This is a genomic window from Pseudonocardia bannensis (genome assembly GCF_012911875.1).
GTDB lineage: Bacteria > Actinomycetota > Actinomycetes > Mycobacteriales > Pseudonocardiaceae > Pseudonocardia > Pseudonocardia bannensis.
Map to the genome: position 1 here is coordinate 1 of NZ_JAAXKZ010000015.1, position 55,494 is coordinate 55,494.

The 55,494-nt window shown below is 72.2% G+C and carries 58 protein-coding genes, 1 pseudogene and 1 riboswitch (1 of these 60 only partly in view); of the genes and pseudogenes, 27 read left to right on the forward strand and 32 right to left on the reverse strand.

The genetic code is table 11. The annotated features are described in order from the left end of the window. Positions 1-2: 2 nt before the first annotated feature. From HF519_RS06485 to HF519_RS06500, 4 genes are all read right to left on the reverse strand, one after another. Entirely contained in the window at positions 3-1,946 is a 1,944-nt protein-coding gene (locus HF519_RS06485; protein ID WP_169411105.1) for an FAD/NAD(P)-binding protein, read from the reverse strand. Between the two features lie 514 nt (positions 1,947-2,460). Then, positions 2,461-3,333, reverse strand: coding sequence for an LLM class F420-dependent oxidoreductase (locus HF519_RS06490; RefSeq protein ID WP_169411107.1), 873 nt, complete (start codon positions 3,331-3,333; stop codon positions 2,461-2,463). Between the two features lie 148 nt (positions 3,334-3,481). After that, entirely contained in the window at positions 3,482-3,748 is a 267-nt protein-coding gene (locus HF519_RS06495; protein ID WP_169411109.1) for a hypothetical protein, read from the reverse strand. 116 nt (positions 3,749-3,864) lie between these two features. Then, entirely contained in the window at positions 3,865-4,266 is a 402-nt protein-coding gene (locus HF519_RS06500) for a PaaI family thioesterase (RefSeq protein WP_438826381.1), read from the reverse strand. Between the two features lie 88 nt (positions 4,267-4,354). On the opposite strand from HF519_RS06500, the gene HF519_RS06505 reads away from it, so the two are divergent. From HF519_RS06505 to HF519_RS06520, 4 genes are all read left to right on the forward strand, one after another. Further along, positions 4,355-5,161, forward strand: coding sequence for a helix-turn-helix transcriptional regulator (locus HF519_RS06505; protein ID WP_169411112.1), 807 nt, complete (start codon positions 4,355-4,357; stop codon positions 5,159-5,161). Positions 5,162-5,233: 72 nt separating this feature from the next. Then, entirely contained in the window at positions 5,234-6,025 is a 792-nt protein-coding gene (locus tag HF519_RS06510; RefSeq protein WP_169411114.1) for an enoyl-CoA hydratase-related protein, read from the forward strand. Positions 6,026-6,232: 207 nt separating this feature from the next. Then, positions 6,233-6,484, forward strand: a complete 252-nt coding sequence (locus tag HF519_RS06515) for a hypothetical protein (protein ID WP_169411117.1) — start codon at positions 6,233-6,235, stop codon at positions 6,482-6,484. A gap of 176 nt (positions 6,485-6,660) precedes the next feature. Beyond that, entirely contained in the window at positions 6,661-7,530 is an 870-nt protein-coding gene (locus HF519_RS06520; protein WP_169411119.1) for an NAD-dependent protein deacetylase, read from the forward strand. 289 nt (positions 7,531-7,819) lie between these two features. Here HF519_RS06520 and HF519_RS06525 read toward each other — a convergent pair whose 3' ends face one another. Both HF519_RS06525 and HF519_RS06530 read right to left on the reverse strand, forming a co-directional pair. Beyond that, positions 7,820-8,191, reverse strand: coding sequence for a barstar family protein (locus HF519_RS06525; RefSeq protein WP_246242692.1), 372 nt, complete (start codon positions 8,189-8,191; stop codon positions 7,820-7,822). Between the two features lie 56 nt (positions 8,192-8,247). After that, the gene (locus tag HF519_RS06530; protein ID WP_169411122.1) at positions 8,248-8,448 is read right to left on the reverse strand and encodes a hypothetical protein; all 201 of its coding nucleotides are present in this window, start codon (positions 8,446-8,448) and stop codon (positions 8,248-8,250) included. Between the two features lie 44 nt (positions 8,449-8,492). Between HF519_RS06530 and HF519_RS06535 the strand changes: the two genes are divergently transcribed. Next, positions 8,493-9,458, forward strand: a complete 966-nt coding sequence (locus HF519_RS06535; RefSeq protein ID WP_169411124.1) for a zinc-binding dehydrogenase — start codon at positions 8,493-8,495, stop codon at positions 9,456-9,458. A 77-nt stretch (positions 9,459-9,535) separates the two neighbouring features. Then, positions 9,536-10,015 carry a MarR family winged helix-turn-helix transcriptional regulator gene (locus tag HF519_RS31000; protein ID WP_169411126.1) on the forward strand — a complete coding sequence of 160 codons (480 nt, stop codon included), beginning with the start codon at positions 9,536-9,538 and terminating at the stop codon, positions 10,013-10,015. A 64-nt stretch (positions 10,016-10,079) separates the two neighbouring features. Here the strand turns inward: HF519_RS31000 and HF519_RS06545 are convergent, their stop codons facing one another. The 3 genes from HF519_RS06545 to lepA form a co-directional block, all read right to left on the reverse strand. Beyond that, positions 10,080-10,730, reverse strand: a complete 651-nt coding sequence (locus HF519_RS06545; protein ID WP_169411128.1) for an MOSC domain-containing protein — start codon at positions 10,728-10,730, stop codon at positions 10,080-10,082. A gap of 2 nt (positions 10,731-10,732) precedes the next feature. Further along, complete coding sequence (locus tag HF519_RS06550) at positions 10,733-11,773, reverse strand: nitronate monooxygenase (protein WP_169411233.1); 1,041 nt, start codon at positions 11,771-11,773, stop codon at positions 10,733-10,735. Positions 11,774-11,834: 61 nt separating this feature from the next. Beyond that, positions 11,835-13,676, reverse strand: coding sequence for a translation elongation factor 4 (lepA, locus tag HF519_RS06555; RefSeq protein WP_169411131.1), 1,842 nt, complete (start codon positions 13,674-13,676; stop codon positions 11,835-11,837). A 192-nt stretch (positions 13,677-13,868) separates the two neighbouring features. Here lepA and HF519_RS06560 point away from each other — a divergent pair, with 192 nt between their 5' ends. Beyond that, positions 13,869-14,738, forward strand: a complete 870-nt coding sequence (locus HF519_RS06560; protein WP_169411134.1) for a hypothetical protein — start codon at positions 13,869-13,871, stop codon at positions 14,736-14,738. Positions 14,739-14,745: 7 nt separating this feature from the next. Here the strand turns inward: HF519_RS06560 and HF519_RS06565 are convergent, their stop codons facing one another. From HF519_RS06565 to HF519_RS06575, 3 genes are all read right to left on the reverse strand, one after another. After that, positions 14,746-15,354 carry a maleylpyruvate isomerase N-terminal domain-containing protein gene (locus HF519_RS06565; protein WP_169411136.1) on the reverse strand — a complete coding sequence of 203 codons (609 nt, stop codon included), beginning with the start codon at positions 15,352-15,354 and terminating at the stop codon, positions 14,746-14,748. Positions 15,355-15,424: 70 nt separating this feature from the next. After that, complete coding sequence (locus tag HF519_RS06570) at positions 15,425-16,240, reverse strand: TSUP family transporter (protein ID WP_312859939.1); 816 nt, start codon at positions 16,238-16,240, stop codon at positions 15,425-15,427. Positions 16,241-16,265: 25 nt separating this feature from the next. Continuing rightward, positions 16,266-16,793 (reverse strand): MscL family protein, encoded by a 528-nt coding sequence (locus tag HF519_RS06575; RefSeq protein WP_246242694.1) that lies wholly within the window; start codon positions 16,791-16,793, stop codon positions 16,266-16,268. Positions 16,794-16,917: 124 nt separating this feature from the next. Here HF519_RS06575 and cynS point away from each other — a divergent pair, with 124 nt between their 5' ends. Then, entirely contained in the window at positions 16,918-17,382 is a 465-nt protein-coding gene (cynS, locus tag HF519_RS06580; protein ID WP_169411140.1) for a cyanase, read from the forward strand. Between the two features lie 50 nt (positions 17,383-17,432). On the opposite strand, the gene HF519_RS06585 is transcribed toward cynS, so the two are convergent. From HF519_RS06585 to HF519_RS06595, 3 genes are read right to left on the reverse strand one after another with little or no spacing between them, the layout of a single operon-like run. Continuing rightward, positions 17,433-18,275 (reverse strand): transglutaminase family protein, encoded by an 843-nt coding sequence (locus tag HF519_RS06585; RefSeq protein WP_169411142.1) that lies wholly within the window; start codon positions 18,273-18,275, stop codon positions 17,433-17,435. A 2-nt stretch (positions 18,276-18,277) separates the two neighbouring features. Next, the gene (locus HF519_RS06590; protein ID WP_169411145.1) at positions 18,278-19,222 is read right to left on the reverse strand and encodes an alpha-E domain-containing protein; all 945 of its coding nucleotides are present in this window, start codon (positions 19,220-19,222) and stop codon (positions 18,278-18,280) included. Further along, positions 19,223-20,875 (reverse strand): circularly permuted type 2 ATP-grasp protein, encoded by a 1,653-nt coding sequence (locus HF519_RS06595; protein ID WP_169411147.1) that lies wholly within the window; start codon positions 20,873-20,875, stop codon positions 19,223-19,225. A gap of 141 nt (positions 20,876-21,016) precedes the next feature. On the opposite strand from HF519_RS06595, the gene HF519_RS06600 reads away from it, so the two are divergent. Then, positions 21,017-22,246, forward strand: coding sequence for an MFS transporter (locus tag HF519_RS06600; protein ID WP_169411150.1), 1,230 nt, complete (start codon positions 21,017-21,019; stop codon positions 22,244-22,246). 119 nt (positions 22,247-22,365) lie between these two features. Further along, the gene (rpsT, locus tag HF519_RS06605; RefSeq protein WP_169411151.1) at positions 22,366-22,626 is read left to right on the forward strand and encodes a 30S ribosomal protein S20; all 261 of its coding nucleotides are present in this window, start codon (positions 22,366-22,368) and stop codon (positions 22,624-22,626) included. Between the two features lie 298 nt (positions 22,627-22,924). Here the strand turns inward: rpsT and holA are convergent, their stop codons facing one another. Continuing rightward, entirely contained in the window at positions 22,925-23,899 is a 975-nt protein-coding gene (gene holA, locus HF519_RS06610; protein ID WP_169411237.1) for a DNA polymerase III subunit delta, read from the reverse strand. A gap of 127 nt (positions 23,900-24,026) precedes the next feature. Next, positions 24,027-24,165: riboswitch (SAM riboswitch) on the forward strand. A 9-nt stretch (positions 24,166-24,174) separates the two neighbouring features. On the opposite strand from holA, the gene thrC reads away from it, so the two are divergent. After that, positions 24,175-25,443 carry a threonine synthase gene (thrC, locus tag HF519_RS06615; RefSeq protein ID WP_169411153.1) on the forward strand — a complete coding sequence of 423 codons (1,269 nt, stop codon included), beginning with the start codon at positions 24,175-24,177 and terminating at the stop codon, positions 25,441-25,443. A gap of 267 nt (positions 25,444-25,710) precedes the next feature. Here thrC and HF519_RS06620 read toward each other — a convergent pair. The 6 genes and pseudogenes from HF519_RS06620 to rsfS all read right to left on the reverse strand — a co-directional run. Then, positions 25,711-27,903, reverse strand: a pseudogene (locus HF519_RS06620) (ComEC/Rec2 family competence protein); the annotation flags it as partial. Then, positions 27,903-28,880, reverse strand: coding sequence for a ComEA family DNA-binding protein (locus HF519_RS06625; protein ID WP_312859940.1), 978 nt, complete (start codon positions 28,878-28,880; stop codon positions 27,903-27,905). The pseudogene HF519_RS06620 and the gene HF519_RS06625, both read right to left, overlap by 1 nt. Positions 28,881-29,111: 231 nt before the next feature. Next, positions 29,112-29,960, reverse strand: coding sequence for a DegV family protein (locus tag HF519_RS06630; RefSeq protein WP_169411155.1), 849 nt, complete (start codon positions 29,958-29,960; stop codon positions 29,112-29,114). A gap of 87 nt (positions 29,961-30,047) precedes the next feature. Beyond that, positions 30,048-30,785: a diglucosylglycerate octanoyltransferase gene (octT, locus tag HF519_RS06635; protein ID WP_169411157.1), complete on the reverse strand. Its 738-nt coding sequence runs from the start codon at positions 30,783-30,785 to the stop codon at positions 30,048-30,050. Next, positions 30,782-31,432, reverse strand: a complete 651-nt coding sequence (locus HF519_RS06640; protein WP_169411159.1) for a histidine phosphatase family protein — start codon at positions 31,430-31,432, stop codon at positions 30,782-30,784. Before HF519_RS06640 ends, octT begins: the two co-directional genes overlap by 4 nt. Further along, a complete protein-coding gene (gene rsfS / locus HF519_RS06645) occupies positions 31,429-31,854 on the reverse strand; it encodes a ribosome silencing factor (RefSeq protein WP_169411161.1) in 426 nt (141 codons plus the stop codon). The genes HF519_RS06640 and rsfS overlap by 4 nt, the downstream gene beginning before the upstream one ends. Positions 31,855-32,989: 1,135 nt before the next feature. Here rsfS and HF519_RS06650 point away from each other — a divergent pair. From HF519_RS06650 to HF519_RS06660, 3 genes are all read left to right on the forward strand, one after another. Continuing rightward, positions 32,990-33,496, forward strand: coding sequence for a hypothetical protein (locus tag HF519_RS06650; protein ID WP_169411163.1), 507 nt, complete (start codon positions 32,990-32,992; stop codon positions 33,494-33,496). 84 nt (positions 33,497-33,580) lie between these two features. Further along, positions 33,581-34,507 (forward strand): S-4TM family putative pore-forming effector, encoded by a 927-nt coding sequence (locus HF519_RS06655; RefSeq protein WP_169411165.1) that lies wholly within the window; start codon positions 33,581-33,583, stop codon positions 34,505-34,507. Positions 34,508-34,620: 113 nt separating this feature from the next. Continuing rightward, positions 34,621-35,448: an SMODS domain-containing nucleotidyltransferase gene (locus HF519_RS06660; protein ID WP_169411167.1), complete on the forward strand. Its 828-nt coding sequence runs from the start codon at positions 34,621-34,623 to the stop codon at positions 35,446-35,448. 662 nt (positions 35,449-36,110) lie between these two features. Here the strand turns inward: HF519_RS06660 and HF519_RS06665 are convergent. The 3 genes from HF519_RS06665 to HF519_RS31005 form a co-directional block, all read right to left on the reverse strand. Next, complete coding sequence (locus HF519_RS06665) at positions 36,111-36,806, reverse strand: hypothetical protein (protein WP_169411168.1); 696 nt, start codon at positions 36,804-36,806, stop codon at positions 36,111-36,113. A 138-nt stretch (positions 36,807-36,944) separates the two neighbouring features. Continuing rightward, positions 36,945-37,649 (reverse strand): HAD family hydrolase, encoded by a 705-nt coding sequence (locus tag HF519_RS06670; protein WP_246242696.1) that lies wholly within the window; start codon positions 37,647-37,649, stop codon positions 36,945-36,947. Then, positions 37,646-38,491: a winged helix-turn-helix domain-containing protein gene (locus HF519_RS31005; protein ID WP_169411173.1), complete on the reverse strand. Its 846-nt coding sequence runs from the start codon at positions 38,489-38,491 to the stop codon at positions 37,646-37,648. The genes HF519_RS06670 and HF519_RS31005 overlap by 4 nt, the downstream gene beginning before the upstream one ends. A gap of 135 nt (positions 38,492-38,626) precedes the next feature. On the opposite strand from HF519_RS31005, the gene HF519_RS06680 reads away from it, so the two are divergent. From HF519_RS06680 to HF519_RS06725, 10 genes are all read left to right on the forward strand, one after another. Beyond that, positions 38,627-38,989: a hypothetical protein gene (locus tag HF519_RS06680; protein ID WP_169411175.1), complete on the forward strand. Its 363-nt coding sequence runs from the start codon at positions 38,627-38,629 to the stop codon at positions 38,987-38,989. 305 nt (positions 38,990-39,294) lie between these two features. Beyond that, positions 39,295-39,483 carry a hypothetical protein gene (locus HF519_RS06685; protein WP_169411102.1) on the forward strand — a complete coding sequence of 63 codons (189 nt, stop codon included), beginning with the start codon at positions 39,295-39,297 and terminating at the stop codon, positions 39,481-39,483. Between the two features lie 13 nt (positions 39,484-39,496). Continuing rightward, positions 39,497-39,781 (forward strand): hypothetical protein, encoded by a 285-nt coding sequence (locus HF519_RS06690; RefSeq protein WP_312859941.1) that lies wholly within the window; start codon positions 39,497-39,499, stop codon positions 39,779-39,781. A 7-nt stretch (positions 39,782-39,788) separates the two neighbouring features. Continuing rightward, on the forward strand, positions 39,789-39,971 hold the full coding sequence (locus HF519_RS06695; RefSeq protein WP_169384319.1) for a hypothetical protein: 183 nt from the start codon (positions 39,789-39,791) through the stop codon (positions 39,969-39,971). Positions 39,972-40,113: 142 nt separating this feature from the next. Then, on the forward strand, positions 40,114-41,517 hold the full coding sequence (locus HF519_RS06700; RefSeq protein ID WP_169411179.1) for an FtsK/SpoIIIE domain-containing protein: 1,404 nt from the start codon (positions 40,114-40,116) through the stop codon (positions 41,515-41,517). Further along, on the forward strand, positions 41,514-41,732 hold the full coding sequence (locus HF519_RS06705) for a hypothetical protein (protein WP_169411181.1): 219 nt from the start codon (positions 41,514-41,516) through the stop codon (positions 41,730-41,732). The genes HF519_RS06700 and HF519_RS06705 overlap by 4 nt, the downstream gene beginning before the upstream one ends. Next, complete coding sequence (locus HF519_RS06710) at positions 41,729-42,304, forward strand: hypothetical protein (RefSeq protein ID WP_169411183.1); 576 nt, start codon at positions 41,729-41,731, stop codon at positions 42,302-42,304. Before HF519_RS06705 ends, HF519_RS06710 begins: the two co-directional genes overlap by 4 nt. 41 nt (positions 42,305-42,345) lie before the next feature. Then, positions 42,346-43,698, forward strand: a complete 1,353-nt coding sequence (locus HF519_RS06715; RefSeq protein WP_169411241.1) for a replication initiator — start codon at positions 42,346-42,348, stop codon at positions 43,696-43,698. After that, positions 43,695-43,880 (forward strand): helix-turn-helix transcriptional regulator, encoded by a 186-nt coding sequence (locus HF519_RS06720; RefSeq protein WP_169411185.1) that lies wholly within the window; start codon positions 43,695-43,697, stop codon positions 43,878-43,880. The genes HF519_RS06715 and HF519_RS06720 overlap by 4 nt, the downstream gene beginning before the upstream one ends. Positions 43,881-44,017: 137 nt before the next feature. After that, positions 44,018-45,088 (forward strand): tyrosine-type recombinase/integrase, encoded by a 1,071-nt coding sequence (locus HF519_RS06725; protein WP_246242698.1) that lies wholly within the window; start codon positions 44,018-44,020, stop codon positions 45,086-45,088. 53 nt (positions 45,089-45,141) lie between these two features. On the opposite strand, the gene nadD is transcribed toward HF519_RS06725, so the two are convergent. The 3 genes from nadD to HF519_RS06740 form a co-directional block, all read right to left on the reverse strand. Then, entirely contained in the window at positions 45,142-45,735 is a 594-nt protein-coding gene (nadD, locus tag HF519_RS06730; protein WP_169411188.1) for a nicotinate-nucleotide adenylyltransferase, read from the reverse strand. A 60-nt stretch (positions 45,736-45,795) separates the two neighbouring features. Further along, entirely contained in the window at positions 45,796-47,214 is a 1,419-nt protein-coding gene (locus HF519_RS06735) for a dihydrolipoyl dehydrogenase family protein (RefSeq protein ID WP_169411190.1), read from the reverse strand. Between the two features lie 126 nt (positions 47,215-47,340). Then, positions 47,341-47,994, reverse strand: a complete 654-nt coding sequence (locus HF519_RS06740; protein ID WP_312859942.1) for an alpha-ketoglutarate-dependent dioxygenase AlkB — start codon at positions 47,992-47,994, stop codon at positions 47,341-47,343. Between the two features lie 281 nt (positions 47,995-48,275). On the opposite strand from HF519_RS06740, the gene HF519_RS06745 reads away from it, so the two are divergent. The 3 genes from HF519_RS06745 (at position 48,276) to HF519_RS06765 (ending at position 52,302) form a co-directional block, all read left to right on the forward strand. Beyond that, positions 48,276-48,824 (forward strand): Chromate resistance protein ChrB, encoded by a 549-nt coding sequence (locus HF519_RS06745; RefSeq protein ID WP_169411194.1) that lies wholly within the window; start codon positions 48,276-48,278, stop codon positions 48,822-48,824. Positions 48,825-48,866: 42 nt separating this feature from the next. Next, positions 48,867-50,069 carry an MFS transporter gene (locus HF519_RS06750; RefSeq protein WP_169411196.1) on the forward strand — a complete coding sequence of 401 codons (1,203 nt, stop codon included), beginning with the start codon at positions 48,867-48,869 and terminating at the stop codon, positions 50,067-50,069. 742 nt (positions 50,070-50,811) lie between these two features. After that, complete coding sequence (locus HF519_RS06765; protein ID WP_169411198.1) at positions 50,812-52,302, forward strand: hypothetical protein; 1,491 nt, start codon at positions 50,812-50,814, stop codon at positions 52,300-52,302. Positions 52,303-52,313: 11 nt separating this feature from the next. Here HF519_RS06765 and HF519_RS06770 read toward each other — a convergent pair whose 3' ends face one another. From HF519_RS06770 to HF519_RS06785, 4 genes are all read right to left on the reverse strand, one after another. Continuing rightward, complete coding sequence (locus HF519_RS06770) at positions 52,314-53,045, reverse strand: mycothiol-dependent nitroreductase Rv2466c family protein (protein WP_169411200.1); 732 nt, start codon at positions 53,043-53,045, stop codon at positions 52,314-52,316. After that, entirely contained in the window at positions 53,042-54,478 is a 1,437-nt protein-coding gene (locus HF519_RS06775) for a vWA domain-containing protein (protein ID WP_169411202.1), read from the reverse strand. Before HF519_RS06775 ends, HF519_RS06770 begins: the two co-directional genes overlap by 4 nt. 8 nt (positions 54,479-54,486) lie before the next feature. Continuing rightward, complete coding sequence (locus tag HF519_RS06780) at positions 54,487-55,371, reverse strand: AAA family ATPase (protein ID WP_169411243.1); 885 nt, start codon at positions 55,369-55,371, stop codon at positions 54,487-54,489. Between the two features lie 84 nt (positions 55,372-55,455). Next, positions 55,456-55,494, reverse strand: partial view of a baeRF10 domain-containing protein gene (locus HF519_RS06785; RefSeq protein WP_169411204.1) — the 3' portion only. The gene runs 1,119 nt beyond the window's last position; 39 of the gene's 1,158 nt are visible here — the last part of the coding sequence; its start codon lies off the right edge, out of view; it ends in the stop codon at positions 55,456-55,458.

Consider the following 55,494-nt stretch of genomic DNA (forward strand, 5'->3'; position numbering starts at 1 on the left):
CGTCAGGCGGCTGGGGAGACGTCTTCCAGCCGGGCCGGCGGGAGACTGTCCAGGACGGCGCGGGCGACCGCGTCGTTGTAGCGCAGGCTCTGCGCGTTCATGCCGGGCCGGGTGAACGCACCCGCGACCTTGACGACAGTGTGCGGGCCGACGGCGAAGCGGCGCGGGTGGACCTCGCCGGCGGCGTCGAGCAACGCGCCGTCGGCCGGGCGCACCCGGATCAGGCCGGTGTTGCGCAGGACCGTGCCGTCGTCGTCGCGGAGAATGTCCTCGGCCGCGCCGCCGTCCCGGATCAGCCCGGCCAGCAGCGGGTCGACCGTCCGGTCGCCGCTCGGGTCGGGCAACCGCGCGTCGACGAAGACGGACGCCATGACCGGCGGGACGCCGTCGAGCGCGGCGCTGCCGGTGCGGAACACCCGCGTCTCGTCGTCGACGTCGACCCACATCCCGGGGCCCAGGAAGTCGATGTAGCCCGCCCGGGACAACGCGAGCAGTTCCCGGACGCGGAACCCGGGCGGCCCGCTGGCCACCGAGTTGAAGAAGCTCTGCCACCAGCCCACGTCATGGGCACGGGATCGGTCGGACAGCACGCCCTCCCCCTGCAGCCGGGTGACCTCGCCGTAGACCGACAGCATCGCGACGAACGCACCGAGGTGCGGGGTGTGGGCCGGGTCGACGTGCTGACGCAGGTCCTCGGCGATCCGGGCACGGACCAGTGGCTGCAGCTCGGCAAGGGTGCCCGCGCGCAGCCCGTCGAGCGGACGGTCGAGTGCGGTGAAGTCGATCCGGTCGATCGGGTCCGGCACCGACTCCGTGATCAGCGCCGCCATCTCCGGGCTGTCCCAGTCCAGCGCGGCGAACCGCTCGGCGAAGGTGTCCCAGTCGAGCCGGGTCCGCTCGGGGTGGCCCCGCAGCAGCTCGTGGTACCAGCCCCAGGCGATCTCCTTGGCCATCAGCGGCCACAGCTCGGAGCGCAGCTCGAGCGGGCGGCCGGCGGCGATCAGGGGGTCGAGCACGTCAGGACCGAAGAACCGCGGCAACGGCGGCCGCCCGGCCTGCAGCTGGTAGTGCGTCTTGGAGTGGTAGGGCGCGCCGCGCGGCGACCCGGCGACCAGCCGCGGCTCCGCTCCCGACGGGACGTAGCGCAGCTCGCCGTTCCCCTGCTCCTCGTAGCGGCCGCCCCGGCCGGAGAACAGCAGGACGACCAGGTCGACGAACGCCAGCCCCATCCCCCGCACGAGCACCGTCTCGCCCGGCGCGATCACCGAGAGGTCGGAGTCAGTGGTCTGCTCGGGCGGCAGATAGCGCAGTCCGAGCTCACCGGCCCGGCGGGCGAGCTCGACCTCGTCGGGCGTGGGGGTGGCGTCGAGATGCCCGGACGCGAGCACGACCGTGTCCACCCGCAGCGGCTCGGATCGCCCCTCGACCGTGACGAGCTGGTCCTCGCCGTCCTCGGTCAGAGCGGTGGCGCGGCCGCGGTGGACGTGCACCCGCACCCGGTCGGGCAGCCCCCTCACGACGCGGCGGAACACCCAGGCCAGGTACTCGCTCTGCAGCCGGCGGCTGGGGAAGGTGGTGTCGGTGACGTCGCGCAGCTCGCCGGCCAGTTCCGGATCGAGGTCGTCGACGGCCTCCCCGGGCAGCCTGTCGGTGCGGAGCAGCTCGGCCCACTGCGCGAACGACGGGCCCGGGCGGACGGGTCCGGCGCAGACGACGGTGTCGTCGGTGAACATGGTGACGTCGGCGGCCATGGAGTTCATGGCCAGCAACGGCGACTGCTCGTTCCGCCAGATCCGCCCGGCACCGACCGGGTACGGGTCGATCATGTGCACGTCGAGCTCGCCGTCGGGGTACAGCTCGTCGAGGCTGGCACCGAGGCGTTCGAGGAGGCCGGTGCCGCGCGGTCCGGCACCCACGATGGCGATCCCGGTACGGGTGGTGGTCATCGGTCCCCCTCGGAGGAGCACGGCACGGACGGCGGAACGGTCCGTCCGGCTCACAGGGCGGCGCTGGTGCGGCAGAAGTCGACGTGCCGGCGGCGGGCCGGCCACAGCGTGCACGACGCGACCGGAGCGGTCCGGGAGCGCGTCGCCGAGAGCATCACATCGACTGTAAGGGCCGAACGCCCCCGATGCATTCCCGAACAGCTCCCACCAGCGCCGATCCGCGGTCCGGATGGGTCACGAGTTCGCGGACGGACACCGTCACACTCATGCCACGACCCAAGGGTGCCCTCGCCGCGATGGGCACGGGCGACCCCGCTCCTCACGCGGCGTGCTGGGCCGACTCCGACGACGCCACCCTCGTCGGGGCATGGGGACCATCGAGCGCGGCCGATGACGATCCGGGTCACCCACATCTACAAGCGGATCGACGGATCGTGGTGGGTCGTGCACCGGCACCGCCGCGCGAGTCGGTGTCATCCCGGGTGCGAATCGGCGCGCCCGCGCGGGTACGGGGTCAGAACTGGGCCGCGGCCGGGATGACGTCGCGCCCGAGGATCTCCAGCGGCGCGATCCGGTACACCTCCGGCACGATGCCGTGCGCCTCGGCGACCCCCAGCTCGGCCAGCTTCTGCAGCTGGCCGAGCAACGGGCCCGACCTCTCCCCGTCCGCCCCCGGGTCCAGCGGCAACATGACGGTCTTCTCGATCTCGTCGTAGTCGCGGCCCTCGGCGTCACAGTGCCGGCGCAGTACGTCGAGCTTGTGCTCCAGCTCCGGGCCGGGGAACAGGTTGCAGGCCTGGGCGTAGCGGGCGACGAAGCGCAGCGTCTTCTTCTCCCCACCACCCCCGATGAGGATCGGCGGGTGCGGCCGGCTCAGCGGCTGCGGCGAGTTGAGCGTCCGCCCGAGCCGGTAGTGCCTGCCGTGGTACGGACCGTCGTCGTCGCTCCACATCTGCAGGCAGATCTGCAGCGCCTCCTCCAGTCGCTCGAAGCGTTCCGCTGTCGGCGGGAACGGCAGCCCCAGCCCGCGGGCCTCCTGCTCGTACCAGCCCGCCCCGATGCCCAGCCAGGCGCGGCCGCCGGACAGCACATCGAGGGTGCTGACGATCTTCGCGAGCAGCCCGGGCTCGCGGTAGGTCACCGCGGTCACCCAGGCGAGGATCTCGACCCGCGAGGTGCGGGCGGCCAGATAGCCCAGCGTCGTGTAGGCCTCGAGCATCTCGTGCTCGGGCGGGCCGACCACGCTGATCTGCCACAGGTGGTCCATCACGCTCACCCGCGCGAAGCCCGTGTCCTCGGCGGTCGTGACGATCCGCGTCAGGTCCTCCGCGAGCGCGGGTGGACCGCTCGGACAGGTGAAGTCCGCGATGTGCAGCCCGATCTTCATCCTCGCCCCCAGGGTCGGCGATCGGCGTGCCATCGACCGTAGTCGTGCACCGCCGGGCGCGCCGGTGACCGCGGAGCTGGGATCCGGGGCGGCTCACGCATCCGGTGCCGGACCGGCGGGCGGCCTGCCCGTGGGTCCGTCCGCCTGATCAGGCGGACGGACCCACGTCGTCCTGAAGGTCGAGCACCGGACGGCGCCCGGGCCGGCGGGCCCGGAACGGCAACGGTGTGCTGCGGACCAGGAGGCCGCGCGTATCGGCCTCGAAGTCGGCGAGCATCCGCCGGAACTCGTCACGAACCGCGCTGGAACCGAAATCCACCTCGTGCAGCCGCTGATCCAACATCAGCTGCGCGATGATTCCGCGCGGCCGGTCGGCAGTCGTCTGGGACATGAGCCAGTCCTCGAAGGTGGCCATCGGTGTTTCGATCAACGCAGTCGTCCTTCATCTGGGGGAGCGGACCAATCCACCGTGCCATGAGGCCGCGCCGGGTGACGACTCTCTGTGACCGGACCCTCTGCCCCGGCAGGCTCTCAGCGCAACACTGCCTGGGTCTGTGTGACCCTCCCGACCAGCCGTCCGTCGGCGTCGTGCACCTCGGTGTCGACGACGATCATGGTGCGCCCGACGTGCAGCGGGCGGGCGGCGGCCTCGACATGGCCACCGCTCACCCCGCGCAGGAAGTGGGTCGTCGAGTCGACGGTCGCCGTGCCGGTGGCACCGTCGGGCAGGTTGAGGAAGGCGCTCCAGCCGCCCGCCGCGTCGGCGAGCCCCATCATCGCTCCGCCGTGCAGCAACCCGCCCGCGGTGCAGCGCGTCGCGTCCCACTCCAGCCGCAGCCGCACCTCGTCCGCTCCCACGGCCAGTGCGGTCGCGCCCAGAACGGCGGTGAACGGCATCACGGTGTGTAACTGCGCTGTCAGATCGTCGGTCACGGACGCCAGCGTGGCGCGCCGTCCGATCCGTCGTCCATTACCTCCGAGGTCATCGATCGGCGGCGCACCGGTCGCTAGCGTCACGGCCATGACGGCTGTGCCCAGCGCCCCCGCCAGGGGTCCCGGCTTCGGCGAGCTGCTGCGCGACTGGCGTCGGCGGCGCCGGCTGACCCAGCTGGACCTCGGCATCCGGGCCGACGTGTCGGCCCGGCACCTCAGCTTCCTGGAGACCGGCCGGTCGCGGCCGAGCCGGGACATGGTGCTGCACCTGTCCGAGGAGCTGGACCTGCCGCTGCGGGGACGCAACGAGCTGCTGATCGCCGCCGGGTTCGCCCCGGCCTACACCCAGCACGGCCTCGACGACGCGGAACTCGGCGAGGTGCACCGCTCGCTGCACCGGATCCTCACCGGGCACGAGCCCTGTCCCGCGGTGCTGGTCGACGGCGCCTGGAACCTGATCGCCGGCAACCGCGCGGTCGGGCTGCTCACCGAGCTGGTCGACCCGGAGCTGCTCACCCCGCCCGTCAACGTGCTGCGGGTCAGCCTGCATCCGCGCGGGCTCGCGCCGCACGTGGTGGACCTCGAGGAGTACGCCGCGCACCTGGTCTCGCGGCTGCGCCGGCAGGCGGCCCACTCCGCGGACCCTGCGCTGGAGGAGCTGCTCGCCGAGCTGACCGGTCATCTGCGGGCGCAGGATCTCGACCCGGGGGCGCAGCCCCGCGACCGGATCGTGCTGCCGCTGCGGCTGCGCCACCCCGACGGGGATCTGACCCTCTTCAGCACCGTCGCGGTGCTCGGGGCCCCGCTCGACGTGACGCTGGAGGAAGTGGCCATCGAGTCCTTCCTCCCCGCCGACGACGCGACGGCGGGGTACCTGCGCTCGCGGTTCGGCTGAGCCGCTCCGATCTCCGCCCGACCCGCCGCCCGGAGGTGCCGGGGGCGCCGCGCCACCGGCTAGGTTCCGGTCATGACCTCCCCCGCCGACAACGCCTCCCCGGAGCTCGTGCACCTCGACGTCGCCGACGGCGTCGGGACGATCACGCTGGATTCCCCCGCCAACCGCAACGCGCTGTCGGCCCGGCTACGCCGCGAGCTCCTCGCCCATCTCGACACCGCGCTGGCCGACGACGCCGTTCGCGTCATCGTGCTGACCCACACCGGGCGGGTGTTCTGCGCCGGAATGGACCTCAAGGAGTCGCGGGGCGCGGGCGCGCAGGGTCAGGGGGTCAACGAGATCCCGGCGATCCTGGAACGCATCTGGACCTCCCCGAAGCCGGTGCTGGCCCGGCTCAGCGGGCCGGCCCGTGCGGGCGGTGTCGGGCTGGTCGCGGCGTGTGACCTCGCCGTCGCCGCCGAGGACGCGACGTTCGCGTTCAGCGAGGTCCGGATCGGGGTCGTCCCCGCGGTCATCTCGGTGACGGTGCTGCCCCGCCTGCTGCCCCGCGCCGCCCACGAGCTGTTCCTCACCGGGGAGACCTTCGACGCCCGGCGCGCCGCCGCCATCGGGTTGATCAACAGTGCGGTGCCCGCGGAGGGGCTGGACGCCGAGGTCGACAGGTACGTCTCCGCGCTCCGCCTCGGCGCGCCGGGCGCGCTGGCCGGGACCAAGGAGATGCTGCGCCGGGAGCGGCCCGCGACGATGGCCGAGGACTTCGCCCGGATGCAGGAGCTCTCCGCCGGGTACTTCGCCGGCGAGGAAGGCCAGGAGGGCATGCGCGCCTTCGCCGAGAAGCGCCCGCCGTCGTGGGTGGCCGGCTGACTCGAGGAGCGGGAGTGGCAGCCGCTGCGGAGGATGCAGCGACAGCTACTCTCGCGGCGTCGGGAGCGGCGTCGCAGGCGGGTCAGGACGCGGTGGGGTCCAGCGCGGGTCGCGGCCGGTGAGGCCGAGCGCGCGCTCGAACGCGGGCGCCGACGGGTCCACGGCGACTTCGGCGCCGGACCAATCGCCTCGCGGCCCATCTGCGCGATGCCGGACGCACCCGTCCAGGACCGCCTCCCCCAGCCCCGGCGCGGGATCGATGCTCCGGCCGATGGCTGCCGCGACGTCCCGGGCGGGGATCACGAACTCGCCGTCGGCCCACCGGTCCTCGGGCACGTCGATCAGGAACGGGACCCGGTCGTCGGCCGGCCAGGAGGCGTCCCATCCACCGCGGGCGCCGGAGCGCTGCGCGGGCAGGAAGCGACCGCGAAGTGGTTGACGACCTGGCCGACGGTGTAGTCACTGCACGGGCTCGGGCCGCCGAACTGCTCGGGGCGGGCGCCGCGGATCGCCGCAACGGCGATGCCGATGCTCGGCGGGAGGTGGCCTGAGCGGTCCATCCCCGAGCCTGGCGCGGGAGCGCGGCCGAGTCTTGTACGAACGCGACACCACGCCGGACGACCTACCCTGAGGACGTGCAGAGCGACACCACCACCTCACCGGTCGAGCGCGCCCTGGATGTGCTGGCCGGACGGCGGGTCGTCGCGCTGACCGGGGCCGGCCTGAGCACCGATTCCGGCATCCCCGACTACCGCGGGCCGGACTCCCCGCCCCGCACTCCGATGACGTACGACGAGTTCCGGTCCGGCGAGCCCGCTCAGCGCCGGTACTGGGCTCGCAGCCACGTCGGCTGGGCACGGATGCGCCGTGCCGAGCCCAACGACGGGCACCGCGCGTTCGCCGACCTGGAGCGCACCGGCGCGCTGCACGGGTTGATCACCCAGAACGTCGACGGGCTCCACCGGGCCGCGGGCAGCCGCTCGGTCATCGACCTGCACGGCCGGATCGCCGACGTCGTCTGCCTGGGCTGCCGGCAGATCACCTCGCGCGACGAGCTCCAGGAGCGGTTGGCCGTGCTCAACCCCGGCTTCGTCGCGACGGCGGGGGCCGAGGTGCAGACGGCCCCGGACGGCGATGCGGTGCTGGAGTCGGTCGAGGGCTTCCGGATCGCCCCCTGCACCGCATGCGGCGGGGTGCTCAAGCCGGACGTCGTGTTCTTCGGGGAGAACGTGCCGCGGGACCGGGTGGCACGTGCCTACGCGATGGTCGACGCCCTCGCCCCCGGCCCCGACGGCGCCGGGGCGCTCCTCGTCGCCGGATCCTCGCTCACGGTGATGTCCGGGCTGCGCTTCGTCCGGCACGCGTCCAAACACGGCATCCCGGTGGTGATCGTCAACCGCGGCCGGACCCGCGGCGACGAGTTCGCCACCGTGCTCGTCGACGGCGGGTGCTCCGAGGTACTCCCGGTGCTGGCCGCGGCGGCTGCCGGGTCCGCGGTGGCCTGACGCCGGGGGCGCCCGGGCCGCCGCCGGCACCGGCCCGGCCCCATGGCTTTCCGGCGCCCGTGTGGTCTGCCGCGGCAGCGGGCACCGGTAGGGGCTGAGCTCCGTCGCGGGCAAGCCGATCGAGGAGGTCGTGGCGGTCAACCCGCGGATCTTCTTCCAGACCTACCGGGTGGGGGGCCGGGACCGCACCGCCGCACCGTGCTGCGCCCGGCCGGGCCTGCTCCGAGCGCCTCGGTGATCTCACGCCGGCCGGGCGGCCACCTCGACGGCCGGCCAGAACGGGGCGCCGCTACTGCTCTGCCGGCTCCGTCAGCACCACCCGTAGCGGCCGCAGCCCGTCGCGCGCGTGCTCCACGGCGCTCGTGAGGACCTCGAACACCGACCGGTACCCGATCGGGTCGGCCCGGCGCAAGGTGTCCGACCCGTCCCACACCAGCACCACCTGCCCTGCGGGCAACCAGGACAGGTCGGTCAGGCTGTCGTGCAGCGCGTCCAGGTTGTGTCCGAAGTAGCCGGGGAAGCGCAGCGCCCGCGCGACCGCGACGAGCAGGTCGGCCCGGTCGTCGACGGACCCCACGGTCCCGACGGTCGCGCCCCGCAGCCGGGCCTCCATGGCGACCTGCTCGACGGGCCGCCCCGACCGCTGCACGCTGCCGGTCATGACCCGGTGGCAGCCACGTCGTCGACGACGAAGCTCACGTAGCGTGCTCGCACCGGTCAGGGACCGTCCGCGGGCCGGCGGTCGTCGGGGCGGCGCGACCGGCGGGCGACCGCGGCGTCCACCCCGCGGTCGAGCAGTCCCGCGACCCCCCAGCACACGGGCAGCACCACGACCACGGCGAGCACGACCTGGAACGGGAACGCGAGCTGAGTCACCCACAACTCGACCGCATCCCACCAGTCCGCCACTGCCCGCACGCCTCACACAGTAGACAGGGCTCCAGGTGACTACATTCCCTGACATGTTCGCCGTCTACGCCGCAGAGCCCAACGCCGACGCTCCGCTCGACTCGCTGACCGTGGGCGAGCGGCCCGAACCCGAGGTCCCCGAGGGCTGGGTGGCGGTCAAGGTCACCGCCGCCAGCCTCAACATGCATGACATCTGGACGCTGCGGGGGGTCGGCATCAAGCCCGACCAGTTCCCCATGATCCTCGGTTGCGACGGCGCCGGAACGCTCGAGGACGGGACCGAGGTGGTGCTGCACTCGATCATCGGCGACCCGAACTGGAGCGGCGACGAGACGCTCGACCCGAAGCGCACCCTGCTCACCGAGAAGCACCAGGGCAGCTTCGCCGACACCGTCGTGGTGCCGGCCCGCAACGCGATCCCGAAGCCCGCGGGCCTCTCGTCCGTGCAGGCCGCCGTCATGGGCACCGCGTGGTTGACCGCCTACCGGATGCTGTTCACCAAGTCCGGGCTCAAGCCGGGACAGACCATGCTGGTCCAGGGTGCGTCCGGCGGAGTGTCCACCGCGCTGGTCCAATTGGGGCGTGCGGCCGGGATGCGGGTCTGGGTGACCGGACGTACGGACGAGAAGCGGGCGCTGGCCGAGAAGCTCGGTGCGCACGCCACCTTCCCCTCCGGGGAGCGGCTGCCCGGCAAGGTCGACGCGGTGTTCGAGACCGTCGGCGAGGCGACCTGGTCGCACTCCATGCGGGCCCTGCGCCCGGGCGGCGCGATCATCGTCTCCGGCTCGACCAGTGGCCCGAACCCCGGCGCTGACCTGCAGCGACTGTTCTTCCTGCAGCTGCGGGTGGAGGGCTCCACCATGGGCACCCGCCAGGAGCTGGCCGATCTGCTCACCTTCGTGGACAACGCCGGTATCTCCCCGGAGGTCGGTCTGGAGTTGCCCATGGACAAGGCCGAGGAAGGCTTCCGCGCAATGCTGAATGGGGACACAGCGGGCAAGATCGTGTTTACTCGCTGACACTACTCTTTCGAGTGTGGACTATTTCGCCAGCAGACCCGGGCAATTAGTCCTCCTAGCAAGTACAGTCAGGCACCGTGTCTGAGCCATCCAGTCGAACGGCGTCGGGATCGGTGTCCACCGTCCCGGCGCCGCGCGTGCCAGGCCTGGTCGAACTCCTCGACCAGGTCGACCGTGCGGTGGCTGCCGCGCTGTCCCCCGTCACCTCGGCAGAAGGGGTCAGCCGCGACGGCTGGCGAGTGCTGCTGATGCTGGCCCGCGGCGGCGGGCGCAGCATGGGCGAGATCGCCTCCCACACCGCGCTGCCTGCTCCGACCGCAACCCGCGTGGTCGACCGGCTGGTCGCCGGCCAACTCGCGTACCGACGCCACGATCCGGTCGACCGTCGGAGAGTACTGGTGCACCTCGCGCAGGACGGGCGGGCGGTCGTGGAACGTGTCTGCGGCCGCGTGGAGCGCCGGGTCGGTGACGCGATCGGGTCCGCCCACACGCCGGAGCGCGCCCAACTCGCCGAGCTGCTCGAGATGCTGACCGAGCGCAGCGCCGGGCACGGCTGACCGACCGTCCGCCGACCCGTCCGACCGGACCCGGCACCACCGGCACCTGTGCGGCCGTCGCGTCCTACGTCCGTGCCGCCGCGGTTACCGCCGTGGCGAGCCATTCCCGGCCTCGCGGGCCGAAGTCGTCGCGAGCCCTGGCCACCCGTCCCAGCAGCTCGCGCCGTCCCCCCACCGCAGCCAGTACGTCCGCGACCGTGACGCCGTGCGCCGGCCGGTCGAGCATCCGCACCGGATCGCCCGCCCGGACCGCCGCCGGTCGCTCCACCGCCAGGTAACACCCCGGACGGCGCGCCCGCATGAACCGCACCACCAGGTCCGGCACCCCGGCGAAGCTCGCGAACGTGGCACAGGGGATGCGCGGAGCGGTCACCCGCAGGACGGCAGCACCGACCCGCCACCGCTCTCCGATGACCGCGCCGGAGCAGTCGAACCCGGCCACGGTGAGGTTCTCCCCCACCTGCCCCGGTCTCATCGGGCGCTCGAGCTCGGCGGCCCAGAACGCGAGGTCCTCGACCGCGTAGGCGTACACCGCCTGCTCCGGGCCGCCGTGATGCTTCCGGTCGACGATCACGTCCCCCTCGACGCCGTCGACGTCCAGGCGCACCGCACCGGACGCGGGCCGCTTGTCGATGCCCGACCGTCCGTGCCGGCTGATCACGCTCTGCACGCCCGCCGTCGCCAGATTGACCGAGACCACCCGTCCGCCGTCCATGCTCAGGCCCGCGTGCGGATCCGGTCGGCGAGCGCGGCGGCCGCAGCGGCCGCCTCGTCGCGCAGCAGGGCCACCAGGTCGGCGGCGGGCAACCCTCGCACCAGCGGATAGGCCTGCCCCGCCCACAGCGCCATCCGGTCGGCGTCTCCCTGCGCGCGGACGCGGGCCGTGATGTGGTGCACCTGCGGGTAGGCGGCCGGGGCGGCTGCGGTGTGCTCGTCGAGGAACGTGTTGCGGATGCCGCGCGCGATCCGACCGGTGAAGGCCCGGGTGAACTCGGTGCCCGGTCCGTCCGGCGCGGACAGCGCGGCACGGTGCACGGCCTTCGTCCCCGCTTCGGGACAGGTCAGGAAGGCGGTGCCGAGCTGCGCGGCGACGGCGCCCGCGGCGAGGACCGCGGCCACCCCGGCTCCGTCGGCGATGCCACCCGCCCCCACCAGCGGAAGGTCCACCGCGGCCGCGACCAGGCGCAGCGCGGCGAGGATGCCGAGCGCCTCGCCACCGGCCGGGTGCGACGCGTCGTCGCGGAACAGCCCGCGGTGTGCCCCCGCCTCCATGCCCTGGACGACCAGCGCGTCGGCGCCGGCCCGGGCCGCGATCCGGGCCTCGGCGGGGCCGGTCACCGTCACGACGACCTCGCTGCCCACCGCGTGCAGGTCACGCACGGTGGCGGCATCCGGGCAACCGAAGGTGAACGACACCAGCGGGACCGGCTCGGCGAGCAGCAGCGCGAGTTTGCCGGGATAGCCGTCGTCGTCATGGCGCGGCTCGCCCGGCTCCAGACCGGCCGCGACCAGCCGCTCCCGGTACTCCGTGACGCCGGCGTCGTGACGCGGCCCGGGAACGAACAGATTCACCCCGAACGGCCGGCCCGACAGCGCGCGCAGCGCGGCGATCCGATCGGCGAGCGCGGCGGCGTCGAGGTAGCCGCCCGCGAGGAAACCGAAGCCGCCCGCGTCACCGACGGCGGACACCAGCTCCGGGGTGGTGGCGCCCCCGGCCATCGGTGCGGCGACGACCGGGACGGTGAGGCCCTCCAACAGCGTGCTCATATCCCGCATGCTGCCGTGTGGCCCCCGCCCGCCGCGAACGGGTTCCCGTGCGCTACTTCTTCGCCTTGTCCGCGCTGGAGTCGGTGGACAGCGCGGCGACGAAGGCCTCCTGCGGGACCTCGACCCGACCGATGGTCTTCATCCGCTTCTTGCCCTCCTTCTGCTTCTCCAGCAGCTTGCGCTTACGGGTGATGTCACCGCCGTAGCACTTGGCGAGCACGTCCTTGCGGATCGCGCGGATCGTCTCCCGGGCGATGACCCGGGAACCGATCGCGGCCTGGATCGGCACCTCGAACTGCTGGCGCGGGATCAGCTCGCGCAGCTTGGTGGCCATCGTCGTGCCGTAGTTGTACGCCGCGTCCTTGTGCACGATCGCGGAGAACGCGTCGACGGCCTCGCCCTGGAGCAGGATGTCGACCTTCACCAGGTCGGACTGCTGCTCGCCGGCCTCCTCGTAGTCGAGGCTGGCGTACCCGCGGGTCCGCGACTTCAGCGCGTCGAAGAAGTCGAAGATGATCTCGGCGAGCGGCATCGTGTAGCGCAGCTCGACGCGGGTCTCGGACAGGTAGTCCATGCCCCCGAGCTGGCCGCGCCGGCTCTGGCACAGCTCCATGATCGCGCCGATGAACTCCGACGGCGCCAGAATCGTCACCTTGACGATGGGCTCGTAGATCTCCGCGACCTTGCCGGTCGGCCAGTCCGACGGGTTGGTGACGGTCATCTCCGTGCCGTCATCGAGGACCACCCGGTAGACGACGTTGGGCGCCGTCGAGATGAGGTCGAGCCCGGCCTCGCGCTCCAGCCGGTCGCGGGTGATCTCCAGGTGCAGCAGGCCGAGGAATCCACAGCGGAATCCGAAGCCCAGGGCCGCCGACGTCTCCGGCTCGTAGGTGAGCGCGGCGTCGTTGAGCTGCAGCTTGTCCAGCGCCTCGCGCAGTTCCGGGTACTGCGAGCCGTCGACGGGGTAGAGGCCGGAGTAGACCATGGGACGCGGTTCGCGGTAGCCCGTCAGCGGCTTCTCCGCGCCCCTGCGCTGCGAGGTCACCGTGTCCCCGACCTTGGACTGCCGGACGTCCTTCACCCCGGTGATCAGGTAGCCCACCTCGCCGACGCCCAGCCCCTCGGACGGCTTGGGCTCCGGCGAGACGACGCCCACCTCGAGCAACTCGTGGGTGGCCCCGGTGGACATCATCTTGATCCGCTCGCGCGGGGTGATCTTGCCGTCGACGACGCGGATGTAGGTGATGACGCCGCGGTAGGTGTCGTAGACCGAGTCGAAGATCATGGCGCGCGGCGGCGCGTCGGGGTCGCCGACCGGGGCGGGCACCCGGCGGACGACCTCGTCGATCAGCTCGGGGACGCCGGCGCCGGTCTTGGCACTGACCCGCAGCACGTCGCCGGGCTCGCAGCCGATGATGTGCGCGATCTCGGCGGCGTAGCGGTCCGGGTCAGCGGCCGGCAGGTCGATCTTGTTGAGCACCGGGATGATCGTCAGATCCTTCTCCAGCGCCAGGTACAGGTTGGCCAGCGTCTGGGCTTCGATGCCCTGCGCGGCGTCCACCAGCAGGATCGCGCCCTCACAGGCCTCCAGCGCGCGCGACACCTCGTAGGTGAAGTCGACGTGGCCCGGGGTGTCGATCAGGTGCAGCACGTGGTCGGTGCCGTCGACCTGCCACGGCAGCCGGACGTTCTGCGCCTTGATGGTGATGCCGCGCTCGCGTTCGATGTCCATCCGGTCGAGGTACTGCGCGCGCATGGCGCGCTCCTCGACGACCCCGGTGAGCTGCAGCATCCGGTCCGCCAACGTCGACTTGCCGTGGTCGATGTGGGCGATGATGCAGAAGTTCCGGATGCGCTCCGGCGGGGTGAACGTGCGGTCGGCGTACGTCGTCACTCACAGATCCATTCGATGCGGGTAACTCCATCGTCCCACGTTCGCGCAGGTGCCCTCGCGGGCACGTCGATCTCGGGCCTCGGACCGGCGGCACGGCCGCCGCTGAACCCGGACTCGTGATCGCTGCGTGGCGGAGCGCAGCAGCGGGTGTAACCCCGGACACCGATGGGCACATACCGGCAGGAGGCTCACATGACGACTGCCGGGCACGAAACGGAATCCTGGATCGGCCGCACGGTGCACGGCCGCGGTGGCGTGAAGCTCGGGCGGCTGACCCGCGTCTTCCCCTCGGACGGCGGCGGCCCGCCCACCTGGGGCGTGGTGAAGAGCCGCAGGGGTGGCGGCCGCCTCGTTCCGCTCGACGGCGCCGCCGCGCACGGAGAGCGCGGGGTCGCCGTGCCGGTCGACCGCGGGGCCTTCCGCACCGCCCCGGTGGCGCCCGACGGCGAGCCCACGGCGCAGGTGCGCTCGGACCTCGACCGCCACTACGCCGAGCGCGGAGCCCTCGCCGCCGCGCACGAACGCCAGCACGAGCGCTTCGGAGGCCTCAAGGCCGGTGCCTCGTTCTTCGGCTGGCTGGTCGCGGTCGGATTGACCGTGCTGCTCGGCGCGGCGGTCGCCGGGGTGGCCGCCGCGGCCGGTGTCTCGCTGGACCTGGCCTCGTCCCCCGCGCAGGCGGCGGGCCCTCCGCCGGAGACCGTCGGCCTGATCGGCGGAGCGCTGCTCCTCGCGGTGCTGGCGCTGTCCTACTTCGGCGGCGGTTACGTCGCGGGCCGGCTGGCCCGGTTCGACGGCGCCCGCAACGGCTTCGGCGTCTGGGCGCTGGGACTGCTGGTCACCGCGGCCCTCACCGCGGTCGGGGCGATCGCGGGCGCCCGGTACAACCTGCTCGAGCAGATCCAGGTGCCGGCCATGTCGATCCCGACGACCGCGCTGACCATCGGCGGCGTCGTCACGCTGACGGCCGTCACGCTGGCCAGCCTCGCCGCCGCCGTCCTCGGCGGCAAGGCGGGTGAGCGCTACCACCGCAAGGTCGAGCGGGCGGCGACGATCGTCGAGTGAGCCGCGCCTACCGGCCGAGGAACCCCGGAGCCGTGCCGTCCCACTCCTCGATCGGGGCGCAGTGCCAGTACCACTCCGACAACCGGGGCCGCTCCCCCAGTGGGGCGCGGCCGTTCGCCCAGCGCAGGGCGGGCCACGACCGGCCGTCGGTGGGTGCCCACGGGAACAGCCGGCGCAGCGTGTGCCCGGCCAGCCGGACGTCGGGTTCGAAGACCAGACCGAGACCGCGGGCGGCGTCGTCGGTGTGGACCAGGAGTTCGTCGCAGGCCATCGCGGCGAAACCGGAGGTGTCGGCCGTACCGGCCGGATGGAAGCCGCGGGCACCCGGCGGTGCGGCGTCGAGGACGGCGGCGAGCACGTCGGCCGCCGTCACCACGGTCGCGAGCAGGGCGGCCGGCGGGGCCGACGGACGTACCCGCAGCTCCATCGTCGGGACCGCGGCCGGCCCCGCGGCGAGATCGGTCGCGTACCGGAGCAGCGTCTCACCCACGTGCGCGACCACCTCGGCCACGCTCAGCTGCAGGTCCCCGGCCGCCGCCGTCCAGTCGCGTCCGGTCATCGGCTCCAGCGCCGCGCGCGAGGATGCTGCGGCCACCCGGACGTCGTCGCCATCCATGCGCTCCACCGTAATCACCTCGGCCCCGTGAACATTCGGCACCGATCGGTCTGCGCCACGAAGGGCGAGGTCAGCCCGTCAACAACCGCGTACCGAGGGTCACCACCAGGGCGGCGACGACGACGAGGAAGACCCGGCGCACGAACGCCGACCCGCGGCTCACGGCCAGCCGGGCCCCGAGCACGCTGCCCGTGAGGTTCACCGCCGCCATCACCGCACCCAGGCCGAGCAGCACCGCCCCTGCGGGGAGGAAGTAGAGAATCGCCCCGATGTTCGTGGCCGTGTTGACGACCTTGGCCGTCGCCGACGCGGCCAGGAACGCGAACCCGACCACCCCGACCAGCAGGAACACCAGGAACGACCCCGTTCCGGGCCCGGCCAGGCCGTCGTAGAACCCGATCCCGGCTCCGCCCGCGAGCATGACCGCGAGTTGGGCGCGGCGGCCGAACCGGGGGGCGTGCTCGGCGCCGAGCCCCGGGCGGCGCCACGTGTACAGGCCGACCCCCACCAGCGCGACGAGCACCACGCTCGACAGCACCCGCGACGGCAGCGCCGCCGCCAGCAGCGCCCCGCCGAGGGCTCCGACGAATGCGGCGACCGCCATCGGGCCGCTGTGCCGCCAGTCGATCCGGACCCGCCGGGCGTAGGCCACGGCCGCGGACGCCGTGCCCACCACCGCGGCCAGCTTGTTCGTGGCCACCGAGAAGATCACCTGGTCGCCGGGGAGGAACAGCAGCAGCACCGGCAGCTGGATCAACCCGCCACCGCCCACGATCGCGTCGACCAGCCCGGCGGCGAGCGCCGCCACGACGAGCACGAGCAACGCCAGCGGACTGACCTGTCCGAACCCCGGCCAGGACAGCGGCTGGGTGAGCGCATCGATCACGTCCGGCCACCCTACGGGCCGGAGCTCACTCCCCGGTGCGGGTGCGGTCGGCGATCAACGGTGCGTCCTCCTCCTCGGCCTGGGCCGGCTCGATGTCGGCGGTGCACCACTTGCACTTCAGCGCGTCGACCGGGACGAACTCCTTGCAGTAGGGGCACTCCCGGCTGCCCTGCGCCCGGAAGCTGCCCAGGCCGGCCTTCCTCAGCAGCTTGACCAGCGCGAAGAGCACAGCACCCAGGAGCAGGAAGTTGACCATCGCGGTGAGGAAGGCGCCGTAGCGGATCTCCGAGTCGTTGAGGACGAACTTCAACGCGGAGAAGTCGGGCTGGCCGAAGACGGCCGCCACGAACTGCATGATCACGTCATTGGCGAGACTGTCGACCAGCGTGGCGAACGCCGTGCCGATGATGAACCCGAGCGCCAGGTCGACATGTTGCCGCCCAACGCGAACGCCTTGAACCCCGACCACAGACCTTTCACGACGACCCCTTCTCGACGTGTCCACCGGCCTCTGAAGTAGCCGCGACGGCGCGAATGATGCGCCGGGGACCATGCATCGCGCGAGGCAGCACGCTGCCCCGTCCGGGTGGGCCGTGGTTCCGCCCTCCCCACCCGGGAAGATCCACGCGGGTAACGTCGCCGACGAGACCGACGCAGGAGACCCGGGAGGTCGTTGAATGAGCGTCACGCCGATCCCACCGCTCGACCGCAAGCAGGCCGCGGCCGCCGTACTCGCCGCCAAGAAGCGGCTCGGGCTGCGCTGGGAGAACCTCGCCGAGGTTCTCGGCCGCTCCACCCCGTGGTCCACCTCCGCGCTGCTCGGCCAGCAGCCGCTGACCGACGAACAGGCCGCCGCCGTCGGATCCGCCCTCGACCTGGACCAGTCCGTCGTCGAGGCACTGACCCTGCCGCCGATCCGGGGCAAGGAGGCCGTCGACACCACCGATCCGCTGGTCTACCGGCTCACCGAGATGGTGCAGGTCTACGGCGGGGCGATCCGGGAGCTGGTACGCGAGGAGTTCGGCGACGGCATCGTCAGCGCGATCGACTTCGAGCTGGATCTCGAGCGCGTCGCCGACCCCAAGGGAGACCGGGTCAAGATGACCATGAACGGGAAGTTCCTGCCCTACCGCGTCTGGTAGTCCCCCGCGGGTGGACACGACCGCCAGGTCGGTGTCATGCGCTCAGGGGGCTATGCCAGTCGTGTCATGTTCACCGTGACGTCGAGAGCCTCCGCGGATCCCCCCGAGTAGATGCCCTTCAGCGGGCAGACATCGGAGTAGTCGCGGCCCACGGCGACCCAGACGTGCCGGTGCGCGATCTCGATGTCGTTGGTCGGGTCGTAGCCCCACCAGTCCCCGGTCCACGCCTCGATCCACGCATGGCTCTCCCCGCTGATCGTCTCCTTCACCTCGGTGTCCGCCCGCGGCAGCAGGTAGCCCGACACGTAGCGCGCCGGGATCCCCATCGACCGCAGCAGCAGCAGCGTCAGGTGCGCGTAGTCCTGGCAGACGCCCTTGCCGGCCTGCCACGCCTCGATCGCCGAGGTGTGCACGCCGGTCGTCCCGGCCCGGTAGGTGAGGTGCTCGCGGACCCAGCGGCACGCGGCGAGCACGGCGTCGGCGGGTTCCAGGCCCCGGCGCAGCGACGCCGCGACCTTGGCGAGCTCGCGGTCGGCGCAGACGTACTCGGTGAACTCGAGCGTCTCGGTGAACCGGTCCCGCACCGGCTCGGCGGCCAGCTCCTCCCAGGTCGCCGACCGGGCGGGCGCCACGGCGTCGGCGGTCTCGACCACCGAGGTGCCGACGACCTGTAGTTCGGTGTGCGGGGCGTGCAGGTCGAACGCGGTGACCGTGGTGCCCCAGTAGTCGGTGTAGCGGTAGGAGCGGGTCGCCGGCGTCGTCTCGATCCGGCTCACGATCACGTTCTGACGGTTGTCGCTGCGCGGGGTCAGCCGGACCTCGTTGTAGGACTCGTGGACCGGCGCGGAGTACCGGCAGCCCGTCTCGTGCACGACCCGGACACGCCAGCCCATGTTCACACGACCTCCGGCGCGGTCCACGCCACCCGGGGCGCGGCGTGGAAGTACTGCAGCGACACGGCCTCGCCGACGTCGCGGATGCACCCCTGCAGGCCGAGCAGCTGCGCGGGCAGGTCGTCGAGCAGCTCGTCGGGACGCAGGAACTCCAGCTCGCTGCGGGCCCGGCCGAGCAGCCGCAGCGCCTCGGCCTTGGCGCCCACCCGCACCGTCGGGCGGTTGTCGAGCTGCTGCAGGCAGTTCTCCGCCTCCCGCAGGGCGTGGAACACCGACCGCGGGAACAGCCGGTCCATCAGCAGGAACTGCACGACCCGTGCGGCGTCCAGCGCGCCCCGGTACGTGCGCAGGTAGGTGTCCTGCGCGCCGGCGCAGCGCAGCACGGTCAGCCAGCCCGGCGACGACATCCGGTCCGACATCCGCGACATCAGCAGCCGCACCACCATGTCCACCCGTTCCATCGAGCGGCCCAGCAGGTAGAAGCGCCAGGTGTCGTCGCGGCTCATCGTGGACGCCGCCAACCCGGCGAACATCGCCGCGCGATCCTCCACGTAGGAGAAGAACGCGTGCGGTCCCACCCAGCGGGCGTAGCGCTGCCGCTCCGGCAGCGCGTTCCACGTGGCGTTGAGGCACTCCCACATCTCCGCGGAGACCACCTCGCGGGCACCGCGAGCGTTCTCGCGGGCGGCCGAGACGGACGAGACGATCGAGCCCGGGTGCTCGCCGGAGTACCCGACGAGCTCGGTCAGCGACCACGCGTCGAGCGGTTCGTCGGTGCCGGGTTCGACGCCGAGCACGCCGAGCAGGTTGCGGGCCGCCCGGTCGGCATCCACGGTGGCGTCCTCGAGCAGCTGGTGCACCGAGACATCGAGGACGCGGGCGGTGTCGTCGGCGCGCTCGACGTAGCGGCCGATCCAGTACAGCGACTCCGCGTTGCGGGCGAGCATCTAGCGATCACCCGCCTGCTGCTGTTGCTGCTGCTGCTGGCCGATCGTCAGCTCGGGCCCGTGCTCCGCGGCGGGCGATGAGGGAGCGATCGAGGCCAGTCCCCGCCGGCCCAGCTCCCGGTCCGCCTCCGGGACGCGCCCCGCGGCCAGCACCCAGGTGTCCTTGCTGCCCCCACCCTGGCTGGAGTTGACCACCAGGCTGCCCTTCGGCAGCGCGACCCGGGTCAGGCCGCCGGGCAGGACGAAGACGTCGTCGCCGTCGTTGACCGCGAACGGACGCAGGTCGACGTGTCGCGGGACCAGCCGGTCGCCGACCTTGGTCGGGACCGTGGACAGCTGCACCACCGGCTGCGCGATCCAGCCGTGCGGGTCCTCGCGGATCGCCTTGCGCGCCGCCGTCAGCTGCTTCGCGGTCGCGTCGGGGCCGAACACGATGCCGTAGCCGCCGGACCCCTCCACCGGCTTGATCACCAGCTCGTCGAGGTGCGCGAGCACGTGGTCGCGCTCGTCGTCGAGCCAGCAGCGGTAGGTCTCCACGTTCTCCAGCAGCGGCTTCTCGTTCAGGTAGTAGGAGATCATCTGCGGGACGTAGGTGTAGACGAGCTTGTCGTCACCGACACCGTTGCCGACCGCGTTCGCGATCACCACATTGCCCGCCCGCGCGGCGTTGAGCACGCCGGCGACTCCGAGCACCGAGTCCGGGTTGAACTGCAGTGGATCGAGAAACTCGTCGTCGATGCGGCGGTAGATCACGTCCACCTGCTGCTCGCCCTCGGTCGTTCGCATGTAGACCGAGTTGTCGCGGCAGAACAGGTCGCGGCCCTCGACGAGCTCGACGCCCATCTGCCTGGCGAGCAGCGAGTGCTCGAAGTAGGCCGAGTTGTAGACACCCGGGGTGAGCACGACGACCAACGGATCGGCCACGTTCGGCGCCGCCGCGGCGCGCAGGGCGCGGAGCAGGTGGGTGGAGTAGTCGCCGACCTGGCGCACCCGCTGCCGGGCGAACAGGTCGGGGAAGACCCGCGCCATCGTCCGCCGGTTCTCCATGACGTAGGAGACCCCGGACGGGCTGCGCAGATTGTCCTCGAGCACCCGGAAGGTGCCCTTCTCGTCGCGGACGAGGTCGATGCCGGCGACGTGGATGCGAACCCCGTTGGGCGGGTTGAGGTTCGCAGCCTCGCGGTGGAAGTGCTCACAACTGGTGATCAACCGGCGGGGCAGCACGCCGTCGCGGACGATCTGGGCGTCGCCGTAGACGTCGGCGAGGAACGCCTCGAGCGCCTGCACCCGCTGCACGATGCCGTGCTGCAGCCGCGACCACTCCCCCGCCGAGATCACCCGCGGGACGATGTCCAGCGGGAACGGGCGCTCCTTGCCCGACAGCGAGAAGGTGATGCCCTGGTCGACGAACGCCCGGTCGAGCGCCTCGGACCGCGCGCTCAGGTCGGCGGCGGCGGTGGGGGCGATGGCGCCGTGCAGCGCGCGGTACGGGGCCCGGACGGTGCCGTCGGTGGCGAACATCTCGTCGAACGCGTCGGGATGCGGCCGGTCGGGCTCCAGGTAACCGTCGAACAGCGCGGACCCGTTCTGACCGGCTGGCCCCGTTCGCCCCGAGGCGCTCCTCCGGTCCGCTGCTCGGCTCACAGTGGTCATCTTGACCCGAGCCGGGGGTGCCGAGCCAGACGAGCGCAGGCAACGACCCCGTGAATCCGACGATCTCGTCGCCGGCCCGCCGCCGCGCCGGCCGGGCGTCGGCGCGTGGGCTCACGACGACAGAGGACGTACGCTCCGGTCATGGCAGTGACGCCGGAGCGGCCGACGACGTCCCCCGCCTCCACGGTGGACTCCACTCCGGGATGGATCACCGTCGGTGCCGCGTTCGTCTCGATGGCCGTCGTGTTCGGGGTCGCCTACAGCTTCGGCGCGTTCTTCGCCCCGATGTCGGCCGAGTTCGGCACCGGCAGCGGCGCGACGTCGATCGTCTTCTCGTTCACCGCGTTCTGCTGGTTCCTGCTCGGCTCGGTGAGCGGACGCGCGGTGGACCGGTTCGGACCCCGCCCGGTGCTGCTCATCGGCGCGGTCGCACTCGCCGCCGGGTTGATCGCGACGTCCCGGGTGACCCAGCTGTGGGTGGGCTACCTGACCTACGGCCTCGGCGTCGGGATCGCGGTGGCGTGCGGGTACGTACCGATGGTCGCCGTGGTCGGAGGCTGGTTCGACCGGCGGCGGGCCATCGCTCTGGCCGTCGCGGTGGCCGGGATCGGGGTCGGCACGCTGGCCGGGGCACCGCTCGCCGCAGTGCTCATCGACGCCTACGGCTGGCGCCGGACGAATGTGATCTTCGCCGTGGCCGGGGCGGCGCTCCTGCTCTGCTGCGCGCTCGTGGCCCGGCGACCGCCGGAGGCCGAGGGAGCGGCCCCGCTGCCGCTGCGCGCGGTGGTGCGCACCCGCGCGTTCCGTTCGCTGTACGTGTCGACGCTGCTCGCGTCGCTGGCGCTGTTCGTGCCGTTCGTCTTCCTGCCGGCCTTCGCCGTCGAGGCCGGGGTGTCGCCGGTGCTCGCCGCGACGCTCGTCGGCGTGATCGGGGTGGCCAGCGTGCTCGGCCGGCTGGCCATCGGTGGCCTGGCCGACCGGATCGGCAGGATCCGCACCTACCAGCTCAGTTTCGCGATCCTGGCGGTCAGCTTCCTGGCCTGGCTGTTCGCCTCCCCGACGACCGCGCTGCCGCTGCTGCTGGTGTTCACCATCGTGCTCGGGATCGGCTACGGCGGCTGGATCGCGCTGCAGCCGACGGTGGTCGCCGAGGTCTTCGGACTACGTGGGCTCGGCGGGCTGGTCGGGCTCGTCTACACCGCGGGCGGCATCGGCGCGCTGATCGGCGCGCCGCTCGCCGGGCTCGTCATCGACGCCACCGGCGGCTACCGGTGGTCGATCGCCGGAGCCATGGTCTGCGCGACCGGGGCGTTCCTCGCCCTGCTGCCGCTGGGCCGGGGCGATTTCGCCCGCTCCCGAGACCGCTGTTAGCATGGTCAGCCGAGTGCTCGGCATACTTACCTGATCTGGGTCGTCCCCTGATCCAGGTCGCCGGAGCCCCCCAGATCAGTAAGCGTGCAGTCCAGGCAGGAAGAACTCGAGGCATACGCGTGGCCAACATCAAGTCCCAGATCAAGCGGGTCAAGACCAACGAGAAGCGCCGGCAGCGCAACAAGTCGGTCAAGTCGTCCGTGCGCACGGCGATCCGTCAGTTCCGCGAGGCTGCGGAGCTCGGCGACGCCGAGAAGGCCACCGCGCTGCAGCGCGCCGCTGCGAAGGCGCTGGACAAGGCCGCCAGCAAGGGCGTGATCCACCGCAACCAGGCCGCGAACCGCAAGTCGGCCATGGCTCACCGCCTCAACAGCCTGTAACGAACCTCTGGCCCGATGCCGACTCTCCCTACGGGAGGCGGCTGGGCCGATCCTGTACGACCGACGGCGCTGCCCACTCCCGCGGGGCAGCGCCGTCTGGCTGTCAGGAGTGGCTGCGTCCCGCCGGCGGCGAGTTCCGGGCTGACCGGATCCGCCGCCATCCCAGCCGGATGGGCAGGCACCCACGCCGCGGCGTAGCGGGTGACGACGTCCGGGTCGGCGGAGAACCGGTCGGAGCGGCCCGTGGCAACCGTCGGAGCGGCCGCGCCGCTCGGCATTCCCCGGCCGAGCCCCTCGATCAACGCGCCTCGCGGGCGTCGATCATCCGTCGCACCGCCCGCTCCAGGGCATAGTCGGGGTCCGCGGCTGCACCCTTGACTTCGGCGTTCACCTCCGCGGCGGCCGCGAACGCCACGGCCAGCGCCTCCGGGTGCCACGCGCGGACCTGCCCCTGGGCCTTGCGGATCTTCCACGGGGGCATGCCGAGGGTGCCGGCCAGCCGGTTCGGATCGCCCCGTCCAGCCGCCCCGACCTTCGCCAGCGTACGCACCGCATCCGCGAGGGCGTCGGCGACCAGGACTGCGGGGACTCCCAGGGCCATGGACCAGCGCAACGCCTCCAGCGCACCCGAACGGTCCCCCGCGACCACCTTGTCGGCGACCGCGAAGCCCGACGACTCGGCCCTGCCGCGGTGGTAGCGGCGCACGGCCGCCTCGTCGATCGTGCCGCCGGTGTCGGAGATCAGCTGGCCCGTCGCCGCCGCGAGTTCACGCAGGTCGGAGCCGACCGCCTCGAGCAGCACCCCCACCGCGGCGGGCACGATCTTGCCACCGAGCCGACGCACCTCGCCGCGGACAAAATCCGCCCGGTCGTCGGCGCGGGTGATCTTGTCGCACTTCGTCTGCGTGGCCCCCGCCTTGCGCAGGTCGTCAGCCAGCGACTTGCCCCGGGCACCTCCGGCGTGCAGTACGACCAGCACGATCCCGTCGGTCGGCGCGGCGGCGTACTCGGTGATCGCCGTGGCCAGCTCCTTGCCGACCTCGTGGGCACCCGCCACGACGATCACCCGGCCCTCCGCGAACAGCGACGGGCTCAGGTGCTCGGCCAGCTGACCCGGGGTGAGCTCGGTGACACGGAAGCGGCGCACCTCGGTATCCGGGTCGACCGCTCGCGCCGCGGTGAGCACCGCCTGCACGGCCCGCTCGACCAGGAATTCCTCCTCACCGACGATGAGCTGCAGCGGTGCCGGGGGGGATGGAGCCATGCCGGTCATGGTCGCGCACAGCCACGACAGATCGTGACCCGCCTCCCAGATGACGGACAGCGGCTGGGCAGAATGGACGGCCGTGTCGTAACGTGAGCGCAACCTCACGGCACCGCGCCGGGGGACAACCGAATATGGCTCATCCAGAGGGGCAGAGGGAACGGCCCGACGAAGCCCCGGCAACCGGCGTCGAACAACGACCAGCGCGTCCGCGCAGAGATCTGTCGACGATCACGGTGCCAATTCCGACCCGCACAGTGCGGGGCAGATGAGGAGATCTCTCGATGACTCTGACTGCCGACGTCCCGGCGACCACCTCGCTCGACCTCGGGCCCGCCCGCGCCCTCTCGTGCCGCGAGTGTGGGCACCAGATCCCCCTCGCCGCGGAGTTCGCCTGTCCGCAGTGCTTCGGCCCCCTCGAGGTGGCCTACGACTTCGCCGGCGTGACCCGCGAGTCGATCGAGGCGGGACCGAAGTCGATCTGGCGCTACCGTCACCTCCTTCCCGTGCCGTCGGACGTGCAGTCGCACCCGAACACCGAACCCGGCCTGACCCGCCTCATCAAGGCCGATCGGCTGGCCGCCGAGCTGGGCGTGCGCAAGCTGTGGGTGAAGGACGACACCGGCAACCCGACGCACTCGTTCAAGGACCGCGTCGTCGCCGTCGCCCTCGCCGCCGCCCGCGAGCTCGGCTTCTCCGTGCTGTGCTGCCCGTCGACGGGCAACCTGGCCAACGCCGTCGCCGCGGCCGCCTCCCGCGCCGGCTGGGACTCGGTGGTGCTCGTCCCGTCCTCGCTGGAACAGGCCAAGGTACTGACCACCGCGGTCTACGGCGGCACGCTGCTGGCGGTGGACGGCAACTACGACGACGTGAACCGCTTGGCCACCGAGCTCGCCGCCGAGCACGAGGACTGGGCGTTCGTCAACGTCAACGTCCGGCCGTACTACGCCGAGGGCTCGAAGACGCTGGGCTACGAGGTCGCCGAGCAGCTGGGCTGGCGGCTGCCCGAGCAGATCGTCGTCCCGGTCGCGTCCGGCTCGCAGCTGACCAAGGTGGACAAGGGCTTCACCGAGCTGGGGACGCTGGGCCTGGTCGAGCCGACCCCGTACCGAGTGTTCGGCGCCCAGGCCACCGGGTGCTCGCCGGTCGCCAAGGCCTTCGAGGACGGTCACGACGTCGTCCAGCCGGTCCGGCCGGACACGATCGCCCGCTCGCTGGCCATCGGCAACCCGGCCGACGGGCCCTACGTGCTCGACGCCGTCCGGCGCACCGGCGGGGCGGTCGGACACGTCACCGACTCCGAGGTCGTCGAGGGCATCCGGCTGCTCGCCCGCACCGAGGGCGTCTTCGCCGAGACCGCCGGTGGGGTGACGGTCGCGACCGCGAAGAAGCTCATCGAGTCCGGCCGGCTCGACCCCGACGCCGAGACCGTGCTGCTGATCACCGGCGACGGGCTCAAGACCCTCGACGCGGTCTCCGGCCAGGTCGGGCCGACCGCGACGGTGCCGTCCACGAGCAAGGCCGTCCGCGACGCGCTGGCCGGCCGCGGCTGAGGCCCGTCGCGGGCCACGACGCCGGCGTGCCGGCAGCGGGTCGCCCCGGCTGACCAGCTCCGGCCCGGACCCTGGTACCTGGCCGTCGCCGGCGGCGGTGACGGCCACGTCGCCCGCCAGATCGGTGCGCCGGATCGTCACCCCGGCCCTGCTCAACGCGTCGAGCAGGCCGGGGTTCGGATGCCGGTAGGTGTTACCGGCGCCGACGCTGACCAGGGCCACCCGCGGCGCGACGGCGTTGAGGAAGCTCGGGGAGCTGTAGCGCGAGCCGTGGTGCGGCATCTTGAGCACGTCCGCCTGCAACGGCGCCCCGGACGCGAGCAGGTCGGCCTGGGCGGCGAGTTCGGCGTCCCCGGTCAGCAGCACGGATCCGGCCGGCGTGCCGGCGCGCAGCACCACGGACGCGTCGTTGACCGCGGTGCCGTCCTCACCGTCGATCCAGGCGGCCGGATGCACCGGCCCGATCACCTCCAGGATCAGCGCGGGCCAGGTCAGCCGCTGCCCGGCGGACAGCGCGACCAGTGGGGAGCCGGCCGCCGCGGCCTGCCTGGCGACCTGGTCCAGCGCCCACCGCGGCTCCCGGGCCGGGCCTAACGCGACCCCGGCGACCGGGCGGCCGCGCAGCGCCCCGGCGAGCCCGCCGACGTGATCGGCGTGCAGATGGCTGAGCACGACCAGCGCGAGGCCCTCTACCCCCAGCCGGTCCAGGCAGGCGTCCACGAGGCCGTCGTCCGGGCCGGCGTCGACGAGCACCACCCAGCCCGGCCGACCGGTCGCCAGGACGAGCGCGTCACCCTGGCCGACGTCGCAGGCCACCACCGCCCAGCGCGGGGGCGGCCAGCCCGGCGACACCACCCGGGTCGGCACGAGCACCAGCAGCAGCCCGAGGAGCACGGCCAGCAGCAGGGTACGCAGCCGTGGGGATCGGCCCATCAGCAGCACCACGACGACCAGGGCCGTGAGCAGCAGCGCACCCGCTACGCCGTCCGGCCAGCCCACGACCGCGCCCGGGACCGCCGCCGCGTGGTCGGCGACCAGGACCAGCCAGGAGACCGCCGGGCCGGCGAGCCAGGCACAGGCCGTCGCGATCCCGCCGCCGAGCGGGGACAGGATCGCGGCGAGCACGCCGAGCACCGTCGCCGGTGCCACGGCAGGTATCACCAGCAGGTTGGCCACGACGGAGACGAGGCTGACCTGGCCGCTCAGCCCGGCGATCAGCGGCGCGGTCGCCGCACCGGCGGCGGCCGGCACCACGAGTGCCTCGGCCATCCCGGGCGGCACACCGCGGCGCCGGAGTCCGGCGGCCCATTCGGGAGCGACGAGCACCAGAGCGGCCGTGGCCAGCACCGACAGCGCGAAGCCGGGGTCGACGGCGAGCCGCGGGTCCACGAACAGCAGCCCCAGGACCGCCGCAGCGAGCGCGGGCACCGCTGAGCGGCGACGCCCGAGGGCCAGCGCCAGCAGCGCCACCCCACCCATCACCCCAGCACGCAGCACGCTCGGTGAGGGCCGGGCCAGGACCACGAACCCGACCAGGGCGACCCCGCCGAGCACCGCCGCGAGCCGGGGATCGGCCCTGACGAGCCGCAGCAGCCCCAGCACCGCCCCAGCGACGATCGCCAGGTTCGCGCCGGACACAGCGGTCAGGTGCGTCAGGCCGGCCGCCCGGAAGTCCTGCTCGACCTCCGGTGTCTGATTGCGGGTGTCGCCCACCGCGAGACCCGGGAGCAACCCCGCCGAGGCCTCCGGCAGGACTGCCGCCGCATCGCGCAGGCCGTCGCGCAGGGAGCCGGCTCCGCCCTGCCACCACGACGCCGGCCCGACGTCCCGGGGCGGGCCGCGCACCCGCAACACCGCCACGGTCAGATCGCTGCGCTGCGCCGGCGCGAGCAGCCCCTCGACGGTGACGGCCTGGCCGGGCAGCAGGCCGGTCCAGCCCGCGGGCGGGGCCAGCAGCAGCACCCGGCCTCCGGAATCCCAGGAACCGTCGTCGACCTGGACGTGGCGCAGTTCGGCCGGCACCAGGACCTGGTTCGTCCCGCCGGGCCGGGAACCGTAGCCGGAACCCCGGATGGGCCGGGGGTCGTCGGTGAGCGTGACGCGCAACGTGGCCGCCGCGCCGCGCTCGGCGGCACGCGCCAGCGGGTGCCCGCTCACCTGCACGACGTGGGCGGTGATCATCATCCCGGCCGCCGCCGCACAGCCGGCGGCGGCGAGGGTCCCGCCGGCCCACGGCCGCGCCCGATGCCGCGGCAGCAGAGCGACGACCAGCGCCGCCACCGCCGCGACCGTCCCGAGCACCGCACCGGCCGGACCCGCGAGCAGCCCGACCAGTACGACGCCCCAGGCGGCCAGGGCAGCCGGCACCAACCGGAGATCGGGCCGGCTACGCGGCTCGCCGTCGTCCCCGCCTTCGTCCACCACGGACCGCGACCCGAGGCCGGCCCGACCCGCCCTCATCAGACCGTCACCAACTCGCGCAGCTGGCCGAAGCGGCGCTCGCCGATGCCCTCGATCTCACGCAGTTGTTCCACCCGGGCGAAGCGCCCGTTGCGGGTCCGCCACTCCAGGATGCGCTGGGCGGTGACCGGACCGACGCCGGGCAGCCCGTCGAGCTGCTCCGCGGTGGCCCGGTTGAGATCGATGCGGCCGCCCGGGACCGCCGCCGGACCCGGCCCGGGGCCGCCGCCCGGTCCGGCCGTCGCCCCTCCCCCGGCGTCCGGGGCCGGCGCGACGCCCACCGAGACCTGCTCACCGTCACCGACCCGGCGGGCGAGGTTGGTCCCGCTCAGATCGGTGCCGGGCAGCGGGCCTCCGGCGGCCTCGATGACATCGGCGACCCGCGCTCCGTCGGGGACCCGCACAAGACCGGGCCGTACCACCTTTCCCGCCACGCTGACGACGAGCGGCCCGGGAGTGGGCGCCGGCGGTGCGGAGGCAGCCACGGCCGTGGGATCCGCCGGGCTCAGGGCGACGCTCGGCAGGGCGGCCACCGGTTCCGCCCGGGGCCGGTCCGACCACACACCGACCGCGGCCAGCACCGCCGACACCGCGGCCACCACGGCGAGCGCGGTCCCCCCGCGACGGCCCGGATCCAACCGGGCGCCGCGCCATCCCTCCGGGACCCAGCGGCGCACCGCGGTCGCGGCCCGTCCGGCGAACCTCGCCCGTACCTGCGCACCGGGCCGGTCCGGCGGATCGGCCGGCCGCTCGGGGCCTCCCGGTCCGGTGGCGTCCGGCGCGTCGCACCCGGAGCCGGATCCCACGGAGGCGGCGACGGGCAGCGGCACCGTCGGCGGGTCGCCGCCCGATACCGCCCCAGGATGCCCTCCTGCCGCGGTCGGCACGACGGCGGCGTCGTACGGCCGTCCGACGGGAGTGCCGAGCACGGCCGCCAGACGCCGTCCGGGGACCGGGTGGGGATCCGCACGCGCCACGTCCTCGACGCTAGGGCGGCGTGGACCCGCCTCGGCCGACTCGGGCGCGGGCTGTGGACGGACGGATCCGGTTGGGGACAACCCGGGGCACCCGTGGTCCCGGAACGCCGGGATGTCGGAGCGATCTGGCACCGTGGCCGGGGGCGCCCGGACCACCGGCCACCGGCTCCGCACCTCCGCCCGGCGGGCCCGACCCGACTCAGCGCCGCAGCCCGCCCGGTCCGGCCCGGCTCAGCGCCGCGGCACCACGACCACCCCGAGCAGCCCGGTCCCGGCGTGGGCGCCGATCACCGCGCCCACCTCGGACACCAGCAGCCGGGTCGCGTCCGGCAACCGCTCGCGCAACCGATCGGCCAGCTCCTCGGCCCGCTGCGCCGCACCCAGGTGGTGTACGGCCAGGTCCGCATGTCCGCCGTCTGCGGCACGCACCGCGAGGTCGACCAGCCGCTGCGCCGCGCGAGCACTGGTCCGGACCTTCTCCAACGGCATGATCCGCCCCTCGGCCAGGTGCAGCAGCGGCTTCACCGCGAGCGCCGTCCCGAACAGCGCCGCGGCCGCACCGATCCGGCCGCCCCGGCGCAGCCGGTCGAGGTTGTCCACCGAGAAGAACACCCGGCAGCGGGCGGCGACGTCGGCCGCTGCGTCCTCGACCGCCTGACCGTCGGCCCCCGCCTCGGCGGTGTCGGCCGCCGCCAGCACCGCGTATCCCAGCCCCATCGCCAGTGCACGCGAGTCGACCACCCGCACCCGGTCGGGGCCCACCTCCTCGGCGGCCAGCCGAGCGGCGTCCCAGGTCCCGGACAGCTCGCGCGACAGGTGCACCGACACCACTCCGTCGGCGCCCTGCGACAGCGCATCACGGAAGCAGGCGGCGAACGCGGCAGGCGTCGGCCGGGACGTCTGCACGTCCAGGTGCCGATCGGCCAGCGCGGTGACCAGTTCCCGGGCTCCGACCTCCAGCCCGTCGCGGCCGACCCGGTCGCCCAGCCGCACCTCCAGGGGTACGACCCGGATCCCGCGCTGCTCGGCGACGCCGGGCGGGAGGTAGGCGGTGGAGTCGGTCACCACGGCGACGCGCACGACGACGCACCCTAAGGCATGCGGCCGCGACGGACCCGGACAAGTCGGACGCGTCGGTGTGGCGCGGCACACCGCGCCACGGCACCGTCAGCCTTCCAGCACCGGCCGCAGCAGATCGGCCAGCGCCGCACCCACCGCCGCGTGAGCGGGCCAACCCCAGTGCATGCCGTCGGGATTTCCCTGTCCCGAGAGCACGTGTTCGCCCACCAGTGCCGGCAGGTCCAGCAGCGCGACCCCGGCGCCCGCGGCCCATTCCCGGGTCGCCCGCTCGGCCGCCGGCCGCCCGGCGTGCACGCGCGCGTAGATCTCCGCCCGGTGCACCGACGGCAGCGCCGCAACCACCGGGATCCCGGGCCGGATCGCCTGCACCGCGGTGCGGCACTGCTCCAGGTAGCCGACCGTGAGCCGCGGTGGGAGCGCCACCGGACCGCCGCCGGGCAGCGCCGCGAACGCGCGGGCCAGCCGCGGCTGCGCCCGCTGATATCCGGCGCGGACGGCGCGGCGCAGCCGGTCCGGCCGCAGTGTCGGAATCAGCTCGCGCAACGCGGTGGGCAGCGGCGAGGGCAGTGTGTCCATCCCGCCGATGCCCAGGATCAGCGCGTCGACATGGGGCATCAACGCCCACACCCGCGGGTCGTGGGTCACCGCGTGCCAGGCGTGCCGGGCGGTCCAGCCGATGCCGGCGACGAGTTCGGCGCGGCCGCCGAGGGCCGCCGCGGCGACGTTGGGCCACAGCCGCGGCTCGTCGGCCGGTTCGCCGCGCTCGGGGCCGTGAAAGGCGAGCGAGTCGCCGAGGACCAGCAGCACCGGCCCTCGCGTGGTCATCCGTTCGCGCCGACGTTGTAACCGGCCAGCCGCCAGCGCGGGTGGTCCGGGCGCCGGGCCAGCACGGCCCACCGGGCGTTGCCCAGCCCGCCGATCGACGGCCAGGCCGGTTCCGGCAGGCCCAGCAGTCCTGAGACCAGGCCCGCGATCAGCCCGCCGTGCGCGACGAGCAGCGCCGTCGCCCCCTCTCCGTCGGGACCCTGGCGGTCGGAGCGGGGATCGCCGTACGCGACGTCGAGTTCGCGCACTACCGGCAGCGACCGGGCCACCACCTCCACCCGGGACTCGCCCCCCGGCGGCGCCCAGGTGGGGTCGGAGCGCCAGGTCGCGATCGCGCCCGGCCAGTCGACCTCGATCTCGTCGACGGAGCGGCCCTGCCACTGGCCGAGGTGCGTCTCGCGCAGCCGCGGGTCGAGTTCGACCGGTAGCCCGGTGATCGCGGCGACCTCGTCGGCCGAGTGGACGGCACGACTGAGATCGGAGCTGATCAGCCGGTCCGGTGCGAACCGGGCTAGCTCAGGCGCGGCGCGGGCCACCTGGGTGCGGCCCTCGTCGGTGAGCTTCGAGTCGAGATGGCCCTGCATCCGCCCGGCGAGGTTGTAGTCGGTCTGTCCGTGCCGCAGCAGGATCAGCCGGCGCAGGCTCACCCGGCGGCGCCGGCGGGCGGGGAGAACGGCTCCGCGTCGGACCCGTCGGCGTGCTCGGCGTCGTCGAGCTCGGGCAACGGGACCCGCGGGCAGTCCTTCCACAGCCGGTCGAGTCCGTAGAAACCACGCTCCTCGGAGTGCTGCACGTGGACCACGACATCGGTGAAGTCCAGCAACACCCAGCGACCCTCACGGGCGCCCTCGCGCCGGGTCGGCTTGACGCCGCGCTCGCGCAGCTTCTCCTCGACCGCGTCGACGATCGCCTGCACCTGCCGTTCGTTGGGCGCCGAGGCGATCACGAAGCAGTCGGTGATCACCAGCTGGTCCGAGACGTCGAGCACGATGATGTCGTGCGCCTTCTTGTCCGCGGCGGCCGCCACTGCCACCCGGGCCACCTCGAGCGCCTGATCCGTTGCCGTCACCGCTCCCCTTTCCGCGGACCGGTACTCCACCGCCGCGATACCCGATTGTCCCAGCTCGCCCCGCACCTCACTCAGCCAGGAGGGCCCGGTGGGCGACGGCCCCGGGTCCGGGCGGCTCCGGCTCCGCTCAGACCGGGTCCCCCGGCTCCCCGGCCGGGCCGTCGGCGTACGGCCCCCGCTTCGAGATGTAGCGCCGCTGGGAGAATGCCGAACAGGTCTCTAGCAACCCGCGCCCTCCTTGACCTGCCAAAACGTCAGGTGACGTTGGTCGACGTTGGTCGTCCTGCGGTGAGGTGGTTTGTACCCGATCTGTACCGAAGGCCGGCACACGGCGACATGACCTCTTCGCCCTGATCCCTGATCACGGGTGCGAGCGGCCGCCGTCAGGCACTCCCCCGGCGGGCCCCGTGGTGCTGCTGCGTGTCATCCAGCGACTGACCATTCCGCTTCTCGTCAGGCCTCCCTGCTGCCTCGTCTACCGACGTTCAGGGCGCGGGGGCTCCAAGGTTGCCAGACAACCACCGATCGACCGGTGCCCCGGCCCTGCTTCTCATAGCCCAGCGGTGTGAGCCGTGACGGAGAGCCGGCCCTCACGAAGCGAACGTCGGGCCCAGGGCAGAGCCGTGGTCTGCCGGAGCTACCCAGTCAGACGCCTGTTGGCGTGCTGCGCCGCGCCAGATTCCCAGCCTCGCGCCTACAGCGGCATAGATTCGCCCGAATGGCCTAGACGCACTCCGTAACAGACCGGCCACGCGCGGCGACCACCAAATCACCCATCGCGCGAGAAACCGGACCAACGATGACGCAGCCATGGAACCCGCAGCAGCCCACCCAGCAATGGCTACCGCCACACAACCTCCAGATACCAACCCAGCGCCAGGGTGAGCCGCCGACCGGGGGCCCTCCACCGGCACCGAAGCCCAAGCGCAAGAAGTGGCCATGGATCGCCGGCGGTGCCGTCCTGCTGCTGGCCATCATCATCGGGACCGCGAACAGCGGTAGCGGGGGCAGCTCCGCCCCGACGGCGGCCTCGCCAACCACACCGTTCTCATCGGCCTTCAGGGCGCCGGCCGTAGCCGCACCGACCACGACAGCGCCGACCACGACGGCGCCGAAACCGGCGTCGCCGCCCACGGTGTACGAAGGCCGCGGCGACGACGTCGTCACGATCACCAAAGACCCCGGCGTCGCGGTGCTGCAGTTCGAGTGTCCCAAGTGCAGCAGCAACACGGTCCTCAAGACCGACGGTGCCGAGAACCTGCTCGTCAACGAAATCGGCGCCTACAAGGGCAAGCACCTCATCGACATCAGCGACACCAGCATCACCTCGACCTTGACCATCAACGCCTCCGGCGCGTGGAAGGTGACCGTGGCCTCCGGGCTGGGCATGGCCACGACCGCGACCGGCAACAACCCCGTGTCGGGCACCGGCGACGACGTGGTGCTCATGCTCGGCACCGCGACCAAGGCACGCATCACCAACAAGGGCGAATCCAACTTCGTGGTGAAGGTGTACCCGGCCTCCGGCTACCCCGACCTAGCCGTCAACGAGATCGGCGGCTACCAAGGCACCGTGCCGCTGGACGCGCCCGCAGTGGTCCAGGTGACGTCCTCCGGAAAGTGGACGATCGCACCGTCCTAAAAGGCCGAGCCAGCTGCCAGCTCCAGCCGCGAGTCACGGCCGGCTGCTCACACCTCTCGGACCCGGCGCCGTCGCTGTCATCGCGTGGTGATTCTCCTGAATGGACGACCGTTGCCCGAACCTACGGCTCCGCCGATCTTTGAAGCGGAGAATACTCAAGATGCCCGCCGCCTGGTTGCCGCACAAGCTCGGATGTACTCGGACGCTAAGCGGCTCTTCTACGGCCGGATTGTCGCTGTATTCGCTCTATCGGTCGCTGCGATGGCGACTTCCGCAGTCTGGCCCGACTCTCGCGTTTTGATCGGCGGCGGTGGAGGCCTCCTCCTGTTCGGGGGGTCGTTCATAATCGAGAGCATCGAAAAGCGGCAGCGACTTCAAGCCGCAGCAACGCAAGAGCTTTTTGATACTCGCATTTTTCAGATTGAATGGAATTCCCTATATGCGGCTCGACCTCCCGCGATCGCGATTGCGAAAGCTGCGAAATGCTATCGGGGCGGCCGAGATGCGAACTGGTACGAAGACACTGCCGGAACTCATCGGCCGTTCGATGTCCTCATCTGTCAAGCAACGAATCTGGGCTGGGGCGCTACCATGCACCGCCTCTGGGCATGGCTTCTCGTCGGCATGTTCGCCGTAGCGGTAGCTGTACTCGGAGCCGCGTGGGTGGTGCTCCGCCTACCTCCTGATGCTGCGCTTTTGACCCTATTCGTGCCATTTCTGGCACCCGCGAAGGAGCTTGCCAACCTGATACGCTCAAACTTCGACGCGTCCAGCACCAAGGAGTCGGCCGAACGTACATTGAGCGAAGTTTGGGAGAAGGGAATGTTCGAGAATATCGTCCCCGACGAAAGCAAGCTTCGGTCAATCCAAGACAAAATCCTCACGCTTCGACAGGCGAATGCTTACGTGCCAGACTGGCTAGATTCTATTTTCCACAAGCGCAATGAAGCGGTCATGCGTGCGAGCGTCGCCGATCGCGTCCTGCAAGCCAAGCGGCACGGCTATGGGTAGAACGGACCACTAAGGGGCGAACCATCGCCGGCGGACATCCGCACGTACTGGCACAGATATATGCGCCAGACTTCGACTGCAATCATGCAACGATCAACTATTAGGAGGACAATTTGGCACAGTCAGCCTTGTCATACCTCAACGAGCTACTGGCCTTCTACACCCCCTCGAGCACATATTTTGACTCCGCGCGGCAGCATCGCTCCGCGATCGAGAAGCGGTTAGACCTCAAGCTCGGCGTTCGAGAGATGTTCGAGACAGGCTCTCTGCGTCACGGTACTGGTGTCGCCTATTGGAGCGATGCTGATTACCTGGTCTCTCTGAAGGGCGAACGGCCAACCTCAACCACCGCCCTGAACAACGTAAAGGCAGAGCTTGCCGACCGCTTCAAATCGACTGTCGTGAAGATCCGACGCCCCGCGGTAGTCTGCGACTTTGCAGACGGGAAAGAAACCGTAGAGGTTGTACCCGCATTCGCGGCTGACTCCGGATACTGGATACCAGATCCGACTGGCGGCTGGATGAAGACGCACCCGAAAGACCACAACAGCTACGTCAACGACGTAAACAAGAAGCATGCGGGCGGGGCGAAGAAGCTGGCACGACTCGCTAAGGTTTGGAAGTATAGGCGCCGCGTCCCTGTCTCGTCCTGCTATCTCGAGATGAGAGCGGCGAAGTATGCCGACGGCGAGACCTCATGGCACCTTCCGATTGAGCTCCACCGCTATCTTGCTCGGCTGCAGGATATTCAGCTCGCAGCAATGAATGACCCGACCGGCTTAGGTTCGCGCTTCACCGCATACTCGTCCGACTCCAAACGCGATGACGCGCTTTCGAAGCTGGCTACAGCAGTCACACGAGCGAGGAGGGCAAAGGAATTCGACCTCGATGGCGAATCGGCCAAGGCGATCGAGCAGTACAAGCTGCTATTCGACAAGTAGCTACGCCGTAGGACCGTCGCATCATCGTCTCTCAACGAGGTGGGCTTGTGCGGCATCCCGTCGACCTGGCGCCAGCCCGATCACGCCGCGGACGGAGGGCAACCTGCCCGCGAAGATCGACCACATACAGGTGTCCGGCGAAGCCGGCCCTGCCCCCGACCACGACGCCAGGCTTGCCCTCCGTCCGCGGCGTGATAGCCCTTGTGGAGGTCGACGGGATGCCGCATCTCGCAACCACCCACCCCTCCCCGCGCTCGCTCTGTGCCCGACATCCCGGAGACCTGCCTGTCCGGCGAGGACATGTCCTTGTTCTTCTCAGCGCGAGCGGCGCACTGCTCTTCGCGGTGCCGCGGCCGGGTTCGCCCCTCCTGCCGGGCGCGCGGCGACGGGGACCGGCCGGAGGCCGCACGCCCCGGCGCCGCATGGCGCCCGGCATCGGACACAGTCCCGGCCGCGGCGCCGCAGGCGCCGCCTTGATCAGGAATGGAAAGTCTGAACACACGCGCCGCAGTCCTGACTGTCCGGTCCCGGCTGATGCTTGACGTTCCGGTCTCACCTGATGCTTGACGTTCGGGCCTGATCAGCTTCGCTAACGCCGTCCTGGTTGGGCGGTTTCGGGAGGGCGGGATTGGCCATGGTGGAGTTGTCCGTGGTCGAGCAGCTTAGACCGAGCCGGTCACCGTCAGCTTCGTGACGTTCAGCGTGGGTACCGTCATCTTGCCGCCCATGGCTGTTTCGTAGCTGGTCGAGCCAGTAACGGTGGCCTCGGCGGTGAACAGGTTGCCCTGAACCACAGTGCGGAGCGCGTTGGCGTCGCCGGTCAGGATGGTGTTGGTCGGATAGTCGGCGTATCCGTACTCGACCTTGTGCTCGACGCCGTCCACGTTGGCGCGGAACGTGCTGGTACCGGTAGCCGGGTCGAACTGGGTGACCTCGCCGTACACAACCACGCGCTCACCCTTGTGCCCGTCCGGATCCTTGGCGATGAGCTGCCATTCCTGCGCAGTGATCGCCTTCGCCGGAGTGAGGACGGCTGGGGCAGCATTGCTACTGTCCGAGCTGGTGGAGCGGCTGCTCAGGCCAGCGATCACGAACAACGCGACGAACATGGCGACCACGCCGCCGAGAACCTTGGGCCACCTGCGCCGCTTGCGCACCGGCACAGAGGGGACTGGCTGCTGTGGAATGTGTGGAAGCGAGTAGGTTCCGTAGCCCGCGGTCGGCTGCTGGTAACCGTAGGGCTGTTGGTAGCCGTAGGGCTGTTGGTAGCCGTAGGGCACGGCCGGCTGCTGATAGTCGTAGGGCGGCTGACCCTGCTGGTAGGGCTGCTGCCGGTCGGGTTCCGGTCGCGCTGTCATACCCCGCTATCGGCACCCATAAAATGCCCGTTACCGGCTCTTCGGACGCAGTCAGCCAACATCGTTGGTTCTGATGATCCGCCGTGCGGTCACGCCACCAGCAGATGCAGGCCTACGCCGGTCCGTTGGCGATACCGTCTAGTCGACCTGGCTCTGATGCTTCATTCGTGCCGCGGTATCGAGCTCACTCATCGATGCGATCACCGCGTCAGGCTCGAACGAGCGAAGTGCTCGATCCTTGCCGGGCTTGTTCGCGAACGCGATGACGGCGACGTCGGCCGCCCGCGCTGCCTGTATGTCGGTGATCGAGTCGCCTACGAGCACGCACTCCCCCGGCTTGGCGCCGAGCTGCTCAATCGCCTGGTACAACAAGCAAGGCTCAGGCTTGAGCCTGCGGGCCTGGAAGCCGGCGCGCGCTGCGATGCCATCGACGTCTGGCCCGAGCCCATACCGCTCGATGAACTCGCCGATCGCCGCCTCGGAATTATTACTGACGATCGTGATCGTGTGACCGGTGGCCCGTAGAGTCGCGATGGCGTCGAGTGCACCCAGAGTGGGCGGAACCTGACGGACAGACGCGATCTCGTACTGCGTGAGCGCCTTCTCCGCCTGCTCAGCCTTCTCGCGGTCGAGCCGGTCGGATGCGTACCGCAGAACGTCGAACGGGTCTTCGGAGTAGCCGACCCGATCGGGAAGGATCTTCCGCCACTCCGCCGCTCCCAAAGCCCTCCGAACAGCGTCCGCGGCGGCCTGACTCCCTCGACCCGGGAACACAGCGCAGACAGGTCCGTCGAAGTCGAGGAGGATGTGTCGCCGCTCGGCGAGGAGCTGAACCAGGCTCATTGCCGGACGGGTCGAGCGACGGTGGACCACATGCTGTCGAACCACATCTTCGACTGTGCGACGAACTGCGAGGCCATCGAGTCGGGGTCGACATCGGCGCTGTGGTGAAACAAGGTGGCGTCCTTGCCCATCAGGTCCCACATGGTCACCGACTCGCCGTCGAGCTGCACCGCGTGCTCCTGAACCGGGTAGTAGCCGAAGAACGCCTCGGTGTCGTTGAGCAGGTAGAGCTTGAACATCGGCACGGCCGGCGCGACTCGAACCTCGGCCCGGGTGTGGTCGACGAGGCCGAGCTCGCGCAACTCGGTCACCGCGTCCACGATGGCCTGGGTGTGCCGCTGCATGATCTGCGTGGCGCGTTCCCGGAATGCCGGGCTGTCGCCCAGGTCCTCGACGCGGGCGGGCAACGTCCACGGCACGGCGGGGTTCGGCACCAGGATCCGGACCGTGATCGACTCGGGGCGCAGCCGGCCGGCGCGGACCTTGTCGAGCGGCTCGGCGATCGCGCCGTGCAGCGTCTCCCCGGAAAAGCCGGCGAAGTCGACAGTCACCTGCGGTGCCTCGAAGGCGCGGTCCATGTGCGGGCGCAGGCCGACTGGCCGCTCGGTGCGCTCGCGGACGAAGACTCCGCTCCCCTGCCGCGATACGACGAGGCCCTCGTCGCGCAGCAGACGGACCGCCTGCTGCACCGTCATCCGGGCGACGCCGTAGCGCTTGGACAGCTCGGGACCGGACGGCAGCTTCTCCCCTGGCTGGAAGGTACGAGTGAGGATCGCAGCCCGCAGGGCGTTTGCCACCTGCTGGTACGGGGGCCGCGGGTCGTCCGGGTCGAGGTCATGCACGCAGTGACTCTATGGGGCCACCTGCCTAGCGTGCTAGCCATCCTGACCAACTCATGAGATCTGCTTCACTTGGCTAGCCAAGCTGTGCTACGTTGATCTGGCTAGCCAAGCTAGGTCGATGCCGAAGGAGCAGTAATGAAGGACATCCCGGTCAACCTGGGTGGTTACAAGCTCACGGTCGTCGAGGCCCCTGCCCCGAAGATGCGCGAGACCAAGGACGGTGCCATGGAGCCGGTGGTTGACCGCAACGGCGTCCAGCAATTCGTGGTGGCACTGTTCGCCAAGCTCAAGGTCGGCCCTGGCGAGCGGGCGCCGAAGGGCGAGGAGCTGCGGGTCACCCTGACCTGCGACCCGGGCGAAGGCTTCGCCGAGGACACCCGCGTCGAGCTGGTCGACGCCCGGCTGAACTCGTACCAGATCGACAGCCCGGACGGCCGCTCGATCTCGGGCGTCTCGTTCAAGGCGATGGGCCTCAAGCCAGCCCGCACCGACAAGTAGTCCGCACCGCGGGGCTTTCCCGTCCCGCACGGTCCGGCCGCTGCGCCGGGCACATTTCTTCTCTTTCCTGCAATTCCGTATTGGCTCCCCCATGCCGAAAAACGGGCGGGGGCGAGATGGAAAGGCGGTGTCTCGATGACCTGCACCGAGTGCAGCGGATCGGGCGCATGCGATGCCTGCGACGGATACGGCTGGCTTCCGGGCTCCCCGGATGCAGTCGGTGAGGGGCCGGAATGCGACGTGTGTTTCGGCGACGGGATCTGCGCCGCATGTGTCGGCGGCGGAGTGGAACGGGTGAGTGCGTGATGAGTCGGATGGTGAATGGGCGGGTCCGGCAGACCTCGGGTGTCGGCCGGTTGGTGCGGCGGTTGGAGTGCGAGCGGCGCCGCTGGTCGCGCTGGGTCGACTCCACGGTGCCGACCGAGCAGGCGTGGCGGGCCGGGGTCGCCGAGGGGCTGCGGCTGGCGCAGACCGCCATCCGGAAGGGCGTGTGAGGTCATGGCCTCGGTGAACCTGAAGCCGGTGAATCGGCGGGCGCTGCGCCGGTACGGGGAGTTCTGGCGGTCGTTGCAGCTCGTCGCGGCCGCGTTGGCGCAGGCGGAGCTGGTGGCGCAAAAGGCGGCCGACGCGCAACCGGCTCGGGCTTCGGCCGGCGGGACGGCGCACTGGTCGGCCCCGACCGCGCAGGAGCTGCGCTCGTCGGCGAAGAAGGCGGGACAGGCGCTGCACGTGATGGCGGCGTCGGCGAAGAAGTGGGAGGCCGAGCTGGTCTCCCGGGAATGGCGCAGGTGATCGCGCCATGTCCAGGACGGTGGATCGCACGATCGAGGACATCGACGCCGCGATGCGGGAACTGCGCCGCTCGCTGTCCGGGATCCCATTTCGCGCGGGCGGGTTCAAGAACACCCACGACAACCTCGCCCGCAACGTCGCGCATCTGACGGTGCTGCTGGATGCGGCCCGTTCGACCCTCAGCAAGTAGCAGTTTGCAGGGTGCCCGCCGGGTTGAGTCTTGGCGGAATCGACCGGCGGGCCCCCTTTTTTCACCGCAATCCCCCCTTTCACAGGAAGGCGCGGCTATGCGCAACCCTACGCGTCCCCGACCAGCCCCCCGATCCCAGGCGATGCGGGCCTCGTCCCGCCCACCGGGGGCCGAGTGGCGGGCCCTGCTCTGGCTGGCCCGGCATCCGCTGTTCGTCCTGATCCCCGCGCTGCTGGTCTGGGCGATGGCCGCCCTCGGCCCGGTCGCCGTCGCTCTCGCGGTCGGCGTGCTGGTGCTGGGCCTGCTGGGGTGGTCCCGGGTGCACCCGGCCACCTTCGACCGGCTCGCCGCCCCAACCCTGCGGGCACAACGGCGGCGCTGGACCGCCTACGCCGGGCGCCGCTGGGCTCACACCCTGGCCGACTGCGACCTGGTGCGGGACAACCGCCGCACCGGCCGGGCCGCCGTGCCCCGCGTCCTGCGGGTACGGTCCTCCTCGCCGTCGATCGACACACTCTACGTCCGGATGGTCCGCGGGCAGGACCTGCGCACCTGGACCGAACGGGCCGACGCCCTCGCCGAGGCGCTGATCGCGCACCGGGTGGCGATCACCCGCGTCCGCCCCGCGGTGCTGGCGATCGTGGTGGAGCGGGAGCTGCCTTTCGACCACGTCATCCCGGCCCCGGAGATCCCCTCCGATCCGACCGATGTGGACCTGGGCGCGCTCGACGTCGGGGACAACGAGCACGGCCAGCCGTTCACGATCCGCGTACGCAGCACGCACGGACTGGTGGCCGGCGCCTCCGGAGCAGGCAAGAGCTCGCTGATCTGGTCCCCGCTGCGCGCCATGGGCCCACTCATCCGCGACCGGCTCGTCCGGGTGTCGATGATCGACCTCAAAGGCGGCGCGGAGACCCAGCGCGGCGCCCGACTGTTTCACCGCTACGCCACCACCGCGGCCGACGCGCTGCGCCTGCTGGCCGAAGCCCGGGACGAGATGAAGCGCCGCCAGGACCACATGCGCGAGCACGGCCTACGCACGCTGGACGCCAGCGCGGAGTGGCCGCTCGAGCTGGTGCAGATCGACGAGATGGCCATGCTCACCGCCTACGGCGACCGCGCCGACGTCCGCGAGGCCCTGCGGCTACTCGCCGAACTGCTCACCCAGGGCCGGGCCTGCGGGATCTCGGTGTGGGGCTATGTGCAGGAGCCGTCCAAGGACGTCGTGGACGTCCGGGAGCTGTTCACCACCCGGATCTGCCTGGGCGTCACCGCCGCCTCCCACGTGGACATGGTGCTCGGCGACGGCGCCCGGGAACGCGGCGCGCTGGCCGACGAGATCCCCGGCGACCCGCGGCACGCCGGGATCGGGTTCGTCATCGACACCGGTTCCCGGCTGCCGGTCCGGTTCCGCGCCGCCTATGTCGACGACGCCGAGATCGATGAACTGGTCGACCGGTGCGCCATCCACCCACCGGCCACGGGCGCCGGGATCGTTCCCTTCCCTCACGACGAGCGGAACCAGCGTGACGAGGGGGCGGCGTGATGTGGGCCGTCACCGGATGGGCGCTCGCCACCTGGCTCAAAATCACCGCCGCCCTCGCCCTGCTCGTCGCGGGCTGCTGGGCGTGGCTCGGCACCTCCTCCGGGTGGTTCTGGGTCGCCGTCGTCGCTGCGGTGTGGGTTGACCTGTGGGCCGCCCGGGCGCTGGCCGCCGAATGGGAGTCCGAGGCCCGCAGCTCGTGGTGGTGGACCCGATGAACCAGACGAAGGGGCACCGGGTGCCGGGGCAGGTGGCCGGCCAAGGCCTGTTGTTCGACGACCTGGTGACCGACCGCGTGCTGCGGTTGGCCCGCGACCCCGGCTACGTCCTGCTCGGCCCGGCCGACACCGTCTACCAGCGCGCCACCCACACCCGCGACGCCGAACGCGCGATGCCGGTCGCGGCCGACGAGGCCACCACGGTGCACCACCTGCTCACCGCCGGGCGGCTCACCCTCGGCCACCGCATCGCCGTCGTGGCCGAGCAGCCGGAACCGCAGATGGCCACCGTCGTCGAACCCGCCGCGCCCGCCGCGACGCAGCCCGAGGGGCCCCGGTCGGTGCGGGTTCTGGTCGACGTGGTCTCCCCCGGCAAGGGCCTGGTCACCTGCGGGGACGGCGACTGGTCCGGCGCCATCGTCCGCGACGGCTCGTCCTACCTGGTCGAGACCGAGACCGGGGACGTCATCGGCCGCGCCCGCTCCTACGGCCACGGCGCCGAACGCCTCGCCCGCCACCACGGCCACCGCGCCACCGCCGTCGAGATCGAGCACGAACGGGAGTTCTGGTGACCACATACACGCTCACCGACGCCCAGGGCGCCGTGACGGCCATGATCTCCGAGCGACTCCGCTCGCCCGACTACCGCCAGTGGCGGGCCAACGTCGAGGCCACCGGCGGCTGCGCCCACCCGGTCCGGCTCCGCGGCTCCTCCCGCATCCTCGACCGCGACGGCGCCGTCCTGGTCGAACGGACCGGGGAGATCTTCGCCCCCTGCGGCAACCGCCGCGAGACCATCTGCCCGGCCTGCTCCGACCGCTACGCCGCCGACACCTTCCACCTCATCCGCGCCGGACTCGCCGGCGGCGACAAGGGCGTCCCGGAGACCGTCACCGGCAAGCCGCGGCTGTTCCTCACCCTCACCGCCCCCTCCTTTGGGCCGGTGCACTCCCGCCGGCTCTCGGCCCGCGGGCGGGTCATCCCCTGCGGCTGCGGAGCGCACCACCGCGAGCACGACCCCGCGCTCGGCACCCCGGTCGACCCGGACAGCTACGACTACGTCGGCGCCGTGCTCTGGCAGGCCCACGCCGGAGCCCTCTGGCAGCGCTTCGCCATCGCGCTCCGCCGGGCCCTGGCCGCGATCCTCGGGGTCCCGGCCCGCGAGTTCCGCGACATCGCCCGGCTGTCCTATGCCAAGGTCGCCGAATACCAGCGGCGCGGCCTGGTCCACTTCCACGCCGCCCTGCGCGTCGACGGCCCCGACGGCCCGCACGACCCCGCCCCGGCCGGACTCACCCATGGCGCGCTGCGGGATGCGGTGCTGGCCGCGGCCCGGTCGGTCTGCCTCGAGGTGGCCCGCCCGGACGGCACCCCGCTCGTGTTGGGCTGGGGCAGCCAGGTCGACGTCCGCGCCATCACCCCCGCCCGCGCGGCGACGGTGGAGGACGACGCCGGGGAGATCACCGACGCGAGCTTGGCCGGCTACATCGCCAAGTACGCCACCAAGGGCACCGGCAAGACCGACGGCCACCCCGACCGCCCCATCCGCGCCCTCGAACACGTGCAGTACCTCGACGTCTCGCCTCACCACCGGCGCCACATCGAGACCGTGTGGCAGCTGGGCGGCCTGGCCCGCTACGAGGCGCTGAACCTGCGCAAGTGGGCGCACATGCTCGGCTTCCGCGGCCACTTCCTCACCAAATCCCAGCGCTACAGCACCACCTTCCGCGAGATCCGCGGGGAGCGGCGGACCTGGCGCCTGACTGACACGCTCGACCGGCTCGCCACCGAGACCGACGACCTCAACGGGATCCCGCCGGACCTCGACACCATCACCGTGATCAACGACTGGCAGCTCGTCGGCATCGGCCACCGCAACGAAGGCGAACGCGAGCTGGCCCTGGCCATCGCCGAACGCAAGCGGGATCTCAGACAGCACCGACGCACGGAAGGGACCCGGCCATGACCGCCGACAAGCTCTGGACGGTGCAGCAGCTCGCCGACTACCTCGGCGTGCCGGTGCAGACGATCTATCAGTGGCGCAAGCGGGATTACGGCCCGCCCGGTCGGAAGATGGGCAAGCACGTGCGCTATCGGCCATCGGACGTTGAGCGGTGGATCGACAGCCTCGGAACTCGTGTCGCCTGATGGCCGTCGATGACCTTTGGTATCTCAGTCGCCGCGACCCCGTGACGGACGAACGACGGCCTTCCAAGCGGCATGGGCGGGGCAAGCGGTGGCGTGTTCGGTGGAGCGACCCGAACACCGGCGAGACGAGAACCGCGTTGTTCGAGCGCAAGGCTGAGGCCGAGCGGCACGACGCGGACATGCGTTCCGACATCTCGCGCGGCCGATACATCGACCCTCGTGCCGGTCGGCTGACGGTCGCCGAGTACGCCGAGCAATGGCGTGCCCAGCAGCTGCACAGGGACTCGACCGCGGACATGGTCGAGCGGGCCTTCCGGCTGCACATCGTTCCCGTGCTCGGTCTCCTTCCGCTCGGGGACGCTCGGGCCAGCCACATCCGTGGATGGGTCAAGGCGACGACGGAGAACCTCGCCGCGTCCACGGTCCACCTGGTCTACAGCTACGTGAAGTCGATGTTCGCGGCGGCCGCGGCGGACAAGCTCATCGCGGCGTCTCCGTGCGTGGGCATCCGGCTCCCCGAGATCGGAGATCGGGACTACTTCGTCCCCGAGCCCGAGCAGATCCATCGGCTCGTCGACGAGATCGCGGACCGGTACTCCCCCATCCCCTACATCGCGGCGGGCTGCGGGCTACGCGGAAGCGAGATCTTCGGGCTCGAACTCGACCACGTGGACTTCCTCGCCCGTGAGATCCACGTGCGCCAGCAGCTCAAGCGAATGCCTGGGCAGCCCGCTTACCTGGGTGAGCTCAAGACTCGAACCAGCCGGCGTACCGTCGAGCTACCGGAGGTCGCTCAGCTCGCCCTCGCCCGTCACGTCGAGCGGTACCCGGTGCGCGAGATCGCCATCGAGGACCGGACCGATCCGCGGAACGTGCACGAGCGCCGGGCTCGGCTGCTGTTCCTCACCAGCCACCACCGTCCTTTGCACCGGTCCAACTGGTCCACCGTGTGGCGTACGGCTGTCCGCCGTGCGGGGCTACCTGCGGGCTTCGGCCTCCATGGTCTGCGGCACTACTTCGCGACCCTGCTCATCCACAACGGTGCCGCGGTCAAGACGGTCCAGCTCGCCCTGGGCCACAGCTCGCCCATGATCACGCTCAACACATACGCGCACGAGTGGCCCGATGCTCTGGACCGGACGCGTGCGCTCGTCGACTCCGCCCTCGGCGCACGTCCGACGGGGGTGGTCTCCGAAGCGCGGTCCTGAGCGGGTTGTACCGGGGTTGTACCCGGACCACCCCGGCTGGCCATTTCCGCTGGTCAGGGCTTTTCGTCGCGGTAAAGGTGGCGCTTCGAGATGTACTGCACGACCCCGTCCGGGACCAGGTACCAGACCGGCCGACCCTGGGCGACGCGCTCGCGGCAGTCGGTCGACGAGATCGCCATGGCGGGCACCTCGACCAAGGTCACCGCGCCCTCGGGCAGGTGATCGTCGCCGAGCTCGTAGCCGGGCCGGGTCACCCCCACGAAGTGCGCGTAGGTGAACAGCTCGTCCACCTTGCGCCAGGACAGGATCTGCGACAGCGCGTCGGCGCCGGTGATGAAGAACAGTTGCGCGTCGGGCATGGCGGCGTGCAGGTCGGCGAGCGTGTCGGCGGTGTAGGTCGGGCCGCCGCGGTCGATGTCCACGCGGCTGACCTGGAAGCGCGGGTTCGACGCGGTCGCGACGACCGTCATCAGGTAGCGGTCCTCGGCGGGGCTGACCCGGCGCTCGGTCTTCTGCCAGGGCTCCCCGGTGGGGACGAAGAGGACCTCGTCGAGCTCGAACCGGTCGGCCACCTCGCTGGCCGCGACCAGATGCCCGTTGTGGATCGGGTCGAAGGTCCCGCCCATCACACCGATCCTGCGCTGCACCGGCGCAGCCTAAACGGGCCGGCCGGGACGGTGATCGGCGACACCGCGACGGGCACCCGGTCAGGCGTGGACGACTCGCGCGGCGCGGCTCGTGGCGACCCGGTCCGCGAGGTCCGCGATCGGCGCGTCGAGCACTCCGCTGAACGCCGGGAACGGGTGGACCACGTCGGCGAGCACCGGCACCGGGATCTCCGCCCGCACGGCCGTCGACAACTGTGAGATCCATTCCTCGGGCCGGCCACCCACGCCGGTCGCCCCGATCAGGGTGCCACGCTCGGGGTCGGCGATCAGTTTCACGTAGCCGGTCGAAACGCCGTCGATCTTGGCTCGCACCGTGCCGGCGAGGTCGGCGGTGGCGATGACGGGCTGGATCCCGACGGCCCTGGCCGTCGCCTCGGTGTGCCCGACGGCGGCCACCCCGGGCTCGGTGAAGATCGTGCGCGGGATGGCCCGGTAGTCGGCGACGGCGTCACGGCCCTGCAGGTTCGCCGCCACGATCCGGCCCTGGTACTCCGCGGTGTGAGTGTAGGAGTTGATCCCGGTGATGTCGCCGACCGCCCAGACGTGATCGGTGCCCGCGACGCGGCAGTGGTCGTCCACCGGGGCGGGCGAACCCGCCCGGACCTCCACCCCGATCTCGCCGAGTCCCAGGTCGGTCGTGTTCGGGAGCCGGCCGGCCGCGAGCACCAACCGGTCGGCCTCGATCGGCCGGCCGATGTCGACCTCGAGGTACACCCCTGCCTTGCCGTGCGGCCGCGGACCCGTCCGCACCGCGGTGGTGCCGGGCAGCGTCCGCACGTCGAGATCGTGGAACGCCTCGGTGACCGTCGCGGCGACCTCGGGCTCCTCGCGCGGCAGCAGCCGGTCGGCGCTCTCCACGACGGTGACGACGCAACCGAACAGCGCGAAGATGTCGGTCAGCTCGCAGCCGCTCGGTCCGCCACCGAGCACCACCATCGAGCCCGGCAGCTCCGGGGTGCTCAGCGCCTCCTCGGTGGTCCACGCCGGGACGTCGCCGATCCCCGTGATCGGCGGGATCACCGGGACGGACCCGGTGTCGAGCACCAGGTCGCGGTAGCCGATCCGCTCGCCGGCGACGTCCACCGTCCCGGGCCGCACGAGGGTCCCGTGGCCGCGGTACAGCGTGATGCGCTGCTGGACCAGGGCCTCGGCGGCCTCGGCGTCGTCGCGGTTGTTCACCAGCCGGTCGCGGCGCTTCACGGTCTCCCGGTAGGCCGTCTCCGGTGGCTCGGGGCCCAGGAACAGCGGCATGAACTCCGGGTGCGCAGCGAGCCCCCACACGTGCTCGCCGCGCAACATGGTCTTGCTCGGCACGCAGGCCAGATAGGGGCAGTTCCCGCCGACGAGTCCCTGCTCGACCACCGCGATGCTCCGGCCCGGGTCGCCGCGGCGCAGTGACTCCCACACCGTCTTGGCGCCGGGGCCGGAGCCGATGATCACGACGTCGAAGGTCTCCATGGGCGGGCTCCTCTCGCACCGGTTCCGCCCGATGCTCGTGGCCACCGCCTGCCGGTCGCATCGACCCGGGGGCGCCAGCACGGCGGCTCGAACCTGTCCTTCCGTGCGGAGGCGCGACCGACCGGATCAGCGCGGATGGACATGCCGGAACTGGACGCTGATCCGGGGCCCGGCGGCCCGCACCTTGGGCACCGCGTGCTGCCAGGTGCGCTGGCAGGAGCCGCCCATGACCAGCAGGTCGCCGGCGCCCGGCAGGAACCCGACGCCGGTGCCACCACCCGCCGGCCGCAGCCGGAACGGCCGGACGGCACCCAGCGACACCAGCGCGACCACGGCCGAGGGCAACTCCCGGGCCACCCGGTCGCCGTGCCAGGCGACGCTGTCGTCGCCGTCGCGGTAGAGGTTCACCCCGACCTGCGTGAACTCCACCCCGTAGCGCTCGCCGAGGGCTCGGGCCATGGTGCGCAGCACCGGCGGCGGCTCCCCCGCCGCTTCCTCGGCCGCCGCGGCCGGAGGGGCCTGCAGGCTCCAGCGGTGGGTGAGCCGGGGCTCGGGCAGCACGCGCTCGTACATCCGGATGTCGCGCCGGGACCACGGCGTCAGCTCGAGCAGCCGCTCGAACAGCGCATCGGCGCCGCGGAGCCAGCCCGGCCGGTGATCGACCCACGCCCCGGCCGAGAGCGCGTGGCGGCGCATCCCGTGGAAGCCGATGTCCACCTCGTACGACGCGCCGGCACCGGCGTCGAACAACGACGGCTGCCATGCGAGATCCGGGGCCACCGTCCGAGCATAGCTCGAATAGAACATATGTTCGAGCCGATGTCGTCGTCGCGACGGCCCGAATCGGGTATCCCGATGCCGACGTGTGGGCCCCGACCGTTCGAAAGCCGCCGGTCCGGTCAGCCACAGGCCGCCGAGCGGGACGTGCTCATCTCTGCTCGCGATGGGTGATCGCCCGGGGCCGGGGCCGCGGCCGGGCCCGACTGCAGGGGATCGCCGATCCCCGACTCGACGCAGCAGCGATCACCATCGATGATGTAACCGGTGCTACTTTCAGCGGCATGACCAACGAGTCGGTGAGTCGGTGGCTCGTACTGCTGGTGCGAGTCCCGGCGCAGCCGTCCCGGCACCGGGTCGCGGTGTGGCGGGAGCTGCGACGGATCGGGGCGGTGTCGCTCGGGCAGGGGGGTTGGGCGGTGCCGGACGTGCCGGCGTTCGCCGACGGCGTCGCGCGGGCGGTGGAACTGGCCGAACGCGGCGGCGGCGAGGTGGTCGTGCTGTCCGCGGCCGGGCGCGACGCACGGGACGCGGCGCGGATGCAGGAGCTGTTCACCGCGGACCGGATCGCGGAATGGACCGAGTTCCTGGCCGACTGCGGCAAGTTCGACGCCGAGATCGACAAGGAGCTGCACATCCAGAAGCTGACCCTGGCCGAGCTCGAGGAGGAGGAGCAGAGCCTGGAACGGCTGCGCCGCTGGTACCGCGACATCCGGGCCCGCGACGTGTTCGGAGCCGCACCCGCCGCCGAGGCCGAGCAGCAGCTCAAGCACTGCACCGAGCGGCTCGAGCGCTACACCGAGCAGGTCTTCGCGGCTCTCCACCAGCTGTGAGCCCGCGGACCCCGGTACGAGCAGAGGAGTCGTGATCGACCGATGACCGCAGACCCGCCCCCCACCGGGCCACCCACGACGACCCCGGCCGGCCGCGCCCGGCTGCTCCCGCTCTACGCGGCCGGGTTCGTCACCGCGTTCGGCGCCCACAGCATCGCCGCCAGCCTCGGCGGCATCACCGGCTCCGCGCCCACCTCACTGCTTGCGCTGGGGATCCTGCTCGCCATCTACGACGGCGCCGAGGTGCTGCTCAAACCCGTGTTCGGGTCGCTGGCCGACCGGATCGGCCCCCGCCCGGTGCTGCTGGGCGGGCTCGTCGCATTCGCGCTCGCCTCGGGTGCGTTCGTCCTCGCGGGCAGCAGTGCCGGCGCGATCGGCCTGGCCCGTCTGGGGCAGGGCGCCGCGGCGGCCGCGTTCTCCCCTGCGGCCGCCGCGCTCGTCGCCCGGCTGACTCCGGGGACGGCTCACGGGCGGGCGTTCGGCGGCTACGGCGCGTGGAAGGGCCTCGGCTACACCCTCGGCCCGCTGCTCGGGGGCGTCCTGATCCACATCGGGGGCTTCCCGCTGCTGTTCACCACCCTGGCCGGGCTCGCCGCCGCGGTCGCGGTCTGGGCGGTGATCACCGTGCCGTCGGTGGCCGCGCTGCCGCGCGCCCGCCAGACCGTGCTCGGTCTGGTCCGCCGACTGGCAGAGCCGGGCTTCCTGCGGCCCACCTTCACCCTGGCCGCGACCACCGCCGCCCTGTCGGTCGGCGTCGGGTTCCTGCCCGTCCGCGGCGCGGCCGCGGGCCTGGGGCCGCTGGCCACCGGGGCCGTCGTGTCCGTCCTGGCCGCCGCGGCCGCGTTGATCCAGCCGTGGGCCGGACGGGCCCGCGACGCGGGCCGGCTGCCCGAACGCGGCGGCATGGCCGCCGGACTGTTCCTGGCCGCGCTCGGATTCGTCCTCGCCGCGACGGTGCCCGGCCTGCCCGGCCTGATCCCCGCCGCGATCGCCGTCGGCGCCGGCGTCGGCGCGGTCACCCCGCTCACCTTCGCCGCCCTCGCCGCCACCGCACCACCCGAGCGGCTCGGCCAGACGATGGGCGCTGCCGAGGTCGGCCGGGAGATCGGTGACGCCGGCGGCCCGCTGCTCGTCGGCGCCGTGGCCGCCGCCACGTCGCTGCCGCTCGGGCTGGGGGCGCTCGCCGCGCTGCTCGCCACGGCCGGGGCCATGGTCACGGGAAGGGCCACACGGGCACGCGGTTGATCGCCCGCTCGCCCGCCGCCGGTGCGGCGCCGGCCCACACCCAGCGCCCGCAACGCCCCGGTCCTGGCCGGCCCGTGCGTGAGGGCGGCTCCGCGTGGTCAGCCACGGAACCGGTATCCCGTGCCGGCTTCAGGAATCAGGTGTTCGGGATGGGCGGGATCGCGTTCGAGACTGCGTCGGGTTCGAGGCGAAGGGCCACGAGGACGGCACCGAGCAGAACGCGGCCGTGCTGAACCAGGCCATGGAGGGTCACCCGCGCCGCCGGCGGGATCGGCATCCCCGGCCTCGACGTGACCGAGAACCCCGGTGCGAAGGACGAGGCGGCCCGGCACGGTTCGGTGTCGCTGCGGTTCGGGCGTGCCCAAGAAGTTCGTGCTCGATCCGCACGGATGATCGGCGCACGCTGAGCGCGGGCCGGTCATCCGGCGGGTGCCCGGAGCCGGTCCTCCGTTCTCCCGACCGACCGGAGACCGTTCGCCGGGTACTCGCCGAGCGGGCGCCACAGTTCTCCGATCCACGTGATGAAGGCCTGAATCACGACTACCGTGGCGGCGCGACAGGATGCCTCACCGGGGTCGACCGCGAAACCGGATCGGCCATCGGCGTCACGAAGAGGTCGGTGAGTCGATGCCGGGAGCAGACAGAGGAATCGACGCGCCGCGGGCGCGGGTGCTCGTGGCGCGCCCTCCGGCGGAAGCGGGCCGGACGGCGCCCGGATGGCGTCGACACCGGACGGGGTGCCATGGACGACGACGACGCACCTAACGGCCGGAACGGGGACGACTTCACCGACACCGGTGAGGTCGAGGACCTGCTCGGCATCCTGGCCGACGACGCACTCCTGGACCTGCTCGGGCAGAAGGACGTCGACGAGGAGGCGGTACGCCTCCACGCCGGTGACGCCGGGCAGGACCGGCTCGTGAATCTGCTGCTCGCCTGGCGCAACGACATCGACAGCGACGAGCCGCCCGCAGCCTCCCTCGACGAGGACGTCGCCTACGCAGCTGTGGAAGCCACCCCCGCGCCACGCCCCCGACGGCGGCGCATCCCGCTGGCTGCGTGCGTCGCCGCGGCCGCCCTGGTCGCCGTCTGCCTCGGGGTGGGGCTCGGCGCCCGGAACGCGGCGCCCGGGGACGCGCTGTGGGGGGTGACGCAGGTGCTCTACAGCCAGCACGCCGATTCCGTGGAGGCGGCCGCTGACGCGCGGAACATCCTGGACGCCGGCACGGCCGACGTGGTGGCCGGACGGGGCGAGGAGGCGCGAGCGGCCCTGCGCGCCGCCGCTGACCGTCTCGCGCGGGTACGTCCCGAGGACGGCCGCAGCGCTCTGCAGTCCCGCCACGATGCCCTGATGAAGCAGGTGGCCCGCGCGTCGGCCGCCCGGATCCCGGAGGGGTCCGGGCCCGGAGGCGGGCCGGTCGACGTCCGGCCCCCGCGAATCCTCCCCGGGCCGACCACACGACCCGCCCCTGACGACGAGGCCGCCGGTGCCACGGCCCCGACCGCGGCGCCGCAGGCCCGCGCCGAACCCCGATCGGAGCCCGCGCGGCCCGGCAGCGTGCACGGACCCGGTCCGCAGCCCGGGGCGACACCGCCGTCCGGTCCCCCCGCCGACCGGGCCTCCCCCGGCACCGCCGATTCCGCCGGTGCCGGCGCCACTCCGACGGCACCGCGATCCGGCTCGGGGCCGAGCGGCCCGGCGCCGGCCGCCGGTGACGGGTCCACGTCCACGCCGGCGCCGTCGGTCACCATCGAACCGGATCGGCACGGCGGCCGTGGATCCGCGGTGCAACGGCTGCTGGACGCCACCGGCGGCGGGAACCGGCAACCGCAGGGCCGGCAGGACCGCGACGACCGCGGCACGACCGGGCCCGCCACGACCGGGTCCACCGGAAACGGGCCGGCCGCGGACGTCACGAACCGGCCCACGGCGAGCAGGCCGCCCGCGGGAGGATTCGCTCCGGGCGGGTCCGGGACGAACGGGACGGCCACCAGCGGGCCGACCCGCAACGGGCCCACGGCGAGTGGATCCGCCGGGGCTCCGTCCGCGGTGCGGAACACTGCCGACCGGCCGCCGGCGCGGACTCCGCGTCCCACCACCGCTGCAGCGGACGGCACCGGCGGGGCATCGCAGACCGGCCGAGCCGGGCGCCCGAGCCCGCCGCCGACGGCGAGTGTGCAGCAGGGACCCCACGCGCCGGAACCACGGACAGGCGAGGCGACCCGCCGCTGAACCACCGCGGATCAGCCGACGCGGGTGGCCTCACCGGCGATGCGAGCACTCATCGGCGTACGCGGGAAGGACCGCACAGCGCGCTTGAGCTCGGCGAAGCCGCGGTGTTCGGCCAGGGTGCGTACCGCGTCCCACAGCCGCAGCGCCTCCTCCCCGGCCGGCGGCGCCTCGATCACCGGACCGAAGAACGACGGTCCGTCCGGCGGGTCGAAGGTCAGGACCGGGGTGCCGACCCCGCCGCCGGCCCGGTCCACCGCCAGACAGGTCTCGGCGCGCAGCGCCTCGTCCCGCCGGTCGTCGTGCGCGGCCTCCGCCAGCTCGGGGTCGAGCCCCACGCGGCGCAGCAGCGCAGCCAGGTCTCGCGGCCGCGCCTCCTCGGCCAGTACCGCCTCGAAGGTGGCCTCGTCGGGGGCGGGGGATTCCCAGATCTCCTCGCCGAGCGCCGTGTAGAGATCGCCCACGACGTCCTCGCCGTACCGCTCCCGGGCCGCATGGACCACGCGCAGCATCTCCAGGCCACGCTGGTGTGCGTCGGGATAGTCGGCGGGCCGGCCGGCGTAGCTGATGGGCTCGTTGAGCAGTTTCAGCGACAGCGGGCGCCAGCGGACCCGCATCGGCCGCTGCTTGGCCACCTCGACCACCCAGCGCGAGGTCACCCAGGCGAACGGGCAGGTCGGGTCGAAGAAGAACTCCGCGATATCGGGGCTCTCCGGCGGTGTCGGGTCGGGTGCGGGCGTGCTCATACCGGCAACAGGGCCTCCACCACATCGGCGAGCTGCCCGGCGGTGCGGCACTCGTGCATCGGCACGACGTCGGCGTAGCGCATCGCGGCGGAGTCGCCGGTGCCCCACTGCCGCCGCGGCTCGGGATTGAGCCAGTGCGCGTGCCGGGCCTGCCCGACGAGCCGCCGCAGCACGGTCAGGTTCGGGTCGCGGTAGTTCGTGCGAGCGTCGCCGAGGATCAGCAACGAACTGCGTGGGGTGACGGCGTCACCCCAGTACTCGGCGAAGCTGCCGAACGAGCCGCCGTAGTCGCTGTGCCCGTCGAAGGCCACCAGCTCGGCCTCGCGCAGCACCCGGCTCATCACCCCGGACAGCTCCGCGCCGGGCTCGAACAGGTGTGTCACCTCGTCGGCGCGCTCGACGAACGCGAACACCCGCACCTTGCTGAACTGCTCGCGCAGGGCCTGCACCAGCAGCAGCGTGAAGTGGCTGAACCCGGCCACCGAACCGGACACGTCGCAGAGGATGACGAGCTCGGGCCGGCCGGGGCGGCGGGTGCGGAACGCGGGACGCATCGGCACCCCGCCGGTGGACATCGATCGGCGCAGCGTGCGCCGCATGTCCAGCGTGCCGCGTTTGGCGTGCTTGCGGCGCACGGCCAGCCGGCTCGCCAGCCGCCGGGCCAGCGGGTGCACGGTGCGCCGCAGCTGGGCGAGCTGGTCGGCGTAGGCGGACAGGAACTCGACCTGCTCGGCCTGCTTGGGCACGGCGGTCTTGGCCACCTGCTCCTTGCCCCGGATCTCCGCGGTCCGCCGGCGCACCTCGTCGGTGATCATCTTGCGGAACCGGGCGATCCGGTCGCGGATCTCGCGGCGCAGCATCTCGTCGGTGAAGTCGGAGATCTCGCCGTTCATCCCGGCCTTGAGATCGTCCATGATCCGGGCCAGCAGCGTCTCCGGCGACAGCGTCCGCAGCGCCTGGTAGGCCGACCAGCTCGGTTGGCCGCCGGCCCCCTGGCTGCCACTGCCGGCCGCCCCGGACCGGCCGAGCGCGTCGACGACCGCCCGGGCCAGCTCGGTCAGCGCCGCGATGTCCCCGTCGCGCAGCAGGTCGGCGAGGATGTCGCGCAGCGCCTCGACGTCGACCGCACCGTCGTCGTCGTCACCGACGCGGGGCACCTCGACCTCCCCCGCCCCGGCGCCCAGCGCCGCGGGGAAGTACAGCTCGAACAGCGTGTCGAACACCTGCCGCTGCCCGGAGCGGCGCAGCAGCGCGGCGGCCAGCCCCTCACGCAGCTGATCGCGGTACAGCAGGTCGATGACGGACAGCACCTGCGCGGCGTCGACCGTCTCCCCGGGGCCGACCGCGACGCCGTGGCGGCGCAGCGCGCCGACGAAGTCGACCAGGTGCCCCGGCAGGCCGTGCTCCGCTGCGATCGGCCCAGTGATCGACATCCGTCCCCCTAGTTCAGCCGCAGCTCGGCGGCCGCCTTGACCTGGTCGGACTGGTGCTTGAGGACCACACCCAGGGTGGTGCGCACGGCATCGTCGTCGAGGGTGTCCATGCCGAGCGCGAGCAGCGTGCGGCCCCAGTCGATGGTCTCGGCCACCGACGGGGACTTGCGCAGCTCCAGCCCGCGCAGCACCCGCACGGTGCGTACGAGCGCGTCGACGAGCGACTCGGCCAGCTCCGGGACCCGGCTGAGCACGATCCGGCGCTCCAGGTCGGCGTCGGGGAAGTCGAGGTGCAGGAACAGGCAGCGGCGCTTGAGCGCCTCGGAGAGCTCGCGGGTGGAGTTCGAGGTGAGCAGCGCGAACGGGCGGCGGGTGGCGGTGACGGTGCCCATCTCCGGGATGCTGACCTGGAAGTCCGAGAGCACCTCGAGCAGCAGGCCCTCGACCTCGACGTCGGCCTTGTCCATCTCGTCGACCAGCAGCACGGTCGGGTCCGCGCGGCGGATCGCGGTGAGCAGCGGGCGCGGCAGCAGGAACTCCTCGGAGAACACGTCGTCGCGGGTCTCGTCCCAGCTCTGGGTGCCCTGCCCGGCGGTGATCCGCAGCAGCTGCTTCGCGTGGTTCCACTCGTAGAGCGCGCGGGCCTCGTCGATGCCCTCGTAACACTGCAACCGGACCAGCTCGGACTTCGTCGCCTCGGCCACGGCCTTGGCGAGCTCGGTCTTGCCGACCCCGGCCGGACCCTCGACGAGCAGCGGCTTGCCCAGCCGGTCGGCCAGGTAGACGGTGGTCGCGACGGCGGTCGAGGCCAGGTAGCCGACCTCGGCCAGCCGTTCGGCCACGTCCGCAACCGAGCCGAACAGCGGGGACTGGGAGGCGCTCACGCGGATCATCCTGCCTTGCGGCGCGCCCATCCGCCCAGGGACGGCCCCCGTGACACCGCGTACCGGGGTGTCACGCGCCTCACACCGACCGCGTCACGCCTGGTCGAACTCCGCCGGGGGAAGCGGGAAGCG

Excerpts from the sequence above, each read along its gene's own strand:
- HF519_RS06750 (WP_169411196.1), top strand. The coding sequence starts at position 48,867 with ATGACCGCAGACCCGCCCCCCACCGGGCCACCCACGACGACCCCGGCC.
- octT (WP_169411157.1), bottom strand. The coding sequence starts at position 30,785 with ATGACCACGCGAGGGCCGGTGCTGCTGGTCCTCGGCGACTCGCTCGCC.
- HF519_RS06575 (WP_246242694.1), bottom strand. The coding sequence starts at position 16,793 with ATGGTCCCCGGCGCATCATTCGCGCCGTCGCGGCTACTTCAGAGGCCG.
- HF519_RS06700 (WP_169411179.1), top strand. The coding sequence starts at position 40,114 with ATGCGGGCCTCGTCCCGCCCACCGGGGGCCGAGTGGCGGGCCCTGCTC.
- HF519_RS06545 (WP_169411128.1), bottom strand. The coding sequence starts at position 10,730 with ATGGACGGCGGACGGGTGGTCTCGGTCAATCTGGCGACGGCGGGCGTG.
- thrC (WP_169411153.1), top strand. The coding sequence starts at position 24,175 with ATGACTCTGACTGCCGACGTCCCGGCGACCACCTCGCTCGACCTCGGG.
- HF519_RS06600 (WP_169411150.1), top strand. The coding sequence starts at position 21,017 with ATGGCAGTGACGCCGGAGCGGCCGACGACGTCCCCCGCCTCCACGGTG.
- HF519_RS06585 (WP_169411142.1), bottom strand. The coding sequence starts at position 18,275 with ATGGGCTGGCGTGTCCGGGTCGTGCACGAGACGGGCTGCCGGTACTCC.
- HF519_RS06680 (WP_169411175.1), top strand. The coding sequence starts at position 38,627 with ATGAAGGACATCCCGGTCAACCTGGGTGGTTACAAGCTCACGGTCGTC.
- HF519_RS06775 (WP_169411202.1), bottom strand. The coding sequence starts at position 54,478 with ATGTCGATCACTGGGCCGATCGCAGCGGAGCACGGCCTGCCGGGGCAC.
- HF519_RS06695 (WP_169384319.1), top strand. The coding sequence starts at position 39,789 with ATGTCCAGGACGGTGGATCGCACGATCGAGGACATCGACGCCGCGATG.
- HF519_RS06715 (WP_169411241.1), top strand. The coding sequence starts at position 42,346 with ATGATCTCCGAGCGACTCCGCTCGCCCGACTACCGCCAGTGGCGGGCC.
- HF519_RS06525 (WP_246242692.1), bottom strand. The coding sequence starts at position 8,191 with ATGACCGGCAGCGTGCAGCGGTCGGGGCGGCCCGTCGAGCAGGTCGCC.
- HF519_RS06765 (WP_169411198.1), top strand. The coding sequence starts at position 50,812 with ATGGACGACGACGACGCACCTAACGGCCGGAACGGGGACGACTTCACC.
- HF519_RS06685 (WP_169411102.1), top strand. The coding sequence starts at position 39,295 with ATGAGTCGGATGGTGAATGGGCGGGTCCGGCAGACCTCGGGTGTCGGC.
- HF519_RS06670 (WP_246242696.1), bottom strand. The coding sequence starts at position 37,649 with ATGAGCCTGGTTCAGCTCCTCGCCGAGCGGCGACACATCCTCCTCGAC.
- HF519_RS06770 (WP_169411200.1), bottom strand. The coding sequence starts at position 53,045 with ATGAGCACGCCCGCACCCGACCCGACACCGCCGGAGAGCCCCGATATC.
- holA (WP_169411237.1), bottom strand. The coding sequence starts at position 23,899 with ATGACCGGCATGGCTCCATCCCCCCCGGCACCGCTGCAGCTCATCGTC.
- cynS (WP_169411140.1), top strand. The coding sequence starts at position 16,918 with ATGAGCGTCACGCCGATCCCACCGCTCGACCGCAAGCAGGCCGCGGCC.
- HF519_RS06720 (WP_169411185.1), top strand. The coding sequence starts at position 43,695 with ATGACCGCCGACAAGCTCTGGACGGTGCAGCAGCTCGCCGACTACCTC.
- HF519_RS06495 (WP_169411109.1), bottom strand. The coding sequence starts at position 3,748 with ATGGCCACCTTCGAGGACTGGCTCATGTCCCAGACGACTGCCGACCGG.
- HF519_RS06595 (WP_169411147.1), bottom strand. The coding sequence starts at position 20,875 with ATGACCACTGTGAGCCGAGCAGCGGACCGGAGGAGCGCCTCGGGGCGA.
- HF519_RS06490 (WP_169411107.1), bottom strand. The coding sequence starts at position 3,333 with ATGAAGATCGGGCTGCACATCGCGGACTTCACCTGTCCGAGCGGTCCA.
- HF519_RS06745 (WP_169411194.1), top strand. The coding sequence starts at position 48,276 with ATGACCAACGAGTCGGTGAGTCGGTGGCTCGTACTGCTGGTGCGAGTC.
- HF519_RS06485 (WP_169411105.1), bottom strand. The coding sequence starts at position 1,946 with ATGACCACCACCCGTACCGGGATCGCCATCGTGGGTGCCGGACCGCGC.
- HF519_RS06535 (WP_169411124.1), top strand. The coding sequence starts at position 8,493 with ATGTTCGCCGTCTACGCCGCAGAGCCCAACGCCGACGCTCCGCTCGAC.
- HF519_RS06710 (WP_169411183.1), top strand. The coding sequence starts at position 41,729 with ATGAACCAGACGAAGGGGCACCGGGTGCCGGGGCAGGTGGCCGGCCAA.
- HF519_RS06565 (WP_169411136.1), bottom strand. The coding sequence starts at position 15,354 with ATGGATGGCGACGACGTCCGGGTGGCCGCAGCATCCTCGCGCGCGGCG.
- HF519_RS06505 (WP_169411112.1), top strand. The coding sequence starts at position 4,355 with ATGACGGCTGTGCCCAGCGCCCCCGCCAGGGGTCCCGGCTTCGGCGAG.
- HF519_RS06560 (WP_169411134.1), top strand. The coding sequence starts at position 13,869 with ATGACGACTGCCGGGCACGAAACGGAATCCTGGATCGGCCGCACGGTG.
- HF519_RS06515 (WP_169411117.1), top strand. The coding sequence starts at position 6,233 with ATGCCGGACGCACCCGTCCAGGACCGCCTCCCCCAGCCCCGGCGCGGG.
- HF519_RS06780 (WP_169411243.1), bottom strand. The coding sequence starts at position 55,371 with ATGATCCGCGTGAGCGCCTCCCAGTCCCCGCTGTTCGGCTCGGTTGCG.
- HF519_RS06665 (WP_169411168.1), bottom strand. The coding sequence starts at position 36,806 with ATGACAGCGCGACCGGAACCCGACCGGCAGCAGCCCTACCAGCAGGGT.
- HF519_RS06590 (WP_169411145.1), bottom strand. The coding sequence starts at position 19,222 with ATGCTCGCCCGCAACGCGGAGTCGCTGTACTGGATCGGCCGCTACGTC.
- HF519_RS06510 (WP_169411114.1), top strand. The coding sequence starts at position 5,234 with ATGACCTCCCCCGCCGACAACGCCTCCCCGGAGCTCGTGCACCTCGAC.
- HF519_RS06735 (WP_169411190.1), bottom strand. The coding sequence starts at position 47,214 with ATGGAGACCTTCGACGTCGTGATCATCGGCTCCGGCCCCGGCGCCAAG.